Origin of the sequence: Cupriavidus sp. L7L (assembly GCF_004353535.1) — a bacterium.
Classification (GTDB): Bacteria; Pseudomonadota; Gammaproteobacteria; order Burkholderiales; family Burkholderiaceae; genus Cupriavidus; species Cupriavidus oxalaticus_A.
This window is the reverse complement of sequence record NZ_SMNY01000045.1, coordinates 1-57,671: the sequence shown is the minus strand read 5'-3', so window position 1 is coordinate 57,671 and position 57,671 is coordinate 1. Positions and strand designations below refer to the sequence as shown.

Here is a 57,671-nt window from a genome sequence, read left to right as displayed (position 1 = left end):
CGGAACTCGCCGCGGCGCAGCGCCGGGCCGAGCGGGCCGAAGCGGAAGCGGCGCTCGCGCGCCAGTTGCTGGCCACCCTGCGCGTCGCGCCGCGCGAACGCGACGGCGGTGGCGGTGGTGGAAGGCGGCGCAAGGGCGGCAGTTCGGCGGCGACCGCGCCGGAAGAGCAGGGCGACGGTCAGGGGGAAGCTCAGCAGGATGAGCTGGGCGAAGAACAGGGCGACGAGCCGGGGGCGGCGCTACCCAACAATCAGGACGAAGGCAACGACAGTAGTGACGGCAGCGATGACAGCAAAAACTGAGCGGGAGGCGGCGATCCGCTGGATCCAGGCGGAGATGGCCGACTACGGGCTGACCATGGAGGAGCTGGAAGCGGCGGGGTGCTTCGATCCGCCGCCCCCACCGCCACCTCCACCACCGCCGCCCCCACCCGCGCCACCGCCGGTGGTCTGCTACCGCAACGCCGAAGGACTGAAATGGGACGGGCAGGGCGACATGCCGGACTGGCTGCGGCGGGCGGTCAATGCGGGGCAGTCGGTGGAGTTTTTCCGGATTGGATAGCGCATCGCAGCGCCTTGGGGAAGGAGCGGTGCCCTACTTACGGAGGGTTTCCTCGCAGAAGTCCGCTTGTAAGACTTCAGAGCCTCGTCGACCACTCCCCTTCCCGGCGCTGCAATGAGAAACACCCCCTTTGCTGCCGGAGCGGACGGCGCTATCAGCAAGTCAACGAAGATCTGCTGCTGGTCTCAACACAAAATCATAGAAATTATTACTGGGTCAAGAATGCGAACAAAAAGTCAACGCTATATAGATGCGCTTGCGCAGCTGCCTCAGTTCATGCCGGCTTTGCTGGAGCCGCACAAAGAGAACAGGGTAATCAACGCGCTGACTGGCGCGATCGTCCAGGCCATTCCCGACCCAGACGATGAAGAACACGAAAACATTCAGGTTGCATTTCCAGGCGGTCAGCCCTTCGAGGCGGTCGCGCCGATGTACCTGCAGCTTCAAGTCGTCGAGGCTGCACGGTACTACACTGATTCGGCGGAGGATGGTTCGGGGGCGATTTCAAAGCGCGCAGCTGATATGCTCGATCATCTGACGGGTAAGCACGACCTATAGTCGGTCAAGCGAGATGCCGACGCGGGAGCTGGAACCCGCGGCACGCTTCGATCCCCCCCGTCCGCCACTACTGCCACTGCCAGTGGTCTGCTACCACAACGCCGAGGGACTGACCCGGGACGGGCAGGGCGAGGTGCCGTCCTTGCTAAAGCGGGCGGCCAATGCGGGGCAGGGCGTGCATGCAGAGGATAATTTCGGCAGTCCTTGTATGCATGCTCATGGCCAGTAGCCTTTCCTACGCAAAAAGGGCGCAAGCCATGCTTTTCGGACCGGATAAACGAAGCTCAGTTGCTCCAAGCGATGAATTTTCCTTTCAATCATGGACTTGCAGAGGATACGCCGGGTTTTGGGGAAACCCCAGCATCTCTCTGCATGGTCGTGTTCAGCCGGATCGCGGACTTCTCGTAGCGTCCTGACACAAAAAACTGGTCTGCATCGGCGCTCCCCTCCATGTCTGAAAACATCAAGCACACGGCAATTACTGCAGCAGGCTACATCTAGCAAGATCGGCAGGCTCTCAAGGTCTTGTGCGACTGGGCGGACTGGCGTACGAAAATCGAAGGCCCGGTCCACTCTCCTCGCCGGCGCGCCCGGGCTCCTGTTCGTCGATAGAGTGGAAGACGGGTCGCTGGTGCTGCAAGCCAAACCGGTGACGCGAGACGGCCGGGCAACTAGGCGGCCAGATCGCTTGGCAAAATGGCCCCTGAGTGGCCATCGCCACCCCTGCCCACCCATCACCACCCATAACAATCACCACAAAGGAGATATCCGTGAAGCAGTTGATTCCGTTGGCTCTGACGTTATGCTCGGGCGCCGTGTTGGCGCAAGCCCAACCAACGGCACCCGCCGAAGACATGAACGCCTTTGCCGCCGTGCAAACCGCCTACTCGTGCGAGGAGGCCGACAAGATCAAATTCAGTAAGGACGTCTACATCGCGCTCGACCCGACCGAACGGGTGTTCTTGGACGCAACGTGGCAAAGCTGCCAGACGCCCAAGGACAGCGAAGAGCAGCCAACCATCATCGTCAATCCCACGCCGACCAGCGAGCACGACCGGGTGTTCTACGGTTTGGTAAAGCGAAAGCAACTGCGTGAAGCACAGAAGACGTGTGCCACGGCAGGGGCATACGGCGGCGCCACCATCGCGGTGGTCGGCACCATCACCGGGACCCCGGGCGCGACCGAACTCGGCACCTATGCGTTCCAGTACGCCGACGTCTCGTGCGCGTCGCTGGCTAACGAGATCGAGAAGGGCAATGTGCTCGCGGCGCTTGGCCCGAGCGTGATCGTCTCTCACGCGGTCGCCAACAAGATGGTTAAGGATGTCGTGACCAACATCCCGTTGGTCTCGAAGGCGGACAAGGACAAAATCAAAAAGGTGATCGACAAGGCCACCGGCGTCCCATCGGTCACTGTCGGCAAAAAGAACGTCGAAGTGCAGGCTGGCGGTGTGAAGGTCAGCGTCAAGAAGCCCAAGATCGTGTTGAAGAAGCCCAAATGGCTCTGAGCCGCTAGCTGCCGGTAATCGCTCGTAGGGGTTGGCCTTGGTGCAGTATCCGACGGTTCGCGAACCCATTGCGCGGCGGGCTGGGCCAGATACCCTTTCACGCCCTGATGAAAGGTGTTCCGTTCCAGGCTAAGCAGAAATTGTCAGGTAAAGCCAAGTAGAAAATCTAAAAAAATCAATTACTTACCGTCCCAGAGTCCAGCCCTGGCTTTCTAACGTCGCAAGTTGCACCGAGACCAATTGTTTGATGTTTGGGAAACGCGGGCATGCGGTACTCTCGACGGAGATCATACAAGATCCCGACAATCGCAGAAAGGCCGGCCGGCCTAGCTGGGGCAAGATTTAACTCTTTTTAACGAGACACTGCATGACTTACAGAGAAGTAGATGATTCAAAGCTGATCCAGCAACATCATAAAAAATTAAGCGCAGCGCTAATTAGAGGGGGGAAGTTTCGCGAAAAGCGAATCATTGGATACCCAAGCGGCCACACTACTCGTCCTGTAAATTTTCTCAATAATGGGGAAGATTCAGTATGGTATTGCAGCTGGAAAAACAATGAGGAAATTGTTAATCTTTTTGGCAGAGGTAAGTATGGCGCAAATCATACTCTTCTTATTGATCTTCAATTTAATTATGCACTCAATAAGGCAAAAAAGAGCTTGGGTGGTGCGTTTTTGGAGGAAATCGAGACGGGAGAAATTTCCCTCGCGCACCGTGGTATCGTTACCGTTATAAATAGAATTCCGAAGGAAGTCGCTCTGGATGCGATGGCGTCGCATGTAGTGGAAGCGCAGTCTGGGAGAAAATCGACAGAATTTCTATTGGTTGCTGATCTTGAATCAAGAAGTCTTCTTCGAGATATAGGGGAATTTTCTATTGAGCTGCGCGATTCCGTACGCGGCGTCGAAGTGGAAGAGCATGAGGATGCTAGGTTTGACTCCCCTTCTATTTCAAAAGAGAAGCGGTCCAAGAGAGATGGCTTTGATAAGCTCAAGGACTATTTCAAGGAATTCACGGGGGAAAGAAAATCTTATAAGCCTAAGCGGATATATAGCAAATCAAACCACGGGAAAATCGTGGAGGCCCTGCGAAATGAGCTTCTCGATGAGGGCGAGGCGTTTAAGTCTCGTGAGATTGACTTGGTGGTGGAGCAAAAGAAACGTGCACTTCTATTCGAAGTAAAGACTGCTGCTGATACTCAGAGCGTCTATACGGCTATAGGCCAGCTTTCGGTCCATGCTTCTCCGGCAAGGAAGTTCACGGGAAAAGATGTAGTCCAAATTATCGTTCTGCCTGAACCTCCAATGAGGCACGTCGTCGACATCATCGTGACTGAACTTAGGTTGCGATTGGTTACCTTTTCCTTCGATGAGCAAGGTGCAGTCAGTTTTCAGGGGTTGAATCGTCTCTGACCAACGGGGGGAGCGATGCGGAGTGGCAGCACGCTTGGCCCGAAGGCATAAAGCAGAGGGGGAGTCTGAGATAGGAGCCTCGCTAGGTCTGCGGCCTGCTGTTCTTCCGCTACGGCGTCACGCCCACCGCCAACAAGCTCTACAGGCTGGTGCGCAAGGGCAGCATGGGCACGCCGGCCGAGGTGCTGCAGGCGTTCTGGCTGCAGCTGCGCGGGCGCACGCGCGTCACCATCGACCATCCGGACCTGCCGGAGGCGCTGAAGGACATCGCGGCCGGGGCGGTGCAGACCATCTGGCAGGCGGCCAACGAGGCCGCCACCGGCGAGCTGGCCACGCTGCGCGCCGAGGCCCGCCATGCGGCCAGCGTCGCCGAGGCCGAGCGCGACGCCGCGCGGACCGAGACCGCGGCGGCCCGGGAGGAGGTGGCCGCCCTCTCGGCGCAGTTGGCCGAGGCGCGCGACGCGCACGACGCCGTGCAGGCGGAGCTGGTCGCGGAGCGGCAGGCGCACGCGGCGACCGAGGCCCGGCTGGAAGCGGGGCGGGCGGAACTGGACGCCGCCGGGCGGCAACTGGCGGAACTGCGTACCCAATTCTCGACCGAACTCGAGCACGCCCGCGAGCAGGTGACGCTCGCCCACGAACGGGGCGAGGCCAGCGAGCGCCGCGCCTTACGCGAACTGGTGGCGGCGCGCAGCGAGGCCCGCGACGCGTCGAGCAGGCCGAGGTCCGCGCCCGGCTCGAGGCCCAGGCCGCGGCGCTCGCCGATCGGCTCGCGACCGCCGAGCAGGCGCAGCGCAAGTTCGTCAACGTTGCTGGCAGAATTGCGGATGGGGCCGCCCGAGCGAGAGGGTGGCGGGCGGCGGCGCAAGGCCGGCGGCCCGGCACCGACCGACAAGAAGGCACCCGGCGAAACACGACACCAGTGCCACCGCCAGTGGTCTGCTACCGCAACGCGGCGGGGCAAAGTTGGGACGGGCAGGGCGACATGCCGGACTGGCTGCGGCGGGCGGTCAATGCGGGGCAGAGTAAGGCGTTTTACCGGGCCGGATAAATAAAGCCCAGTTGCTGCAAGCAATGAATTTACTTTTCAATCATAGGCTTGCAGAGGATGTGACGGATTTTTGCGGAATCCCGGGCGGCCCCCTCTATTAAGGTCGCTCAGTAACTGAGCGACCAGCGGCGGCAAAACTCCAGACATACGAGGATTACAAGGACTCCTGCCGATGGACATTTTTTTCGAGCAGTACCAGATTGACCGTTGTTGCCTGTGCGGGTCTGCTGCGTCTCTTACGGGCGAACACAAAATAAAGGCTTCTGCTTTGCGTACGATCTTTGGGAAGGCCGCGATGGTCATTGGCCGTTTCGATGAGACTAGCAATCCTCGTCCCGCGCAAGGCCCAAAATCCCGAGCCTTTCACTTTTCGGCTCGGGTGTGCACGTCGTGTAATAGTACGCGCACCCAAGCGCCTGATCGCGAGTTTGATCGATTTCATGCCCTGGTCGCAGCGTTGGTCTTGGAGGGAACGGATCCGTCATTGGTATTCAGCATGCCAGAGTATGAAATGGGTTCAGAATCATATCTCAATGTATTTCGATACTTTGGAAAACTTCTATGTTGTCACGTGGCCGAATCGCATGGTCCTCGACCGTTAGCAGTAAGTAAATTTGCCTTGGGAGAAGTAGATAGCAATCCGATATCTCTACATATCGATCTAGATCCAACGTATGAGACCTATAGGGAAACCTTTGGAGAGCATGGGTTCGCCGGGCACGGAGGACTTATCGTTCCTATGAATTCAGAAACTCATCTCCCCACTGGTTTCCGAAGCTCAATAACCCTATCCGCAGTTCGTTACATATTTTGGGTTAGTTACGGAGAGCCTGTGGCAATCGCGCTCAAGAAATATCATCATGAGTTTTATAGAAAATGCGTGGCGGCATATCGCGAAGCGATTGAAAATCCATTATCACCCGCAGAGCGTCATCGCATGGGTATCTAACACGGCTGGCGTATCTCGGCGGCTATTTTCGGCGGGCCGGCCACCGGCGCCGCCAGGACGGCTGGTTTGAAGTGATCGTAGGGGAACGTGCCGGCCATTCCTTTGCCGACGTGGGCAAGCTGGAGTACCGGCCGGCCCGATCATATGATGAAATTTCAACTACGCAAAGGGCGTGCAAGCCAGGCAACCATCAACCAGATGGTCAATGTGAAGTAATTCAATGCCACGATAAAAACGGGACGGAAGCGCCGCCCAAAGATATACTTTGGCCATAACATTCTCGTCAATACTGGAGGCTTGGGGTGCAACATAAATGCATGCGGACCTTGGCGGACGAAAGCTAGTCGTCCCTCCATTCGCGAAATGGATTTTTAATCTGTGAAATATTATCCCGTCTCCTATTACCAGACTGTCAAAAATGCCGACTTGGGATCTTGAGGAAACGCGCAATCTCGTGCGCCATCAATTCGGAAATGGGGATCAGCTTGATCGGTCACGCGAGTGTCTTGGCTCAGTAATTGATCGTTGCGAGCATGCTCGATTTCACTACCACGAGGTGAGGGGAATTTTAACGAATAAACTCACCTGTTCACCCGGCGAAAGTAAATTGATCGCGTTGTTTGGTGGAAAATCACGCGAGGAGCAGCGTGAATTTGATTCCGCCGTCGGGAATGTGAGCGCCCACGTGGTGGCATGCGTACAAAGTCTGCATGCGATTGCTGATATCTTTGCTCATGCTATTTACTACTCTCTTGGAATCAACCTAAGCTCGCACCCGTTAAATGAGAGAAAGGTGGGTATGCGATCCGTTATGGAGCGGCTGCAATCTGTTCCTAGTTATCGATCGTTGGGTGAGACCTTTGGTTTACTTTCCACGCACGAGCACCAAGAGTACCTTAACGCGCTCGCAAACCATAGCAAGCACCGTAGCCTTGTGAAGCCCGGTCTTTGGCTAGACATGACTTCATCCGCGTCAGAGAACTTTTCACTGAAGTTTCAACGGTTCGAATACGAAGGTATCCGTTATGAAGAACGTGAAGTTGAACGATTTCTCGAAGTCGCGTTCAATCGAATATCGAAAATAATTGTCGATACCGGAAACGAACTTAATGAAGTGCTTCGACAAGCGAAGGGCAGTAATTAAGAGAATCTTCGAGATTCTTCGTAATCTGAAAGGGCGTTAATATCTTGGTCGGCCGCGACTTCGTCGTACGTGGATATTAACTAGCCGCCATATTCGACATCGCAGTTCGGGCAGAAGGCGGTTCCAGCGGGAACAAAGTTGTTGCAACCTTGAATTCCGCATCTTTCCACTAGCGATTGTTCAATATGGTCGTGATATACGATTTGCTGTTTCGTTGTTAACGGCTTCTGCTCCTCCCCAAGAAGCTGTCTGATAATTCCCGCTTCGGTTTCTTGCGCGTACTCCAACCGATTTTCTAGCGCAGACTTTCGTTCTGCATCCGTTAGGTTCCGAGCGGCTGTTCGCCATTCGTCTTGTTCAAGTTTACTCATAATTATTTATATAAAGCTGTTATCCTAGCGACTGCCTCTCGCAAACCTCAGTGGAGCAGTTTTAAGAACCCAGGACCATATTACCAGCCCGGCTCTGTCGCCCAGTTGACAGGAAAACCTACTGCCGCCATGAAGTTTCGGGGGTACTTCGCGAAAATTCCAAGTAAATCTGCCTTAAAGCTGTTTGGTAAATGAGTCCTATTGATGAGAAAGTTCATCATTTTTGCCGCAGCGTAGAGACTCTTCGTATCGGAACCCAAGTGCAAGCTTACGCCAGACGTTCCTTTTGTGCCGCCTTTTTGCCGCGTGCCCTTATAGTTTTGCGGGGCAATCCGAAGCTGCACGCCTAGAATTTGCCCGTGGTGTGCGACCAGGTTGCGCAAGTATGTGACACTGTGCAGCCAGGATTCAAATACGGTCGGTTGATTGACGCCAAATTTACCTGCAATCGTCTTCTTGTGTGAAGAATCAGCCAAGGCTTGGTAAGTACGTGACCAAAATCCCAAGGTAACGCATTCACTCATAACCCAACTGGGCGGCAAATACGGATCTGTGTATTTATCGAAGTAGTGTTTGACCGCTCTTCGTTCATTGAGGCGGCCAACTTCGTCCTCAATCTTACGAAGAATTTGGCCGAAACTCCAATCCCGAGTATGCTTGAAAAGGGAGCGGTCCAGGAACCAATGTGGCGAAACTTGTGTGCTCAAGTAGTTTGCCATCGCAGACCGAACTGCTAATTCGACCTTTCCAATGACGCACCAAAGCAACGCACGCATCTCGTCGTCAAAGCTTACCTGCTGTACCAAATACTGAAAATTTTCCCGCCCCCGTCTAAATTGCTTAGTGGTGGGATCCACAGAACTATACCAGTAGCCCTTAATGCGATGGGCGCCAATATAGTCAAAATAGCGCGGCGCGGTTGCGGAGTCCGCGGGGTCGATCACGAAGCCCTGAGCAACCAGCTTCGTGATCAACTGATTGGAAGTGAAAGCAGGCTTGCTAAACTTCATTCTGAAAAAAGAAAACCCCGCCTTTTGCACTCTCTCTCTCGAGGGACCTTGCCCGAAGGCAAGAAGTGTGGCGGGGTGTGTTGATTACATTGTAGGGGCTCTCTATGTGCATTGCAATAGCCTGTGTGGACTGAGGACCCCACCCGGTGCGCGAGGATCATATGCGCCACGGGCAACGCACACAAGGAATTCGCCAAAACGTCGCCATAAAGCCACATGTAAGCTGTGAGGCACTTGCTTCGCGGAATATGTTACTATTTAAGCACATATCGCCTTATTTTAAACGATGGTCCGTCGGTTTAGAGGGCGCGTCAAAACGGGAGCTGACGGCCGGACCGCTACTGAGAGGCCAATGGGGCACCTACAATGCGCGCATGACTTCCGATCCTGGGCCGGCGATCTTCGTTCTTCAACTTCGAATTTCTCTGCGCGGCCTGAGCCCGCCAGTTTGGCGACGCTTCCTTGTTGCCGAGCACTTGACGCTCGGGCATGCACCATGAGCGACGACTATTACTTCGCGCGCGTTCGATATCGTCGTCGGCATCGTAGCTGGGTACACAAACCCCGACCCGACGGTCGACCTCTGCGGCGGAACGAAATACGGCATCAGCAAGCGCGCATATCCCCATCTGCTGCCGTGGCCGCTGTCGAGGTTCGTCTTCGACTGCGCAGTCAATGAGGTCAGTCGACAGCCAAAGTGGCTGCTACAGCGCGCGCCTTGCAATCCATAATCGCTTCCAACTTTCCCCCAGCGGGGGCGGCTGGTTTGCGCGCTTGTTCCTGTCACCTTGACTGTATGAGGTCCGCCATGGAAGACACCAAGTCGATCCTTGCAAGCAAAACCTTCTGGGGCGCCGCCATCGTGCTCGAGTCATCCGGCTTGCTGCTGGCCGGCATCACCGACGCCAGCGGCTACGCGAACGACGCTGCATAAACTCTCGGCGCCGTGCTCTCCCTCGTCGGGAGCGTCACAGCCTCAATGAGCATCGGCACCCGAGTAGCTTAACGGCGGGCAGGGCCGTCTCTAAGATGGTTTAAGATAGGTTCTTTTGACCGTCGAAGGGCCATGTCAGAACTCGCCTCCCAACCTGTCTCGATCCAATCGGTCTACGCAATGTACCGCGAGGACAAGCTTTTCGTAAATCGGCGCTATCAGCGCAAGCTCGTTTGGACTCTGGAAGAGAAACAGCGTCTCATCGAGTCGATCGTAAAGCGCTATCCGATTCCCGCGATTCTGATCGCCGAAAGGAAGTCGGGCGACGGTTACGAGATTATCGACGGCCTTCAGCGCTTGCATGCAATCGTTTCGTTTATTGAGACTGGATTTTCAACGCTGGACTCACGCTTTTTTGACGTCAAGCATTTCCCCACGGCGAAGGCCAACGCAGATGTCGGCCTTTTTTCCATTGCTGAAACTGAAAACTGGATCAGCCAAAAGGAAGTAAGCGCGGTTCTAGACTACAACCTCGCCCTGTCTGTGATGCGGAATGCAACGGATGATGAGGTGAATGATGTGTTTGGCCGCATCAACACCTACGGACATCGCCTTAGCGACCAAGAACGCCGCCAAGCAGGGGTGGAGAATGAGTTCTCGAAGATGGTCCGCACGATAGCGTGCGGTGTGAGAGGTGACGCATCTGCGGACGTCCTCCCGCTCAAGTCGATGCCTAGTATCAGCATTGACCTCCCCATGGCAAAGCACAATTACGAGGTCAAGGCTGATGAGGTGGTATGGGTCGAGCAAGGTGTGCTTCGGTCAACCGATCTCCGAGATAGTATGGATGAGCAATGCATCGCTGACATTGCTGCTTGTATTGTCGGCGGTCAACTGATCGAGCGTTCGAAAGACGCACTTGATGCGATCTATGACTCCACAACTGCCGAGAGCGATAGGGTGAACAATGCCCTTGGAGTGTACGGAGCAGAGAAGTTTGCTGAGGAATTCAAATTCTGCCTAGACCAGATACTCGCAGTTTGTAATGCAGACGGCCCGGCTAAGCTCCGGAACGTCGTCTTCCCGAAAGGCACAACTAACGCGTTCCCAGCGGTCTTCGCCATTATCCTTATCGCCTTTCACGAATTGATTGTGAAAGATGGCATGAAAATGACCGATCAATCAGCGGTGAAAAAAGCCCTCACTGGGCTGTCCAATCGCATTGAGGTAGGTCGAGCTGCCACCTCTCCTGCGGAACGGCGAAAAAATATCGATACCGTGAAGGGATTGGCCGTCGGTGGCTTTGTCAAAGGGAGTGTGCACAAGCAGATTTACGGCAACCACGCCACGGTAGACATTGATTCGGCAATCCGGCGATCGGAAATCGAGCTTTCTGATTATGAGTTGAAACAAGGAATGTTGACGCTCGCAAACGACCGCAAAGTAGATAACGCGCTGATTGAAAAAGTTCTCAAGACTCTGTGTGCAATTGCGAATAACGGACCACAGCGCGATGGCAAGGTGCTGATCGGGGTAACAGACAAGGACGCGGACGCAGCTAGGGTCAGACAATTGGACGCCATCGAGCCGAGGAAGGTGGGCAAGCGCTATGTTGTCGGCGTAGTGCGAGAAGCTAAGGTGCTTGGAATCTCGGTGGAAGACTACTACACGAAGTGGAAGGATGCAGTCAAACATTCTCCGCTGTCCGTTGCACTTCGCGATTCGATCCTTTCACACATCGACTTCAACTCCTACTTTGGGCTGGGCGTAATCGTATTCACTGTCCCGCCGCAAAAGGAGCTTTCGTACTACGGAGACGACATCTACTGGCGTAACGGGGACTCGACTGAGCAAGCCGCCACCGCTAAGCAGATAGCCGGGCTGGCGCAGCGCTTCTAGTAAAAGTTGGGCTCATTCCTCCAATTCCCGACTAGCGAGCAAACCGTTTCGGTGGCACCGCACCTGGACGCTTGATCTTTATCCAGTCGCGCGAGCGCTCGCCTTCGTCATCTAGCACGCAGACCTTTCCGTCCACGATATAGCCGGCAGGGAGGTCTGATGGGGCCGCGACCAGGTCAGGAAACCAAGCCGCCGCGTCGGCCATGTTGCGCGACTTCAGTCGGGGTACGCCTGCCGTCTCCAGCATGGCGCGACGAACAGCAGGTGGCGCGGGATGGGCCGGCGATCCCCGTCCTTCAACTTCGAATTGGAGAGCGCGCCAAAAAAAGGGTCGTCGTACTTTCCGGAAAAAAACATGATAAAGGGTCGTCGTACTTTCCGGAAAAAAACATGACGGTTGCTGACCGCAGTCCCGCCTGTAGCAAGGCTTTCCGGCGCAATAAATCACGCGCCGCCAGGAGTGTTTGTAAGCTTTTGATAGATAAGCCCTTTTCTCTGCCTACCGCCAGAAAATGCACGGAAAGTACGATGACCCCGGTTAGCGATCACGTACAGCTGGCACAATGTCCTGTCCGCAACAATCAATAACAAGGAACAGAAATGGATAACCTGCGTGAGAAACTGTGTCAAAACGCCGGCCTCAACCTCGATGCATGGAAAGCAAGGGCCGAGCGCGGCGTCTCGGCAATCGCTGATTCCCTAATGATTCAAGCGGGGAATCACGAGGTTGGAGACGGCTATATCCAATTCACCTCGGAGGCGCAGGCGGAATACGTGCGGGCGCACTTAGGGGTCGCTTCAGAAAACGGAAAATATTGCACGCTAAGCCGTCTGGTGCCCCGCCGAGTGCTGGCTACCGGGCGGCGAAGGCCTGATTCATCTGGCGTGCCCGCTTGACCTCGTCGCTTTGCAGGTAGATCGAGGTCGTGGCCACCGAAGCATGACGAAGGTTGTCGCGCACGCTGGTCAATTCCGCGCCGCGGGCCAGCGCATGTGTGGCATGGGTATGCCGCATCCAGTGTGGACTGGCCCGGCGCAGCTTCTCGGCCGCTGTCGGGCTATCGGGTGCAATCACGTCGGCGGCTTGGCCAAAGAAGCGCCGCATCACGTGCCAGAGGCGGGTCCCGGTAATATTGCCCGCATTATCCTGGTCCAGGCTGGCGAGGAGCGGCGTCTTGGGATCCCAACGGGCCGGCGTCACCGGCAGCCGCCGTTGCACCAGGTATTGGTCGAGCGCCGAGCGTGCCAGTGGCGGCAGCGCCACTTTCCCGGGTCGACTGCCCTTGCCGATCAGGTGCAGCCAGTGGTCGTGGTGTTCATCCACGTGGATGTCGCCCAAGGTTGCGCCGACCAGTTCGCTGGCGCGCAAGCCGGTGGCATAAGCGAAATCGAGAATAAAGCGCAGGCGCTGGGCTGCGGAGGCATCCCAGCCGTAGGACCATTCCAGGCCGTCGGCAATGGTACGCACCAGCAGCCATTCGCCCTCGGTAAATCCTCTGGAGGTATCGAGGGCGGCGACGCGAGTGCGGCCACGTACCTTGATCCCGGCAAACGGATTGGCCAACACGTAGCGTTGCTCGATCAGCCAGCGGAACAACGCGCCCAGCACCGATAGCGCGTACGCCGTCGAGCGGGCCGAAAGCGCTCGTGCAAACGGCCGCCAATCGGGGGCGCTACGTGCTCGCGGTGGCCCGACCCACCGCTCGCGCGGCGTCGGCCGTCGCAAGAAGCCGCGATAGGCGATCGCGTCTTCGGTCGTGAGCGATGACAGCGCGCGACCGCGTTCGACGATCGCCCACAGGATCAGCCGCTCGGCTTCCTTCCGATAGGCGCGCTGCGTGGTGGGTGCCTCATGCAAGGCGAGCCACGCCTGCACCGCTTCGTAGTCGTTGGAGGCGTCGAGCGTGCAGGCCTGCTGCGGTGCCCGGAAACTGCCCCGCGCGCCGTCCACCTCGTGCGGCAGCCGTAGTCGCTCCCACGGCACCACCGCGCTCGGCGCCGCGGTGACGATCAGCGCGCGTGCCCGCTCCGTCAGTTGCGGGTGTGCGCGAAAGAAATCCTCGATGTGCCGCGCGCTCGCCTGCCCCAAATCCGGGATCGCACTCCACCAGCGGCGCCGGCGCGGCACCCGCACGGTCAGGTCCGCCAGCGTCTGGATGCCCTGGGCGCGCAGGGCACGCACGGTCCGGGGCACCAGCCAAAGCCCAATGTCGTCCGTAACCTGCGGCTGGGCGGCTGGAAGGGAACGCAGGACCTCAATCGCATGGCCCACAGCACTGGCGCACTGCAGCCGTTCACTCATGGGCTGCTGGAACAGGTCGGCCAGGTCGGCGCGCTGTCGGTGCTGGGCGAACGCGATCAGTTGACGGCGGACTCGGCCAAGGATGCCGCGTGCCGACTGGCCGGGTGCCTTGGCATGGGGCAGATAGCGTTCCACCGCCGCGCGGGACGACAGGCCCGCGTACCACGCGCGCAGCGCGGCAAGCGCGGCCTCATCGGGAAAACCGGGGGATTCGGCGGCGCTGGAGAGTGGGGGCGGGGTCTGGCGCGTTTTCATGTCTGCCAGTTTAAGCCGAAAACCCATCCATTACGATAAGAAGGATTATCTCAACAGGACGCTTTACACTGCTCGTTTTTCCGCGAAACCGCCCCTCGGACACGGTCCATCAAAGTCCGAGGATTCCGATTAACCGAAAACCATTGGCACATGCCACGTCGTACCGTACTTTCCACCACCGAGCGGGAGGGCTTGCTCGCTTTCCCGGACAGCAAGGACGCACTCATCCGGCATTACACGTTCAACGAGTCGGATCTCGCGTTGATCCAACAGCGCCGTGGCGCCGCCAACCGGCTGGGGTTCGCGGTCCAGCTTTGCTACATGCGCTATCCCGGCATCATGTTGGCTGCTGGCGAAGAACCTCCTCTGGCATTGTTGGAGATGGTGGCGCAGCAGCTACGCATCACACCCGAGCACTGGCCGGACTACGGGCGGCGTGATCAGACCCGACGAGAGCACCTAGCCGAGCTGCAGACAGTCCTTCAAATGCGCCCGTTCACGATGGCCGACTATCGCACTGCAGTTCAGTCGCTTTCGGAGCTGGCGCAGCAAACCGACAAGGGCGTCATTCTTGCCACGGCGTTGATCGATTTCCTGCGTGAGCAGTCGCTGCTCCTGCCGGGCATAAATGTGATCGAACGCGTTTGCGCGGAAGCGATCACGCGAGCCACCCGTCGCATTCACCAGATACTGACCGAGCCGCTGACGGAATACCACCGGCGACAGTTGGACCATCTCCTGCAGCGCCGACCGGATGGACGCCTGACCTGGCTCGCCTGGCTGCGGCTGCCTCCGGGCAAGGCCAGTTCCCGGCAGATGTTGCAACACATCAATCGCCTGAAGATGTTGCGAGCGGTCGGCTTGCCAGAGGGAATAGAACGGCTGGTGCATCAGAATCGGTTGCTCAAGCTCGCGCGCGAAGGCGGACAGATGACGCCCTATGACCTTGCCAAATTCGAACCGCAGCGGCGTCATGCGACGCTGACCGCGATCGTTGTCGAGGCCTGCGCGACGGTCACCGATGAGATTGTCGATCTGCACGACCGCATCCTCGGACGGCTGTTCAACCTGGCGAAGAAGAAGCACCGGGAGGAGTTTCACCTGTCAGGCAAGTCGATCAATGACAAGATCCGGCAGTATTCGAGAATTGGCCGGGCTCTTCTTGAGGCGAGGGTGAGTGGCGGCGACCCGTTCGAGGCGATTGAAACAGTGATGCCTTGGCATGTCTTCACCAAGAGTGTCACGGAAGCTGAGCAGCTCGCACAACCGGAGGCATTCGACTTCCTACATCTGGTCGGGGACCATTTTTCGACGCTGCGGCGTTACGTGCCCGAGTTCCTCGAGGTCCTGAAGCTGCGCGCCGCGCCGGCCGCCAAGGATGTGCTGGCCGCCATCGACATCATCCCGGACGATGAATGCCAATGACGCGCGCAAAGTCCCGGCCGATGCGCCGACCTCGTTTATCAAGAAGCGCTGGGAGCCGTTGGTACGAGGCAAGAACGGCATCGACCGGCGCTACTATGAGCTGTGCGCGCTGTCAGAACTCAGGAATCGTCTGCGCTCCGGCGACATCTGGGTCCAGGGCTCCCGGCAGTTCAAGGATTTCGACGAGTATCTGCTGCCCGCCGAGAAATTCGTCGCCCTCCGACAGGGCCGCTTGCTGCCGTTGCCCGTTGCCACCGATTGCGACCGCTACTTGGAAGAGCGACGCCGGCTGCTGGAAATGAAACTTGCGACGGTCGACCGGCTGGCCGCCGCGAAAAAGCTGCCGGACGCGATTATCACGGAGTCCGGCCTGAAGATCTCGCCGCTCGACGCGGCTGTCCCGATGGAGGCACAGACATTGATCGACCAGACGGCGCTCATGTTGCCACGCGTCAAGATCACTGAATTACTGATGGAGGTCGATGGATGGACTGGTTTCACCCACCATTTCGCTCACCTGAAGACGGGCGAGCCGGCCGCCGACAAAACGCTGTTACTCACGACCATCCTTGCCGATGCCATCAATCTTGGCTTGACCAAGATGGCGGAATCCTGCCCGGGCACGACCTACGCAAAGCTCTCGTGGCTGCAGGCATGGCATATTCGGGACGAAACATACTCGTTAGGCCTTGCCGATCTGGTCAATGCCCAGTCCGCCCATGCGTTCGCTGCCCATTGGGGGGACGGCACCACGTCATCGTCGGACGGGCAGCGTTTCAAGGCCGGCGGCCGAGCCGAAAGCACCGGGCACGTCAATCCGAAGTACGGCTCCGAACCTGGCCGGATGATCTACACGCACATCTCGGACCAGTATGCGCCATATCACTCCAAGCTGGTGAACGTCGGCGTCCGTGATTCGACATACGTGCTCGACGGGCTGCTGTACCACGAGTCAGACCTTCGGATCCAGGAGCACTACACGGATACCAACGGCTTTACGGACCACGTCTTCGCCCTCATGCATTTGCTCGGGTTCCGGTTCGCACCCCGGATTCGAGATCTCGCAGATACGAAGCTGTATATCTCTGATAGCCAAGACGACTATCCGGCGTTGGCTCCGATGATCGGTAGCGCATACAAGGAAAAGCTGATCCGGTCACACTGGGACGAAATCCTGCGCCTGGCCACCTCAATCCGGCAAGGCACAGTGACCGCCTCGTTGATGCTGCGCAAGCTCGGAAGTTACCCGCGACAGAACGGGCTGGCAGTCGCGCTTCGCGAGCTCGGCCGCATCGAGCGCACACTGTTCACCCTGGATTGGCTGCAAGATCTGGAACTGCGCCGTCGCACCCACGCAGGCCTCAACAAGGGCGAAGCCCGGAACGCTCTCGCGAGGTCCGTCTTCTTCTACCGTCTCGGCGAGATCCGCGACCGTAGTTTCGAGCAGCAGCGCTACCGCGCCAGCGGGCTGAACTTGGTCACCGCGGCAATCGTGCTATGGAACACCGTCTATCTCGAACGCGCCGTGCAGGCATTGCAAGACCGCGGCGTGCCCGTTGATCCGGCTCTGTATTCCTACCTGTCGCCACTGGGATGGGAGCACATCAACCTGACGGGCGACTACGTGTGGCGCAAAAGCCCCAATTTGAAGGCCGGAAAATTCCGGCCATTGCGAGCTCTGCCCGAGCGGTAGTCAAGGCAGCGAGGCCTGAGGGCTTAGCGTGCAAGATTTTGCGGACGGCTGGAGTCGGCAGCCAGTTGCTGCCGTTCGCGATGGCTCTCAAACGATCACTCGGACGACTGCTACGTTCGAACTCCGGTCATTGGCGTGTCGAGTCTGCATCGGATTCCCCAGCAGGTTGTCGACGACGATTTCATGGTCGTTATCTCGATGCCGACAGGGCCGTCTGCGCAAATGCTGCAGCGGCGCCTACGCGCGGAATCGGCGGGCTGTAGCGGTACCCGCCGCTAGCGTCCGCGTTCTGGAAGAAGCGCCCGAGCGGGTCGATCATGATGTACGACTCGGTCATGTCGGCGTTGTCCTCCACGCGCATTGGCAAGCCCTGACCAAAATGCCGTCGCACAAAAGCCTGAAACTGCGCGTCCGAGACGGTGAGATCCGTGGTGACGATCGGAAGCATCCGGAGCACCTTCCACTTCTCCGGGGCCAGTCTCCTGATCAGCGGCGTCATGTCTTCGTCCCAGTTCAGGGCGTTGACCACCGTGTTGATTTTCAGGCGAAACTCCGGATTGATCCGTCGCGCGGCCGCAAGGCTTCCTTCCAACGTGTCGGGCGTAAGCTGCCGACCACGCCGATCCAGACGACCGATTTGTCCATTGGTCCCCTTGTTTGCGGAGTCCAGACTGATGCCAAGCAAAGTCACCCCGGGTTCAGCCAATGTTTACAACACCCGCTGAATAGTTACCAGTTTTCTTGCTAAAACCGTGTCAATCAGCACCGAAAGCACCATCCCCCCGATCTGGCGTGCCTGGCCGGACTGGCCGCACAACTAGGCGGCCATGGCGCGCTGCAGTATGATGTTTGCCTTAGAACAAGCATCTTCGCACCCACATGGCCGCCCGTATCCAAGCCGAACCCAAGCCTGTTTTTCAAGCCGATCCCGATCCCGATACTGATACCGAATCCGGTGCCGACGCCGGGGCAGGGCGCGCGGCTCGCCGCCAGCGCCGCACCCAACTCGAGCGGCGCGAAGAGGCCGGCCGTCGCATCCTCGAATGCGCGATGGAACTGGTCAGCACGAAGGGGGTCGCCGGCACGACGCTGAACGAGGCGGGCGAACTGGCCGGCTACAGCCGCGGCCTGCCGGCGCATCATTTCGGCAGCAAGGAAGGGCTGCTGATCGCGCTGGTCGAGCACATCGAGACCGGTTTCAGGGAGGCACGCGCCTCAGCCGATTCATGGGAGGACGGCATTGACGCCGTGCTGGGCGTGGTGTCGCTGTACATCGAACGGACGGTGGCGCAGGACCGGGCCACGCGCGCGCTGAACATCCTGTTCACCGAGGGATTTGTCAACGGCGGGCCGCTTTCGGATGCGCTCGACCGCCTCAACCGCAATTCGCTGGCCTACCTTGAAACGCAGATCCGCATCGGCGTGGACAAGGGCCAGATCCGCGAGGACGTCGATCCGGCTGCCGAGGCGCTGGTGATCCTGGGCTCGCTGCGCGGCATCTCGGCGCAGTTCCTGCTGGGCACGCCGAATGCCAACCCGCAGCGGGTGCGCGAAAGCCTGCTGCGCACCGTCGAGCTGGCATTGCGCCCGGACGCCTGAGAGGCTGTCTCAGTCGCGCTGCAGGACGTGGGCGTAGCAGACTGCGCCCAGGCCGACCATGTGCGCGAGCCCGATACGCGCTCCGCCATGCTGGCGCTCGCCCGCTTCGCCACGCAGCTGCCGCACGATTTCTGCGACCTGCCCGATGCCGGTCGGCCCGATCGGGTGGCCCATCGCGATCAGTCCGCCTGACGGGCTGACCGCACACCGTCCGCCGATATCGAAGGCGCCTTCCTTCAGCATGCCCATGGCCTGGCCCGGCGCGCAGACGCCTATCGCTTCGAGGTATTCCAGTTCCTCAACGGTAAACGCGTCATGCAATTCCACCACGTCGAGCTGGCTGGCCGATACACCCGCATCCGCGAGCGCCCGGCTGACGGTCTCCTGTGTCAGCAGCGCGTCGTAACGCGCCGTGTCGTCATAGACGCGCTCGCTGCCGGCGGCCGACGCGGTCACGCGGATCGCGCGGCCCGCATCGATCCCGAGGCGCCGGATTGCCGCCTCCGACGCGACGATCACCGCCGCGCCGCCTTCGCCGACCGGCGTGCACTGCAGCGCCGTGAAGCAACCCGCCACTTGCTTGCCCGAGAGAATCTCGTCCAGCGTACGGACCTTCTGCCGCTGCGCGAACGGATTGCGCGCGCCGTTGCGATGGTTCTTCACGGCCACCAGCGCGATGTCCTCGACGGCGATGCGGTTGCGGTGCGCATAGGCATCGGCCAGCAGCGCGAAATGCGTATAGGGCGCGATCGCGTCGTCGGCGAGGTGCGGCACGCCGGTCAGCGACTCGGCGCGCTCGGGACGGCCGGCTTGCGCGCGCGGCTTGTCGACGCCGAGAGCCATGGACACGTCGGTCAGCCCGGTCGCGACTTCGAGGCAGGCCTGCCGGAACGCGGCCGAGCCCGAGGCCGACGCGTTTTCGATATGCGTGATGGGAATGCCGGTCGCACCGAGGTGGCGCAGCATGGGCCGGCCCGCCGCCATCGGCAGCAGTGCGCGCGCGACATAGGCGGATTGCACATCCTCCCAAGGGATCGCCGCATCGCCGAGCGCGGCGCGAGCCGCGGTCAGGCCGAGTTCGACGTAGGGCGTCTCGCTCAGCGGTTGGTAGCGGTGCAGGCCGATGCCGATCACATAGACCGGGCGCAGTGTGGAAAGCGATGTCGTCATGGTGGGATGGCGCGAGGGGATCAGTCGGCCCGCGTGAAGCGGAGGTCGCTGGCGTCGCCAGCCTGAACGAGGACGGCGACAACGCGGTCGCCTGGCGTCAGCGGTGCATCGCCGTCTTGCCGGGTGACGAGCGTGCGCACGACCGGCCCGTCGTCGAGCCGGATGGCCGCGATGGTGAACGGCGTAAGCCGGTCCGCCGCGGGATGCAGGTGCACCACGGCGCTCGATTCGACTGTGCCGCGCCCGCCGAGCGCAAGCGGTGTCAGCGCGTCGCCATGGCCGCCGCAGCGTTCGCAGCCATAGGTCTGCCACGGGAAGAAGGTGTGGCCGCAACGGCATGCGCCGCCCAGCAGTGCAGGGCGGCCGGGCTCGCCAGGCGTGCCTTCGGCGCGATAGAGCGCCGGCTTGAGAAGCGGGAGGGTCATGGAAAGTCTCTTGGTTTCTTGGGCTGTGGTCCTGTCCGGCAAGTCTAGTCATCGCATGCCATACCGGAATCCGGGAATGTACTTATTTGTGGGTTAACAAGCAAATTACTAAGCTATGTCGAAACGTGAACAGCGGGAGACAGGAATGCGGATAGGAATCGAGCGATGGGCGGCCGAAAAGCCGGACGAGGTCGCTCTAGTCGAAGGCGGCCAGAGCCTCACCTGGCGGGAATTCAACGAGCGCGCGGACCAGCTCGCACACGGACTGAGCCAGCGCGGCGTGGGCCCGGGCGATGTGGTGGCGCTGCGCATGCGGGTGCGGCTCGAATGGGCGATCACAGCCGGCGCGGTGGCGAAGCTCGGCTGCACGATGCTGGGCCTGAACTGGAGGCTGACCCCGGACGAATGCCGCCATGTGCTGGCCGACAGCCGCACGACGGTCTTCCTGTGCGATGACGCGGACCCGTCCGCGCTGGCGCCGGTCGTGGCGAGCCTGCCCATCCGGCTGGCCGTCTCGCTCGACCCGCCGTCGCCCGGTTTTGTCGCGTTTGCCGACATTCCGGCGGCGGACGGCGAGCCACTGATCGCAGCGGCCGAGCCGCCGCTGATCATCTACACCTCCGGCACTACAGGCCTGCCCAAGGGCGTGGTCATGAACCGTGGCGCCGACCCCGTGGCCATCCGCGAGTACCGCGAGTCGGTCGAGGCATACCGGCGCACCCGCGGCGGTCCGGAGGCCGGTGGTTCCGTCACGCTGATCAACATGCCGGCCCACCACGGCTCCGGCCCGTCGCAGTTCTGGGCCAGCGTGCGCGAAGGCGGCAAGACCGTGCTCCAGCGCCGCTTCGTGCCGGAAGAGGCGCTGGCGCTGATTGCGCTACACCGGGTCACCACGTGGACCGCCGTGCCGACCATGTACAAGCGCATCGCCGCGCTGCCTGCGGAGGAACTGGCGCGCCACGATGTCTCATCGGTCCGCAGCCTGAGCGTAGGCGCCGCGCCGGTGCCGGTCGTGCTCAAGGAATGGATTGCCCGCTATTTCGGTCCCGGCAAGCTGCAGGAGCGCTATGGCGCGAGCGAGGTCGGCATGATCTCGTGCCTGCCCACGCACATGCAGCAGCTCAAGCCCGGCTCGAGCGGCCTGCCGCACCGGCACGTCGACATCGAGGTGCGCGATGCCGAGGGCAACCGGATGCCGGTCGGCCAGCACGGCGAACTGTGGATCCGCACGCCGGTCACGATCCGCAACTACCTCAACCAGCCGCCGCTGGGCCCTGACGTGCTCGATGCCGACGGTTTCTTTCGCGTTGGCGATATCGGCTGCGTCGACGAAGACGGCTACCTGTACATCACCGACCGCGCCAAGGACATGATCATCTCGGGCGGCGTGAACATCTATCCCGCCGAGATCGAGGCCGCGCTGCTGCGGCACCCGGCCATCCTCGACGCCGCCGTGATCGGCATTCCCGACGACGAATTTGGCGAACAGGTGCTGGCCTTCTGCGAACTCAAGCCGGGCCACCTGGCTGATCCGGCGGACGTGCTCGGCCAATGCGCGCGCCACCTCGCTTCGTACAAGCGGCCGCGCCGCATCGAATTCATCCCGGCACTGCCCCGCAACACCATGGGCAAGCTGCTCAAGCGCGAACTGCGCGAACCCTACTGGAAAGGAAAGGGGCGAAACGTATGAACGACATTCTCGATCTCAGTGGCAAGGTCATGCTGGTCACCGGCGCCGGACAAGGCGTGGGCGAACAGATCGCCCGTCACTTCGCCGCGCACAACGCGGCGGCGGTCATCGTCAACGACTACTTCGCCGAGCGTGCCGAAGCCGTCGCCAGCGCGATCCGCGACAGCGGCGGCAACGCGTTCGCCGTGCAGGCCGATGTGTCGGACGCGGCCAGCGTGCAGCGCATGATGGCGCAGGTGCGCGAACTGGCAGGGCCTGTCGACGTGCTCGTCAACAACGCCGGCAACTTTGGCGCGACGCCGTCGCCAGATGTGCGCAAGCCGTTCTGGGAGCATGGCCAGGACACCTGGGGCGGCACCATCGCGGTCAACCTGCACGGCGTGATCCACTGCGCCAGCGCCTGCATTCCCGACATGATCGAGCGCAAGCGCGGCCGCATCATCACGATCATCTCGGACGCAGGGCGCGTGGGGGAAGCGGGCCTTGAGGTCTATTCCGGTGCCAAGGCCGGCGCGGCCGGCTTCATGCGCGCTATCGCCCGTACGCTCGGGCGCTACCAGGTCACCGCCAACACGGTGGCGATCTCGGCGACGGTCACGCCGGCCATCGAGAAGCGGCTGCAGGAGCAGCCCGAGATGGTCAAGAAGATGATGGAGCGCTATGTGATCCGCCGCCCGGGCCAGCCCACCGACGTTGCCAACATGGTGCTGTTCCTGGCGTCGGAGGCCAGCGCATGGATCACCGGCCAGACCTATCCCGTCAACGGCGGTTTCTCGTTCTCGATGTGAGGCGCGCATGCCTGAGCAGACCCTTCCCAACGTACTGACCGAGCGGCGCGGCCCGCTGCTGATCGTCACCCTCAACCGCCCGCACGTGAAGAACTGCTGCGACGCGGCCACCGCCGCGCAGATGAGCGCGGCGATGGATTTGCTGGACGACGACCCGAGCCTGTTCATCGGCATCCTGACCGGCAGCGGCGGCAACTTCTCGACCGGCGCCGACCTCAAGGCCGCCGCGCGCGGCGAGCGTGCGACCACCGACGACCGTGGCGGCTTCGGCTTGTTCCGTCGCCCGCCGCGCAAGCCACTGATCGCGGCCGTGGAGGGCTACGCGGTCGGCGGCGGCCTGGAGCTGTGCCTGTCGTGCGACCTGGTCGTGGCCGCGCGCGATGCGCGCATGGGCCTGCCCGAAGTGCGCCACAGCGTGGTGGCGGTCGGTGGCGGCTTGTTCCGGCTACCGCGCCGGATTCCCTATCACCTCTCGATGGAGCTTGCGCTGTCCGGCGAATTGCGTGACGCGCCGTTCTTCCATCAGCACGGCCTCGTCAACCGGCTGGCCGAGCCGGGCGCCGCGCTGCAGGAGGCCATTGCCATGGCCGAACAGTTGCTCGTCAACGCGCCGCTGGCGCTGTCGGCCAGCAAGGAGATCATGCAGCGCAGCGCCGACTGGACCGAGGAAGAGGCCTGGAGGCTGCAGGTCCCGATCGCCGCGCGCGCCATCGATTCCGAAGACCGCCGCGAAGGGCTCGCCGCCTTCGCGGAGAAGCGCAAGCCGCAATGGAGCGGCCGATGAGCGGTGCCGCGCATTGGCAGCGGCTGCGCCTGCCGCTGATCGCCGCGCCCATGCTGCGCGTCAGCGGCCCGGCGCTGGTGACGGCGGCATGCCGCGCCGGCGTGGTCGGGGCGTTCCCCACGGCCAACGCGCGCAGCGTCGACGAACTCGACCAGTGGCTCACGCTGATGCGCCGGTCGCTGCAGGATGCCGAGCGGCCGGGGCCGGTCTGTCCGAACCTGATCATCCGCCAGCCGCGCCTGCAGGACGACCTGGCCTGCCTGGTGCGCCACCGTGTGGAGATGGTGATCACCAGCGTCGGATCGCCGGCGTCGGTCGTGGGGCCGCTGCATGACGTCGGGTGCACGGTCTTTGCCGACGTGGCTTCCGTCGGCCATGCCGAGAAGGCGCTGCGCGCCGGTGCCGACGGCCTCGTGCTGTTGAGCGCCGGCGCCGGCGGCCAGACCGGCTGGGCCAACGGCATGGCCTTCGCACGCGCGATCCGGCAGTTCTTCGATGGGCCGCTGGTGATGGCCGGCGGCATCTCCGATGGACACGCGCTGTGGGCCGCGCGCGCGCTCGGCTGCGACCTCGGCTACATGGGCACGAAGTTCATTGCCACCGAGGAAAGCATGGCCGACGCGCGGCACAAGGCGATGGTCGTCAGCAGCCGCCTCGACGACGTCATGCGCACGCGCGCTTTCACCGGCCTTGACGCGAACATGCTGCGCCCGTCCGTCGAAGCGGCCGGCCTCGATCCGGACCAGCTCGACGAGACGGTGACGTTCGACGAGGCGCGCGTGCGCTTCGGCGCTGGCACCTCCCACGACAAGCCGAAGCGTTGGCGCGATATCTGGAGCGCCGGGCACAGCGTTTCGGGTGTCACGGGCATTCACGACGTGGCCGAACTGGTGGCGGCCACGGAGGCCGAGTACGAAGCGGCGCGGCGCAGGACCGCCGACCTGCGGTAGACCGCCGGCTGCGCTCGATCGAAACAGACTGGAAGAAACGGGAGGACAGTTCATGCAATCACGCAATGCGTTCTACATCGACGGCCAGTGGCGGACGCCTTCGGGCGGCGCGCGCATCGAGGTCGTCAGTCCACACTCGGAGCAGTGCATCGGCACGGTGCCCGAGGGTACGCCCGAGGACATCGACGCGGCCGTCGACGCCGCCCGCGGCTTCCCGACCGGGCTGGCCGAGCCGGACGTGCTGGTTCCTCGGTTTGTCGAGCTGTACAGGCAGGGGCGCTTTCCGGTCGACCGCCTGGTCGAGCGCTTTCCGTTGGCACGGATCGAGGACGCCATCCGCGCGGCCGAGCGTGGGGAAGCGTCAAGCCCATCCTGACCTTCCAGTAGTCAGGCTCAAGAACAACGATCAAGGAGACAAGACATGAACAATCGGCCCGGACGCCGCCGCATCCTCTGCGCGGCGCTCAGTACCCTGACTCTTGCGAGCGCGCTGCCGGCGATGGCGTTGGCGCAATCCGACTACCCCGCACGGCCCGTGACGCTGGTGGTTTCGTTTCCGCCCGGCAGCGGCGCCGACACGACGGCGCGCATCTACGCCAAGCGCCTGCAGGAGATCACGAAGCAGAGTTTCGTGGTGGAAAACCGGCCCGGCGGCGAAAGCTTCATCGCCGCCCAGGCAGTGGCTCGCGCTAAGCCGGACGGCTACACGCTATTCTTCTCCAGCAATGCGCTGACGCTGCACCCTGCGCTGTTCAAGCGCCTGCCCTACGATCCGGTCGGCGATTTCGCGCCGGTGGCGCTCGCGTCGCGGGGCACTAACGTGATCGTGGTTGCCGCCGGTTCGCCGTACCGGAGTTTTGGCGACCTTGTCTCGGCGGCGAAGAAGCAGCCGAATGCGGTGACATACGGCGCGGGCGGATCGGGGTACCGCGTTTATGTGGAGCTGCTCGCCGACAGCCTCGGCGTGAAGTTCCAGGACGTGCCGTACAAGGGCGCGGGACCGGCGCTGATGGACGCGGCCGCGGGCGTCGTGGACTTTTCCATCGGAGATCCCTCGGCAGTTGCGTCGCTGGTCAAGGGGGGAAAGCTGCGTGCGCTGGCAGTGGCCGCGGACAAGCGGCATCCGATGTTGCCAGACGTCCCGACCGGGCGTGAACTTGGTGCCCCGGCCTTCGAGATCTATAGCTGGACCGCGCTCTATGCGCCCGCGAAGACGCCGCAACCCGTCATCGAGAAGCTGGCCGGGTGGATGCGTGTGGCCAATAGCAATCCGGAGACCGTCGCGTCGATGGAGAAGCTTGGCATCGAGGTATTCTCCGGCGGCCCGGAAGATCTGCGCCGCTTTCAGGCTTCGGAGACCGAGCGCTGGAAGCTCACGGTCGCGCGCGCGGGCATCCAGCCTGCAGAGTGAGATTCCCATGCGAATTGCCGACTATTTCGATGGCGTGGCTAGCCTTCAACCAGACCTTCCAGCGCTGATCGAGGGTGACCGGACGCTGAACTTCGGGGCAGCGCAGCGCTTCGTACATGCCGCCGCCCATGCACTGGTGAACGAGCCGGCGCTGCGGCCCGGTGCGCATATCGCCCTCTATGCGCCCAATGACTACCGCGTGCCATTGCTGTTGCTGGCGATCAACCGCGCCGACATGGTCTGGCTGTCGGCGCACACACGCAATCCGGTCAGTGTGAACATCGACGTGCTCGATCGCATGGATTGCGAGTTCATCTTCTTCCACAGCAGCTATGAGCACCTGGTGCCGGAGCTCAGGGAAGGGCTCAAGGGCATGCGGCGCTTCATCTGCATCGACCGTGCCTCGGAACACGGCACGTCGCTCGATGCCTGGATGGAGGGCTACCATTCCCCGTTCCTGGCCAGTCCGGAGGACCCCGCCGCGGCATGCTTCCTGCAGCCGACCGGCGGCACCACGGGACCCTCGAAGGCCGCCGTCCACACCCATCGGGCCATGGAGATCTCGGTGCTCGGCGGCATCGCGGCCTACGGGATCGACACCGATACGCGCTATCTCGCCGTCGCGCCACTGACGCATGCCGGTGGCATCACCGCGCTGCATGCCCTGATCGGCGGTGGCGCCGTCATCGTCATGAACCTCACCGATCCGGTCCAGATATTCGACCAGATCGAGCGGCACGGCATCACCAACCTGTTCGTGCCACCGACGTTGCTGTACAGCCTGATCGCACACCCGCGCGCAACGACGACAGACTTTCGATCGCTAAAGGTGTTGCTGACCGGTGCGGCGCCAGTGGCGCCGGAGAAATACCGGGATGCCGTGCGGCTGTTCGGCCCGGTTGTCTGCGAGGGATATGCCCAGACCGAAACGCTGTTTCCGCTGGTGATGAAGACCCCGCGAGACTACCTGCGTCCGGACGGCAGCTTCGACGAACCGGTATTGCGTTCGGCCGGGCGTGCCACGCGCCATGCCCGTGTCGAGATCATGGACGAGGCCGGCAACCTGCTGCCCGCCGGCGAGCGTGGCGAGATCGTCGTCCAGACCAGCATGGCGATGCAAGGGTACTACCGCAATCCCCAGGAGACCGAAGCCGTCTCGCGATACGGCTGGCGCCACACGGGCGACGTTGGCGTCAAGGACGAGCGTGGCTATATCACCATCGTCGACCGGCTCAAGGACATGATCGTGACAGGGGGCTTTAACGTCTATCCGGCTCAGGTCGAGACGGTGATCGCGGGACACGACGCGGTGCTCGATTGTGTGGTGGTCGGTGTGCCCGACGAGAAGTGGGGCGAGGCGGTCAAGGCGGTGATTCAGCTCAAGCCGGGACGGAGCGTGTCCGTGGAGGAAATCACGGCGTTGTGCCGCGACAAGCTCGGCGGCGTGTACGCGCCCAAGAGCGTGGAATTTTGGGATGACCTGCCGCGCAGCGCGGTGGGCAAGCTGCTTCGGCGCGACGTGCGCGCGAAGTTCTGGAAGAACCAGTGGCGGACGATCTGAGAGGAAACCATGTGGCCGTTCATTACCGATGAGCAACAGGAGGCGGTCGACGCCTTCACAAAATTTTGCCGGAAGGAGATCGCGCCGGCGCACAAGGCGTATCGCGGCGCGGATCTGCCACGCGAGGTGGTGCAGGACATGCTGCGCAGGATGATTCCGTTCGGCCTAGGCAGTGGACGCTGGCCCGTGGCCGATGGCGGCATGGATCTCGATCCTGTCACCGCGGGCCTGATCTACGAGGTGGGTGTGCAGCACACCTGCGAGATCGCGCAGAAGGCATTCATCAATGAAAGCGTGGGGCTGATCGTCGCGCGCTTCGGCTCCGAGGCGATCCGGCGCAAGTATCTTGGCAGGCTCGGCGCGGGCGAGTGCATGGCGGCGTCTGCCAATACGGAGCCGTCCGGTGGCTCCGACGTGAGCGCGGCAAGGACGCGTGCCGTGCGCAAGGGCAGGGGCTATGTTATCAGCGGCCGCAAGGTCTGGATCACAAACGGGCAGTATGCGGACTTCGTCACGGTGCTGGCGCGCTCTGCCGAGACTGGGCGGCTCGATCTCTACGTGGTGGACCGCCACGAGCACGGCTTCGAGTCCACGCCGCTCGAGACGATGGGTTCGGTCAGTACCGCCGAGCTCAATTTCAACGACGTCGAGATTCCGGAAGAAAACCGGCTTGGTACCGATGGCCGCGGCCTTGGCGCCATGCTGGCCCAGTTCCAGGAGGCACGCGCCTATGTCGCACTGAGTGCACTCGGCCACGCGCTGGCGGCGCAGGACGCTGCGCTGGCCTATGCGAAGGAGCGCACGCAGTTCGGCGGGCCGATTGGCGCGAAGCAGCTCATCCAGGCCAAGCTGGCGGATAACCAGGTCGAACTCGACGCGGCGCGGCTGCTGACCTATCGCGCGCTGGAACTGGCTCGCCGGGGGCGGCCCTGCGCGACCGAAGCGTCGATGGCCAAGCTCTACGCGACCGAGACGGCGCAGCGCGTGGTCGACCGTGCGGTGCAAGTACACGGCGGCTACGGCCTGAGCGCGGAATTCGGGCTCGACAAGCTTTACCGGAAGGCGCGCGAAGGCACGATAGTGGAAGGGACGTCCGAGATCCAGCGGTTGGTGATTGGCCGGGCGTTGACGGGTCTCTCCGCATTTTGAGGGGAGGCGCCGTGTCCGTTCTGCAAGGCGTGCGCGTGGTGGAGATCGCCGGTATTGGTCCTGGCCCGTTCTGCGGCATGCTGCTGGCCGACCTCGGGGCCGATGTCATCGTGGTTGAGCGGCCCGGGCCGTTGGCCGGCCGCGCCAGGCCCGGCGAGATCGTGCACCGTGGCAAGCGGTCGATCGTCCTGGATCTCAAGCGGCCAGAATCGGTCGAGGTGGTGCTGGGGCTGCTGGAACGTGCCGACGCGCTGATCGAGGGCATGCGGCCCGGCGTGATGGAGCGGCTCGGGCTCGGTCCCGATATCTGCCTGGCGCGCCGGCCGTCGCTGGTCTACGGCCGCATGACGGGATGGGGGCAGTCCGGCCCGCTGGCACAGGCGGCAGGACACGACAGCAACTATACGGCGCTGTCCGGCGCGCTCTGGTACGCAAGTCCGCCGGGCGAGGCGCCGGTTGCGCCGCCGACGCTGGTGGGCGACGTGGGCGGCGCGCTATACCTCGCCGTAGGGCTGCTAGCCGGCATCCTTCGTGCGAGGCTGTCAGGGCAGGGGGATGTGGTCGACGCCGCCATTGTCGATACGTCGGCGCACATGATGAACCTGCTGCTCGGCGTAGTGGCGCGCAGCGGCGACCCGTATGCACGTGGTGCCGGTACGCTCGATGGCGCGCATTGGGCGCACAGCTACTGCTGCGCCGATGGCGGCTGGATCAACGTCGCGGCGCTGGAGCGGCAGTTCTACGCCGAACTGATGGCGCGCATGGGACTTGCCGGGGATCCCCGCTTTGCGGCGCAGACAGAGCGCGACCGCTGGTCCGATCAGCGCCGCGCACTGGCAGAAGTATTCGCCACGAAGCCCCGGGACGAATGGTGCCGGCTGCTGGAAGGGACCGATGCATGCTTCGCGCCGGTCAACGATCCGGGCGAGGCAGCGCGTCACCCGCACCTGGCTGCTCGCGGCACCTACACCGAATCGCATGGCGTGCTGCAGGCGAAAGCGGCGCCGCGTTTTAAGCGCAACGGCCAGCCCGAGGTGGCGCAGGTGCCGGTGCCAGGCCAGCATACCATCGAGCTCCTTGCCGAAGCAGGCCTTGGCACAGCAGGGCAATGATGTCCGAAGGCCAGCTTCTTGCGTGTTCTCAATTGCGCTATGCCTCATAGTGCACTTATTGTGGCGGAACGTTGCGCCTCGGTCTCATTGCCGATAACCTCGGCGGTCCGTCTTACGCTTGGGAGAAATGGTATGGACGCTTCCCGCCCGTGAGCAATGGGGGACACTTAGTCGAATCCTCACGTGCCAACGGCATCAAAGTGTGCCCAAAGTGGAAGATCATGCAGGTCTTCACAGGCAAACCGGAGGTCCGGCCATGAACTATCTATACGGCTGTGGGTGTAGATATCGCCAAGAACCAGGTGCACTACGTCGATCAGGAAACGGGCGAGATTGTGAACAAGCCGATCAAGCGGGCCAAGTTCCTTGAGCATTTCGCGAATCGTGCTTCGTGCCTGATCGGGATGGAAGCCTGTGGCGGTGCGCACCACTGGGGGTCATACCGGGATAAAGCCGGAAATGACACATAAGCCTAAAAGTCATAAAGAGTGAGGCTTTTATGTCATCCGGCAGCAGGCTGGAGATAGGTGCGCAACTCGGCCACGATGCCTTGCTGCGCCTCGCATTTGGCCTGTGCTTGCACCAGGGCCAGCTCAAGCTCGCGCACCTGCGTAGATAGGCTGCCAGTTTGTGCCACCGCCAGCTGCTCCTGCAGCGCCTGGGCGTGGGCATCCTTGTCGGCGAGCTGCACCGCCAGCGCGCCGTTACGCTGCTCGATCGACTGCAGCGCTTCGAGCTGTTGCCCCTGGCGCCGGCTGAATTCTTGTGCCTGCTGCAGGGCCTGGCGCGTATGGGACAGTTCGGCCACCAGGCGCGCGCCCTCCTGGTTCAGACGGGTGACTTCCTCCTGCTTGACGACGATGGTTTGCTGCGCCTGGCGTAATTCGGCCTGCAGTTGCTGGAGTTGCTGCTCGTGCCGGCGCTGGTCCTGGTCGCGCTGGTCCTTGACCGCCTGGCGGTAGTGATCGAGGGCTTCGCGCGCGTGCTGGTGTTTTTCCTCGAGGGAGCGCCGGTGGGCTTCGTTCTCGGCCAGCCGCTCCTTGAGGTCCCGATGTCGCATGTTGGGCGAACACGGCAGCTTCCGCCGCTGCTCTCTACGCCAGGGGGACGACCGCCTCAATCGTCCCCGAGGCCTCTCCAGTGATCGTCATCGATTCGTGTCAAGCCGAGGTATTGGCAGGCCCAGACCTGGTGTTCATACAGCGTCGGATATCGCTGATAGATGGTGCGCAGCGAGGCGATCGTAGGCGTTGGTAACCCCAGCTTTTCGCCCACGTAGCGCAAGAGCTGACGGGGGAGTGTGTTCAGTTGGTCAAGGGTACGTCCACTTGCCCGCAGAAATGCCAGTTGGACGGCGGCTCCGGCACGGCCAGCACGCCGAAATTTCTGGTTGATTGCGGCAATGTCGCTGTCAGTCAGCGCGAAATAGTACTCGACATCGAATTCCGACAATGGAGAAGGCAAGCTGTCGTTTCCCACATAGCGAAATCCAAAGCCCGGCATCTTCCGCCCCCATCCAGGTGACACGATCCGAAATCGCGGGCGGACATAGTACTCTCGAAGTCACTTGAGGGAAGCAGGCAGTTGTCTGCTTTGCCCCGGAGCACCTTGTAAAGAAAGGCTTTGCGGGGAAACCGTAAGATTCACAAAAAGGACGACTACCCCAAAAAAGCCCTTGCCGCCGCAACGGTACGCGGACCGGAAAGTCCTGAGCGATGCCGGCTCTGTAGTCAGAGCAGCGGCTTAGCGTGCAATATTTTCCGTTTTCTGAAGCGACCCCGTCTACTGTTGGGGCGACCATGCACCTTGAACAAGGACAGAGCCAACATGAACAGTGCTGCCCAAGGCGTCCGGTCGGCGGACGTCATCGCATCAGGCAAGGCACTTGGGGGCGGTGATGCCAGCGGTTTCGACCGAGATCAGCCCATGACCACCGCTTCCGGCGCTACCCGGCAAATGGATACTGCAACGTCCCACATTCCGACCATCGACGCTGTTTTCGTGCGCCAACTCGCCTTTCCCCTGACAGAGCCCTATCGTCTTTCATCTGGAGACCTGGTGTTGTTCGATCCCATCGTGATCGAAGTCCGCGACAGCGAGGGCCGCTGCGGCTGGGGCGAGGCCCTCATCATTCCTGGCTACACCCATGAATCTGTTGCAGTCGGCTTGCAGGTCGCGGCCACGCTTGCAGAGCGGATTGTTGGCTTGCGCGTCAGCGAGGCCGCCGCCCACGCGATGCCGTTGCTCTCGCCGAATCCCGGCGTGGTGAGTGCGCTCCTTGCCGCGCTCGACATGCTTCACGGCGAGCCGCTGCTGCAGCCGACGTGCGATGTCACGGTGCCGTTACTGGCACCTTGCCAGGCGCACGAGCCAGCCGGGATACGCGATGAGATCGAGCGCCTGATCGAGGCCGGCTTTCGCACATTGAAGGTCAAGGTGGGCTACGCCTGGCAGGACGACCTGCGCCGGCTGGATGTGATCCAGCCCGCTGTGGCTGGCCGCGCCACGCTGCGGCTCGATGCCAATCGCGGCTTCAGCCGGGCTGATGGCATGAACTTCGCAAGCCGAATGGCGCCGCAGGGTATCGAACTGCTCGAACAGCCCTGCGGCGCTGACGCCTGGGATGACAACGCCGCAGTGGCCGCTGTTTCAACTGTGCCAGTGATGCTGGACGAATCGATCTACGGCCCGGAGGACATTGAGCGGGCGGCGACCATCGACAATGTGGGCTACGTCAAGCTAAAGCTCAAGAAGGTTGGCAGCGCGGTCATGTTGCGCGACGCTCTGCGTCGCATTCGGGAGCTCGGCATGACGCCCGTGCTCGGCGACGGGGTCTCCATTGAGGTCGGATGCTGGATGGAGGCATGCGTCGCCGCCGTTGCTATCGAAAACGCCGGCGAAATGAACGGCTTCCTGAAGGTGCGCGAGCGCCTGTTCGCCAATCCGCTGCCGTTCCGACAGGGCGCTATCCGGTTGCCTGCAGGCTACTGGCCCGAGGTGGACCGCGACGTGCTGACTTTCCACACCCGCGAGTGCAAATCGTTTTTTGCAGCAGGCCAGTAAGGCAAGAATCAAGCGAAGCGCCACACAGCCGGCGCTTGTGAACGTCTGACCCATGCAGTAGCGGAGACACGCATGAAATTTCCCCACTACCGGCACTCTGCAGCCTGCCTCGTCGCGCTTGCCCTGCTGTCCCAGCCGGCGCCAGTATTGGCACAGGGCGATGCGCCTTATCCGAGCAAGCCGATACAGATGATCGTCGCCTATCCGCCTGGCGGCGGCACAGACCTCCTCGCGCGAGTTGTGGGCGCGGAACTGAGCCGGGAACTTGGCACACCGGTCGTGATCGTGAATCGAGCTGGTGCGTCGGGTGCGATTGGCACGGAGGCGGCGGCTCGCGCCGCCCCCGATGGTTACACCCTGCTGCTTGCTACCGCAAACGTGACAATTGCGCCTGCCGTGGACGCACGGACACGCTTTAGCCCGACGCGAGACTTCGTTCCCGTGACGCTGCTATCTGATTCGCCGTTTGTGCTCGTGACTTCGTCGGCATTCGCACCCAAGACACTTGGAGAATTGATCGCTTGGTCCAAGGCACACCCAGGGACCATCAATTATGCGTCCACCGGGGTGGGATCACCGCAACAGATCGCCGCAGAATTGCTGAAGAAACAAGCCGGCCTTGACTGGACGCATGTGCCCTACCAAGGGGGCGGCCCGGCCATATCGGACTTGATGAGTGGGCAGGTGCAGATCATGTTCAGCAACGTGCTCCCGGTGCTTCCATTCATAAAGAGCGGCAAGGTCCGCGCGCTGGCGGTGACAACGACACAGCCGTTGCCCGTGCTGGCGCAGGTGCCAACGGTGAATCAGCAGGTGCAGGAGGGTTTCGTCATGAGCTTCTGGTCCGGCGTGATGGCTCCAGCGGGTACGCCGCCAGCCATCGTCTCAAAGTTGAACGACGCGCTGATGAAGATCATGCAGCAATCGTCCGTGCGCGGCCGGCTGGAGCAGGAGGGGAGCATCGTCACGCCGCTACCCACCACCCGCTTCGCCAGTTTCCTGACGGAGGATGTCAATCGCTGGCGGCAGGTGGCCAAGATCACAGGTGTCCACGCAGAGCACTGACTTTGCGCCATCCCGTCGACATTTTGCTCTACTGAGAATACAAGCCATGAAGGGTCTTGGTTTCGATCTACTGACGCGAAGCCGAGACCTGAGTATCGATCATACCGCCCGAGGCGACCACGCTTCATGGCTCCGGAGCGGCCATCGTCCGCTGGGCCGGTGGCGGACCACTAATCGGCCGAAGCAGCTCTCCAAACATTCGCGCTGACCGGCTGCTTCTGGCCAGACTACTGCCATTTGGAATCCGCCAGCTTGAACGGCAGCGGCTCGCCGCAGCGAGCAGAGCAGGGCAATCGCGAGATCGGCGTACTGAGACGCGGCAATAAGGTTCGATAACGTTGTGCTTATCGCATCAGCAAGTTGGCCGACTGGGTTGCAATGCGCCGTGACGCGACACACTGCAACATCTCACTTGCTGACGACGAACACCGCCAAATTGGATCTACTTAGAAACCAGCTCGGTGCCGGCAGAGGCCGGCACCGTTACCTTCGGATGGCGTTATAGCCTTTCCGGGCGAGACCGGGTGAGAGCCGGAGACGCTTTGTGCGAGTTGCGGTCGACGTTCTGATGTTTCACAATCGGGAGACGCCGCGCGCAGGGACGTGCCGGCGCCTAAGACGCGGCGGCAATCATCCGCAACACCGCCGCAGCAAGCTCTCCCTCTGCATTGCCCAGATAATCGACTGCATCGAAGTGATGACCTCGTGCCTGCACTACCACTTCGGTTTCGACGCCTTGCTCTCGCAGCAGCGCTGCGTATTGCGCCTGCAAGCGGTGGTATTCGTCCGATTCGTCGCCCCCGACGGTCAGGATCATCGGCAGCTTGGTGGTCGGCAGGTGATGCACCGGGCTGTACGCCGCCACGTCCGCTGGCGTCAGGCGGACGACCTGGTTGAGATAGCACAGCCGGATCGGTTCCAGGTCGTATAGGCCGCTGATGGCGCATCCTCCCTTGACAAGGCCAGCCGGTACACCGAATTGCTCCCAGTTCGTGCCCGCCATGGCGGCGGTCAGATGCCCGCCGGCGGAATGGCCGGATACAAAGATGCGGTTGCCATCAAAACCCAATACTTCAGCTTGCCGGTATAGCCACGCCAGCGCCTCCTGGTTATCGCGCACGATCGCCGCCATAGGCACGTCGGGCGCGAGCCGGTAGTTCACCACCGCGACGTTGATGTCATGCCGCAGATAGGGCGCGGCCACGTAGCTGAAGTCGGATTTGTCAAGGGATTGCCAGTATCCGCCGTGGATAAAGACCAGCAAGGGGCGCCCGCGACTGATGGCGGGAAAGAAATCGAGCGCCTGCTTTGGATCGTCGCCATATGCCAAGTTTTCCCTGACTGGATGAGTGGCTCGGAAATCCCGGCTCTCTCTGGCCCACCGGTCGAAGATCGCCTGGTAACCGGGGATGCCGCCCCGAACGTTGTACTGTTTGTCCAGGCACTCCTGGTTGAAGTTTCGATACACTGACATTACATTTGGCTCCGAACTCGCGGACCGGTACGCACACCGGCTCCTTGGTGAAATAGCGACGCGTGCTCACGTCGGATCCCACGATACTGGCCGGTGTCTTGCAATGTGCGCCGGCAGATGACACTTGCTGTCTCGGAGACGCCATGTTTGGAAAAAGTGAGAACCGCGACGACTACCAGCACATTGAACGGCCGATAGGGGGCATGGCGCGCACGCTGCCTGACCGCTTCTATATCGACTACCACTCGCACCCGCGCGCGCAACTCATCTACGCCTACAGCGGCGCGATCCTGGTCGACACGGAGATGGGTTCCTGGGTGGTGCCGCCCCAGCGTGCCGTTTGGGTACCGTGTGACATGCGCCACGCCATGCAGGCGTGCGGTAATGTCGAGATGCGCACGGTCTACGTCCGGCAGGACGCCGTGCCGGACGAGTTGACGACGTGTTGCGTGGTGGCGGTGCCGCCCCTGCTGCGCGAACTCATTTCCGAGATGGTGCGCATGCCGGTCGATTACGATGAGGCCGGGCGCGACGGCCTGGTGGCTAGGCTGCTGCTTCAGGAGATGCGCCCACTATCGGTCGTGCCACTGCACCTACCCATGCCACAGGATGCACGTCTGGCCAGGATCTGCACCCGCATCGTCGCCGATCCTTCCGACGAAACCTCTGTCGAAGCGTGGAGCCAGTCAGTCGGCGCCAGCGAACGCACCATCATCCGGCTGTTCCCAGAACAGACCGGCATGACCTTCAGCCGTTGGAGGCAGCAGGCCCGCCTGATGGCGGCGGTACGCCTGCTAGCTGAAGGTCGCCCGGTGATCGACATTGCGCTGCAACTCGGCTACGAAAGCCCCAGCGCATTCACCGCGATGTTCCGGCGCGCATTGGGTATGACACCGACCGAATACTTTCGCGAGACACCCCTCCGATAGCGACGTATGGCGTCTGTGCGATAGCGCCTGTCATCCCGGCAGCGGACAGCGGGTAGGGCGGGGGGGCACAGTGAAGGCGGCCAATCTGCCGTGCATCACATGTACGGCGGCGCCTTTGCCATTGCTCACCAAGGACCCATATGTCTATTATCGATCGCATCAGCGAGGCTGGAATCGTGCTGCCCTCGCCAGTCCTGCCCAACGCTCTGTTCGTTCCCTACACTCTGCATCGCGGCGTTCTGACCGTATCAGGACAGTTGCCCATGCGTGATGGCAAGCCCGTGTATGCCGGCAGTGTGCCCGCCGAAGTGCCTCTTAATAGCGCGCGCGAAGCCGCGCGCCTGTGCCTGGCCAACGTGCTGGGCTGGGTGGCAGCGGCTAACGACGGCGATCTCGACCGTGTCCGGTCGGTGCTGCGCCTTGGCGGCTTCGTTGCGACTTCGGCAGGCTTCCACGACGCGCCGGCAGTAATCAATGCCGCGTCGGAGCTCATCAACTTCATCTTTGCGGACAAGGGCCGGCATGCGCGCATTGCCATCGGCGTGGCCAGTCTTCCCTTTGGCGCGCCCGTCGAGATCGAAGCAAGCTTCGCCATCGACACCGACGCATGACCATGGCAAGCCGCAGCGGATACGCCGACGTGCTGGTTGGCCTGCAGTACGGTGATGAAGGCAAGGCACGGGTGGTTGACCACATTGCCGATGACTATGACATCGTGGCGCGTTTCAATGGCGGCGCGAACGCCGGCCATACCATCGCTAGCCCAGGCGGGGCGGTACGCCTCCGGCAAGTCCCCTCCGCGGTGCTGCATCCTGCAGTATCGCTGTATATCGGTTCAGGCTGCGCGATCGGACTCGCGCAGTTGGCAGAGGAAATCGCGATGCTCGCGGGATTGGGCATCCAGTTGCAAGGCCGCCTTGCGATCAGCGACCGTTGTTTGGTGGTCCAGCCACTGCATGTTTCGAGTGACCGTGCGGACGGTGCATCGATCGGCACCACCGGCAACGGCATCGGCCCATGCTACGCGGGCCATGCACTAAGGGCCCGAGGTAGCGACCGCACTTCGTTCCAGTTGCGTGACCTGGTGCAGGATAGCGAGGCCGTTTTCCGGCAGATGGCGCTGGCTGCCGGGCGCGATGGGCGCACAGTGGATGCCGCCGCATTCGACGCCATGCGCGCGGCGTGGCCGCTGGTCCGCGACTCCGTCATATCAGATCCCCGCTATCTTGCACAACGTGTGGCACAAGGCGAGCGTGTGCTGTTTGAAGGCGCGCAGTCCGTCATGCTTGACGTAACGCAAGGCGAACAGCCGTGGGTAACCGCAAGCCATACCGTGCCGGCGTATGCCTATGTCGGGGGTGACCTGCCGTGCCGCTACCACCGCAAGACCATCGGAGTGGCCAAGGCAATCGTTTCCCGCGTCGGTGCAGGCCGCTTCCCTTCCGAACTGGGCGCGCAGCAGTCCGCCGCGTATTGCGCCGACGCCGCACACAGCGGCCGCGGTCGCGAGCAGGAAGTCGCAACACATGACCCCGAATCGCTGCTTGCCAGTGACGATCCGTTCCACGTCGGCATGGCCATCCGGATGCTGACCGGAGAGTACGGCACCGGCACTGGCCGGCCGCGGCGGGTAGGACTGCTCGACATCGCGCAATTGCGACGCACCGTGCAGCAGCACGGCGTGGACGAGTTGTTCCTCAACAAGTGCGATGCGCTGACGCTGTTCGCGCGGACGCGGGATCCCGCCATCGTGGTCGTTGACGATGACGCGCCGGAAGGCGCCACGCGGCGCTTCCCTGCATTTTCCGCCGACGCACTGCCGGACCATCCGGCCGATCCGCTTCCGCCACAGATGGAGGCGCTGCTGCGTTGGTTGGCCGACACGCTGGGTTGCCGCCTGCGAGGCGTCGGCCTGGGCCCGGGGCGCGAGCAGATGCGATTTCTAGCGTGAGCCCAAATCCTCCCTTTCTTCCGGAGACAGACATGACAGACATGACGCCAGCCTACCTGGACCCCGAAATGCGCCGCAACGACCTGGCGTGGATCGACTGGCCTGCAATCGAGGCCTTCCTGCGTGACGAACTGATTTGCCGCGTCGGCGTCCATGACGAGCCCTATCCCTACGTCACGGCACAGAGCTTTACATTTACAGGCGACGCCTTCCTGATTCACAGTTCGCGCTTCGGCAAGCTCGCCGCGGCAATCCGCGCCGATCCGCACGTCACGATTGAGGTCGACCGCCCAGTGGCTTTACTCAAGGCACCTAAGGGCCAGAACACCAGCCTCGAGTACTACAGCGTCATCGCGCGCTGCGTGGCAACGGTGCGCGAGCACACCGACGAGATCCGCGCGCACCAGTACGTGGCGCTGGACAAGTTCAGACCGGAGAAGGATTACACCCCAATCGAGGATGGCGCCGCCAGCCAGATCGTGGCTTACCGTTGCGAGATTCGCTCACTCTCAGCGAAGAAGCGCATCCTCGCCGACGGCCAATACTCGCCGCCCGGCCAGCCGCGAGCCCCTTATCTGCGCTATCCCTTCCCAGCCGGCGCAGCGCTGTCATCACTGCCGGAAGACGCTTTCGACCCGCGTCGCTTCGCCAATCGCTGACCCTCTCCGCGCGGCTCTCCGAACGGGCCGCCTCGCCGAACGGCACGCCTCGCATGGCGTGCCGTCGTCCTTCCTGCTTCTCTCTCCACATTTCTCGCTTCTCGCTTGCCGTAGCTGGTAGCGCCGCTGCCGACCGGGTACGTGCCTGACTGTACGGGTGCAATCACGCTCGTTGGCGCCGCGGCGACAGTGCTTGGCATCCGCACGCGCGCTGCGCCAGGGCCGCCGCGCGACAGTAACGCTAGACATGCCGCATGGCGATGTTGCGCGCGCCGGCTCGCTGGGATGCCGGCCGATACAAGACAGGAGACAAGATGAAACTGACCCCGGTAGAGCTGATGCGGGTACGCGTCGGCGACAGGCTCGAGCGGTTGCCCGTTTGCAGCTACCACCGCTTCCTATTCATGGTGATTGCGCTGGCCTTCTTTTTTGACAATCTAGACCTGGCCATGATGACGTACCTGCTTGGCTCGATCCGTACCGAGTTCGGCCTGACCAGCGCGCAGGCGGGCATGCTGGGCAGTGCGAGCTTTGTCGGCATGGCCATCGGCGCGCTCAGTTCCGGCATGCTTGCCGACCGTTTCGGCCGCAAGCCGGTGTTCCAGGTCAGCATGATTGTCTGGGGCGTCGGCAGCTTCCTGTGCTCAACCGCTAATGACCCGGTCACGCTGGGTATTTATCGCCTGCTGCTCGGCGTAGGTATGGGCATGGAGCTGCCGCTGGCGCAGACGCTGCTGTCCGAGTTCATTCCCGCGCGACAGCGTGGGAAGTACCTAGCGCTGATGGATGGCAACTGGCCGATCGCCTTTATCTGCGCGGGATTGATGTCGTACTACGTGTTGTCGGCATACAGCTGGCGCACCATGTTCCTGCTCGGCGCGGTGCCGGCGCTGTTCCTGTTCGTGGTGCGGCGATATGTCCCCGAATCTCCGCGGTGGCTCGAATCGAAAGGCCGCCACGAAGAGGCTTCGGCCCTTGTCGCACGGATCGAAGCCACCGTGATGCGCCGCATGAAACTGTCTTCGTTGCCTGAAGCGGAATCCAAAGTCGTCAGCCCGGATGCGGAAGTCTTCGGCGTCAAGGTGCTGTGGTCGCCGGAATACCGCAACCGAACGCTCACGGTGTGGGGGTTGTGGTTCTTTGCCTTGCTCGGCTTCTACGGCCTCAATACGTGGATCGGCGCACTGCTGCAGCAGACCGGCATGGGCGTGACCAAGTCGGTGCTCTATACCGTCTATATCTCAATCGGCGGCATCCCGGGCTTTTTGTGCGCGGCCTGGGCGGTGGAGCACTGGGGCCGCAAGCCGGCATGCGTAATCACGCTGGTGGGCGGTGCCGTGATGGCCTTCGTCTACGGCCGCGTCGCTGGCATGAGCCCGGAACCGATGGCACTCTTCCTCGCCGGCGGGCTGATGCAGTTCTTCATGTTCGGCATGTGGGCGGTGCTCTATACCTACACGCCGGAGCTATATCCGACTCGTGCCCGGGCCACGGGCTGCGGCATGGCGTCCACGGTCGGCCGCTTCGGATCGCTGATCGGACCGACGCTGGTCGGCGTGGTGCTGCCGCTAGCTGGGCAGGCCGGCGTGTTCGCGTTGGGCGCCGCCTGCTTCCTGGCCGCGGCATTCATTGTCTATTGCTTCGGCATTGAAACGCGCGGCGAATCACTGGAGACGATCTCGGCCCACTAACCGGCGAAGCGAGTCTAGCGGAAGGGGCGTGCTGACACCGCCCCATTTGTGGCAACGGTCTGCGGGGTCAAGCTTAGCCGACCCGCCGGACAGTTCGTCAGGCCAATGAAGTTCCTGGCTCAGGTGCCTCTTGACAACCCTTCTGAGCCAATCGCCATGACGTCGAAAAAGTGCAGTTTATGGCCGGACTTAAGTCAAACCTCAGGTCGAGACGCCCCTTTCGCGCCGAGTTCGGTAAAGGTTTCGGAAACCCAGTCAGCGATGTAATCCTTGGCATTAGCCTGGTTGTCCGCGCTACAGTGCTCGACGCCGCCCTCGCGCTGAGTGAAGATTTTCAACTCTCGCTTCGGGCTGTTTATGGCTCCTTCATACAAGCGACGCGCATCGTCGACTGGGATCTGGCGGTCGTTTGAGCCATGAACGATCAGCAACGGCACGGTGATCTTCTCTATCACCGTTGCCAAGGTGATGTCCGGGGCAAGTGCCATGAACTCGGCGAGCGAACTTTTGCCCCAGACCCATTGCACATGCTCCCAGTAGTGAGGCACGGGCCGGTCACCCTCGCGGGCCAGCCGCCGACGTTGCAACTCGCCCCAGTCGTAGATGGCGCCCCAGGCAACGCACAGCTTGAAACGCTTCTCCATCGCCGCCGCACGCGGCGCATAGTAGCCGCCGAGCGACCAGGCCGCGATGCCAAGCAAGCCGGGGGCGACATCCTCGCGCGTCTCGAGATAGTCCGCGACCGCACCGGCCCAGGTCTCCGCCTCGACGGTGGCGGAAAGCCCCTGCAGGCGCAGCGCCTCGCCGACACCCGGCTGATCGACGGCAATGCTTGATATGCCTCGCCTCGCCAGCGCTTGCTGGATGCCCGAGCCATAGATCATCTCTTTGGTGCTATCGAGTCCGTTGAACAACGCGACGCAAGGCGACGGCCCGCCGCCCGATTGCCGTGCCTGGACAAACAAGCCCGCGAGTGACTTGTCCTGATAGGAGATTTCAACCCGCTCGCAGTTCTCATCATGCAGGTCGATGAACTTTGCAAAGCTGTCGAGCAGCCTCCGGTAAACGGCCTGACGTGGCGCATAGTCGCGGTGCTGCATACGCTCGGCCGTCAAGTAGTAAATCGCGGCCCGGCCATGCTTGGCACCCGCACTAAGACGACGGTTGGCGGCCAGGTCCTCGTCGGCGAGCTCAACCAGTCGGTCCGCTTGTTCGCACCAGGCCTGGAAAAAGGCTTCCGTGCCCTCATCGTCGCCCCGTCCGGACACTTCTACCAGCTGCCGGCAGATGGCATCGACCTCACCGAGGCTCGCGCCCATCGCGAGCGCGAGGTTGGTGGACAGATTCCACACGTAGTTGTTGGGAAAGTACTCGAGCACGATAGCTCCTTTGGAACATTTGAGAGGCGGGATATCGAGTGACTGCGCTTGCGAGTGATCACGCCAGGCCTGATGATTACGCGCCCAGGTGGGACCGTGGCTTCAGTCCACGGTGATGCCCTTTGCGCGGATCAGTCCGCCCCATTTCTTAGCCTCGAGCCGCACCATCGACGACATGGCGGCGGGGGTGGCAGAGAGAGGTTCGCTGCCGAGTTCCTGGATCTTCGTCATGACCTCAGGCAAACGGGTGATCCGGGTCAGCTCGGCATTGAGGCGCTGGACAATTTCGCCTGGCACGCCTGCTGGTGCCCAGAGGCCATGCCAACCGAAGCTGACGACCTCGGAGTACGTCTCTGCGACGGTCGGCAAGGCCGGGAACTGGGCGTGGCGCTTCGGCCCGGTGTAAGCGATGGGGCGAACTTTGCCCGCCTTGATCATCGGAATGGCGGAGGCGGCCGGTTCGGCCATAAGCTGGACCTGTCCGGAGATGACGTCCGTCATCGGCCCGGCCTTGTACGGCACATGGAGCATTTGTATCTTCGCGGCCTGCGATAGCAGTTCCATGATGAGGTGAGGGAATCCCCCGACCCCATAGGACGCATAGGCGAGTTGCCCGGGATGCTCCTTCGCGTAGGCGACCAGTTCGTGGATCGACTTCACCGGCAGATCGTTGTTCACGACGACGAAGGAGCCCTGCGTCAGGAGCGGCGCAACGGGCTTGAGATCCTTATCCACATCGAATGGTAGCTTTCGATAGATGAACGGGTTCACCACAAACGCGCTCGACACGGTGTACAGCAGCGTGTAGCCATCCGGCGGCGCCTTCGCTACAGCATCGGAAGCGAGGTTCGCGCCTGCTCCGGGCCTGTTGTCGACGACGACAGGCACCCCAAAGGCCTTGGCAAGCCTCTCAGCGTAGATGCGCGCGTAGGTGTCTGGCGGGGAACCAGGAGGCCCCATGTTGACTAGCTTGATGGGCTTGACAGGCCATGCCTGTTGTCCGTTGGCAGCGTGCCACGGCAGCAGGCCGGCAGCCGCAAATGCGCCAGCGGCGCAGGCGATGAAATCTCGGCGCGTCGTGCTCATGTTCACTCCGATCAGCGGGTTGCCGGAATGACTGGCAAGAGCAGGATGGACGCATACTTCCCGCCAGTGTGAACGGTGGTCTGACCGCGGAACCGTTCAGGACTGCGATCCTCGGGATGATCGTGCAGCAACACTGATGACCCGCGCATCGACTTGCCGTAAATCTGCGGATAGGGTCCGGGAAGATCGTGCTCGAAGTCCGAGCCTCCGAGCGTAAGCACTAAGCGGTAGCCCTTCGGGAAGACAAAACACATCGGCCAGATTTCGACCTGCACCTCATAGATCTCGTTCGGCTCGAGAAGCTCGATCTCCTGGTGCGTATGTACCGGCTGATAGGGCGTAGATGCTTGTGGATCCAGCTTTCGGTGTGACGCTCTTAGCCATCCCTGCGCGAGGGGCGCGTTGGGTTCGACCGCCCCAACGATCAGGTGCTCATTGCCGTTCGGCGCGAAAGCCCGCAGTGTCAGGAATAGATCGGCATCTCGGGCGGTGGTCGATATCCAGAGCGTGGCAGCCAGCGGGCCCGTTACCTCGGTGTCGCGCTCGAAGGGTGCAGTGCTGAAGCTGACCTTGCCTGCCATGCCATCAAACGAGAGGCGCGAAGCAGTTTCGGATGGCTCTGTGCGCAGGGACTGCGCGCCAGCGTCCAGGTACATGGGCGTCCATGCGGTGCGCGCCAATGGCCACTCATGCTCGTCCCGCTCCTGAAGACCATCCACGTGGCGCACTTGCATCTTGATCGGCGGCTGCTGATCCCAGCCGTTATCCTCACCCTTGAGGAAATGGTCGAAGAACCGCTTCTGCAGCGCTACCCCGTAGTCGGTATAGAATTCCGTCCAATGTTCGAGCCCGTGGAATTCGAGCCACTTCTGCTTCGAGCCGGCACCCAGATAGCCTTGGACATTGCCGCGCAGATGCAGGCCATGGCCACCCCAGTTTGCGCAGGAAAGCACCGGCACATCGATTGCACCCAAGTCCGGACGGCGGCCGTCGAAGTAGCTATCGGTGATGAGCTCCGCGCTCAACTGCATCGCGTTGATGTCCACGCGATTGGCGAGCAGTTCCTCGTCGCTGAGCTCGGCCGGCCCGGAGATAGGTAACCCGGTGTTGGGATTCACATGCCCACGCCGTCCCAGACCGTGCTGCACGTTTTCGACCTGCTTCGGATACCAGGCCACCATGAAGGTATTGAGGATGCCGCCATGCCGGCAGGCGTCGCGATAGTAGTCGGAGAACCCCTCAAACGGGCAAATCGCGGCAAGATGGGGAGGACGTTTCGCCGCCACCAGCCATTGGGTCGCGCCGTAGTAAGAAACGCCGGCCAAGCCGATCTTCCCATTGCTCCACGGTTGTTCGGCTGCCCATTCGATGCAATCGTGGAAGTCCTGCGCCTCTCGCGGGGAGAAGCAATCGATGACCCCCGGCGATCGACCAGCGCCGCGCGAGTCCACGCGCATGCAGATGTAACCCAACGGTACCCATCTCTCCGGATCCGCGGTTTCCCAGTTCGCGTATTTTCCGCTGCTACCCTTCAAGATTTCCGGATGCTTGGCTGTGAGCGACTTCCACTGGGCGGGGTAACCCTCCTCAAAGGGCAGTCCCTTGGCGTACGGTCCATACGACATCAACACAGGGTAGCGTCCCTCCGCCTCCGGCCGAAAGATGTCGGCTCGAACCACCGAATCATCGTCCATCGTGATTTCAACGTCCCAATCGATCTGCATGTCTGTCTCCTGATCGGTCTAATTTATAACAGTCAAAACTTGTGGCGCAGGCCCAGCGCGAAGCTGGTGCCGCTTCCCTTTCCGGCAATCTTGTCGAACATCGTCACACCGTATATGTCCGTACGCTTTGACAGGACGTAGTCATAACCGCCGGCAAGTCCGTGACGCCGATAGTCGGGCATGACATCGCTGCGTACGCGTGAAGACACTGCGGACGCCAGGATTTTCCCGCTGCCGGCCGGAATCTGCGCACCAACCTGCAGTGTGTCGGTCGTCGTCGATGCTCCGCTGGTGCTCGTGTGGGCATACTCGGTCAACAGCTTGACTACATTGAAGTCATAGGAAACTCCCCCAACCATTGCGGTTTGCGCCGAGCTTCCGGCGGGAAGTCCTGGGCCCAGCCGTGTCCGCTGGATGGCGAAGCTGGCCGATAGCGGACCGCGGTCATAGAGCAGCATTCCAACGACATTGTTCTGCGAGTTCGTGCCCGCCTGCTCACCCGGTCCGTACAAGCCGCGGAACGTGAATCCAGCGATTTCCGGCGAGTAGTAGCCGATTGCGTTGTTCCAGGCGGTGTCGCCCGCAATATATCGGCCCTGCTGGGGCGTCCACAGCACGTTCTGAAGTGGCGAAAACTTGGTGGAGCCGGAGAACGCATCGAACAGTGCTGTCGCCAGGAATGTCGGATTGGCGAGCCGGCCGAGGCGCACCTCGCCAAAGCCGTTCTCCAGACCAACGTAGGCGTTGCGGGAGAATAGGCCATCCGTCGGGGACCGTCCATTCGCGCCCGTATCCACCTGGAAGAATCCCTCCAGGCGGAAGTTGGCCTTGAGCCCGCTTCCCAGGTCTTCACTTCCCGTCATGCCCCAAAAGGATGTTTGCAGGCCTCCGCTGTCCACGCCCCTTGTAGAGGGTTGCCCGCTTAGATGGGTAATGCCAATGTATGCGTCCGCGAGTCCATACAACTGTGTGCCTGTTGCAAAGGCAGAGCACGGTAGCGCGGAAAGGGCTAGCGCGTACCACGGCACTACCGTCCGCGAGCTTCTCGAACTCTGAGCTTTGCTGCCGGCCCTGTGATAAAGGACTCGGCTCGCTTGTCGTTCCTTGTGCAAGATTGGTCTCCTCTGTTTCGTTTGCGTCGGACACATCAAAAGATCAGTGCGGCAAATCGCGCATGCACTGGCCCACGGATGGGGCAGTCTTCCATCCGGGCGGCAGGGCAATTTGCGGTAGTTAGCGGTGTGTCACCGCACGTAAGCTGGAACGGTGGAGGGTGGTGCTCGCCGATTCCTGCGTCGATACCATCAGGCCGGCGCAGGCGACGGCAGCACGGTTGCATAGTTGAGGCCGAAGCCGATTCGCGCGTAGGTTTCTCGCTCGCACCACCCTCGGAACACCACGGTGTCGCCGTCCTCGAGGAACCCTCGTGTCTCGCCGTCGCCGATATCCACCGGATTCGTCCCGGATGAGGTCAGTTCAATCAACGCACCGGCCTCACCGGGAGTTGGGCCCGATATCGTGCCGCTGCCTAGTAGGTCGCCAGGCTCCAGGTTGCAGCCTCCGACCGTGTGGTGGGCGATCATCTGGCTCAACGTCCAGTACTGGTGCCGGAAGCTGGTACGGGTCAGCCTGTTCGGTTGGCGGCCCTGAGCCAGCTGACGCGCGCTGAGAATCGAGACCTCCAGCTGGATATCGAAGGCGCCGGCGGCGGCATTCTGCGCCGAGCGAAGGTAGTCGAGCGGCTGGGGCCGCCCCGGGTTTCGCGACCAGCCCGTGCGGTAAGGCAGCAGGGCATCCAGCGTGACAATCCAGGGCGACAGTGTGGTTGCGAAGTTCTTGGCGAGAAAGGGCCCAAGCGGTTGCATCTCCCACGTCTGGATATCGCGCGCGGACCAGTCATTAAGCAGGCACAGTCCAAAAATATGCTGCTGCGCGCTTGCCAGTGGGATGGGCGTGCCTCGTGCATTGCCGACACCAATCACCGCACCGACTTCGAGCTCGTAGTCGAGTCGCTGGCAAGGTCCGTGAACGGGCGCGCTGCGCGGATCTGGACGGTACTGTCCCATCGGCCGATAGACCTGCTGTCCGCTCACGTCGATCGAAGACACGCGACCGTGGTAGGCGATAGGGAGCCAGTCGAAATTCGGGTAGACCTCAATACCAAACTGGCGGCAGCAATTCACGGCGTGGTCCAGAGAGGTATAAAAATCCGTGTAGTCGCCAATGCGCACAGGAACGGCATGCTCGGCATCCGCCTGCGGGATCAGTGCTTCACGAACCTGACGTTCCCGCAAGCTGCCGGCCAGCAAAAGCGAAAAGAGTTCATGGCGAAGTGCTCGCCAGAGCTCTGGGCCAAGTTCGAGCAGGCCATTAAGCGTTGGCCCGGCAGCGGCCCACATGGCTTCAGCGGCACCGTCCCGCAGTCCCGGCAACGCTTGCAAAGCGCCAAGGTCGACAATCTGGTCGCCGATGGCTACACCGCCACGCCAGGCTTCGGCGCTGCCTGCCCGACGGAAGACTCCAAGCGGCAGGTTCTGCAGCGGAAAATCACAGCCCGGAGCATTGGCCGAATCCAGCCAGCTACGACGGGAGGCATCATGGGTGTGATTTAGTTCCATGGCGATCTCAGGCGGCATTGAGGGCGTCGTCGAAGATGGCAACGGCTCTTGTCCAGCCGGCCGAGGCGCCGCGAATCTTGTGAGGAAAGCACGAGATATAGAAGCCATGCGGTGGCAGTGCCTCAAGGTTGTGCAGCTTCTCCAGGTGGCAATAGCCGATGTTTCGGCCCGCCTTATGGCCTTCCCAAATCAGGGAGGCATCGTGCGTCTGCGCAAATTTCTTGGCGGTATGCACGAACGGTGCATCCCAGCTCCACGCGTCGGTGCCGGTGAGTCGTACGCCACGCTCAAGCAGGAACATAGTGGCGTCGAGACCCATGCCGCAGCCTGACGAAACATAATCGGGCTGGCCGTAGCGCTTACCAGCACGCGTATTGACCACAACGATCTCCAGTGGCTTGAGGACATGCCCGATCCTGTCGAGCTCAGACTCGACGTCTTCGGCGGTGACCACATAGCCATCGTCCAGGTCGGTGAAATCGAGCTTCACGCCTGGCTGGAAGCACCACTCCAACGGCACCTCGTCAATGGCGATGGCGCGTTCCCTCTGCCCCAATGCCTCGTTCATGGTGCTGTGGAAATGATAGGGAGCGTCCAGATGTGTGCCATTGTGTGTACTGAGCTGAACGTGTTCGATGGCCCATCCCTCGCTGTCCGGGAGGTCTGAAGACGTCAGTCCCGGGAAGAACGCCGTTACCTGCTCGGCAGTGGAGCGGTGGGATAAGTATTCAATCTGAGGTCCGTATCCTGGCGGGTCGGAGACGACATCGTTCTCCAGGTAAATCGAAAGATCGACGAAGCGGCGGGTCATGGAAGCGAATCCTTTATGGAGATGCGTAAGAAGGAGAAGGGCTGACTCAACTGGCATCCAGCGACGGTATGGCATTCCGCGATGCAGACGTGTCTGCGGCGGCCTCCTGCTCGTTGGCGGCGCGCGGCAACAGAGCCACGACGCCAGCGGAAAGCAGGAACAAGGCGCCACACAATGCGATGCCTGGCGCAAAGCCGAACGCAGTTGCCGCCGAGCCCAGTGCCAGTGGAGAGAAGGCGGAGATACCGCGGCCCACGTTGAAGCAGAACCCGGCTCCGGTTGCACGGATGCGTGTCGGGAAAAGTTCTGCGAAATAGGAGCCCACCAGCCCGGCAAAGGCCATGAAAAAGGCGAATACCGGTCCAAGCATGAGCAACGTGGCATGGTCCGTGACGAAGGTATAGACCGGGAGGGTCAGTCCGGAGCCGATCAGCGAAGCAATTACTGCCCGTTGCTTGCCGATGCGGTCCGCCAGCACGCCGAAGACGTTGTACCCCAGGAACATGCCGATGTTCAGTACGGCCACAAAGCTTGCCATGGTGGCGACATCGAGACCTCTTTCCCTGACTAGGAAGGTCGGCAGCCACGTCGAAGCGCCCCAATACGCGGACAGCGCCAGCGCGGAGGTTGCAGTACCGAGCAGAGTGGTTCGCAGCGTGCCGGCCGCAAACAAGTCGGCGAGCCTTGCACTACCCGCGCCAACCGTGGCTGACGAGCTGCTAGCCCGCTGTGCGCACCAAACCTGCGATTCCGGCACGCGCAGCCAGACGTAGACAATAGCGATCACCACAGCGGCGCCGCAGACCAGGAACAACATGCGCCAGCCATACAGCGGCAGCAGCCATGCGGCAGTCAGCGCGGCGACGGCAGCGCCCACGGAAAAGGAACTGAGAACGAAGGCGGTGGCCCGTCCGCGCTGGTGCGCGGGCCACGTTTCGCTGACATGTGCAGCAGCCGCGCTCCAGACCCCGCCCAGACCAAGACCGGCAAGAAAACGCAGCAGGAGGATATGACGCCAGTCAGTGGCAGCGGCAATTGCCATTGTCAGCGTGCCGAATGTCACCAGCGACAGCAGCAATGCGGTGCGCCGGCCCAACGTATCGGCCAGCCGCCCCATTACTACGCTGCTCAGCCCGATGCCAAGCAGCGTGGCGGTAACAAGCAAGCCGGCCTGAGACTGGGTGATATGCAACGATGCCGTGATGGCCGGCATGGCGATGGCAAGGATGATGATGTCCACCGCGTCAAACATATAGCTGAGGAAACAACCGATCAGCACGCGCCACTTGAGCGAGGCAGGGTTACTGGACATTGAAGCGTCTCCTTATTGTGCCGGTCCGGTCAGGGAGTCCGAAGCCTCAGACATAACTGACTGAACGTACGTACAGTGCGATTTAGACGGACTGTACGCTCGTACAGTCCGGAGATGCACTAGGGTAAACGCGGGTGCCGGAATCACCATGTGAGGTTCGCTACAATGGCGGGTCAAGAACGCGGAGGCAGCATGGAAGGCGGGGAAGCGCGGAAATCGGCGGTCGGGGCCCGAAGCAGGGTGCAGAGGCATGAGCCGGACTCGCCGGCTCCGGAGGCGAGCAAGCGTGAACGCGTGCTCGACGCAGCAGAGAGATTGTTTGCCGAGGGCGGCTTTGATGGCGTGTCGATGCGCGATATCGCGGCAGCGGCGGAGGTTGGCTTGCCGCTGATCGTCTATCACTTTGAGACCAAGCAGAATCTTTACCGCGCGCTGTTTGACCGGCGCAAGACGCTGTTCGACGCGCGTTTGGAAGCACTGCGTACCCCTCTTGCCGACGGCGAGGATCCGGTCGAGCACCTTGTTCGGGCGTTTGTCGAGCCGGTGATACGAATTCAGGACAGGGAAGAGGGCGTCGCCTATGCCAAGCTGGTCGCACGCGAGGCTTCCGACCCGAAGGCGGCCGTGCGCAGCGTTGTTGCCGATTACTTCGACCCCTTTGCCATGGAATTCGTGAAAGCGATCCGCAAGGCTTTGCCAGGCAACGATGCAAGCTATGCATCGTGGGCTTATTTGTTTGCGGTCGGGGCGCTGGTCATGAGTGTGTTCGACAGCCGTATCGAGCGAATCTCTGGCGGCAAGGTCAAGACGGGCGACTTGCGGCGTAAGTCAGAGTATCTGGTGACGTTTATTTCGGCAGGAATTCGTGCCGGTACAGTGGCGAAGTCTTCGTTACGATGAGCTTTGTCGTGCAGGGTAAAGCAAAAGCCCTCGTCTGCATGCCATGATCCACTTTAAGGGATGCCCTGAAGCGAAACTATGGCGGAATGCGTGACGTCACCAGGGCATAGCCGGCGACTCTGCCACCCCCAGTCGTTGCGGGTGTTGGCTGGTTGCAATCCGTTCCGCGTATCAGATCGGGTAGATCTGCCGATGGCGGGATGTCGCGGGCTGCAATGAAGATGCGATCGCGGCGCCGAAGCGATGACCGCCACAACCGCTGACAAAAGGAAGGACATGGTCATCGCTGGCAGACGGGGGGCAACGTAGCGCGCTCGGGAGACTGGGTCGCGGGCTGGAGGCGGAACAGTCCACCGACGCACGGCAGCAGGCGGAGGTGGCCGCCAGCGTTGGTTCGTATGCGGGTCAGGGGACGTCTCAGGTTGCTCGGTCATGGCCATGGCCGCGATCGGAATGAAAACCCACATTAAGGATATTCTGGGAAGTTTTGTTGCCCCGCTGCCGCGCCGCTTCAATTCTTGAATTCGTGCGGCGCTTCGTATATTTTCGAGGGGCATTCCGGTGGTTGCCGCCGTGCCGGCCGGTGCCTGTCTCGATGATCGGATTCATACAAGCCACACTCGAGGGCGCATTCCCGCAACAAGGGCTGTCAACCCCGTCCGCGCAGTGCGCGCGTGACCCTGCGCAGTTGCTTATCGCTCCCCGCTCCTGCCCATCCGATTGGAGCTGCCATGGATGCAGTCCGGACATTGCTTGAAACCCAGCCGCTGCTCACGCTGTTCCTCACGGTTGCACTGGGCTATGTCGTAGGCGAGATCAATATCAAGGGCGTGTCGCTCGGTTCGGGCGCGGTGCTGTTCGTGGGGCTGGCGATTGGCGGGTTCGCGCCGAAGTCGGCGCCGCCTGCCATCCTTGGCACCTTAGGTCTACTGCTCTTTCTCTATGGCATTGGGATCCAGTACGGGGAGCAGTTTTTTAAGGGTCTGACCAGCCCCGATGGCATCAAGGCCAACGCCGCTGCGGTCCTTGGCGTGGTCGGCTCCGGACTGGTCGCGGTTGCGTTGGTGCCACTGGTCGGCGTGAAGCTAGACGAGTCGCTAGGCATGTTCGCCGGCGCGGGCACCAGCACGGCAAGCCTGCAGGCCGCGATGGCGGCGATGAAGAGCGATGGCGCCGCGGTGGGCTACAGCGTGGCATACCCGGTCGGCGTGGCAGGGCCGATCCTGTTTCTGTATGCCCTCACCGCGCTGCTCAAGCCGAGTATCGTGCGACCACCACCAAAGCTGATCGAGACCGCCGAGATTGCGCTGACAAACCCAGCGTTTATCGGCGTGCGGCTGTCGGAGGTGGTAGCGCGCCTACCGGACGGGGTGGCGATTGCCGGACGGGGTGGCGATTGCCGCCGTGCGTCGCGCTCACCACAACCACCCGTCCGCCGACGACTTGGTCCTGCAGGCCAACGACGTGCTGCTCGCGACCGCCACCGATCCGGCCGTGCTGCGTGAAGCCACCTCGCTTTGCGGGGAACTGCAGCCGGGCCGCATGACAAGCCATCGCGAAGACCTGGACTATATGCGTGTGTTCGCTTCAAGCCGGCTCGTGGTCGGGCACACGCTGCGCGATATCCGTTTTCCCGAAGGCGTGGTCTGCTCGATCGCCCATGTGCGGCGCGGCGATGCGGACCTGATGCCCCGCGATGACCTCACGCTCGAGTTCGGTGACCGCGTCGGCCTGCTGGTCAATCGCGCCCACATGAAGCCGATTCGCGCGCTGTTCGGCGACTCCATCAAGGGCACCGCCGAGCTGAGCTTTATCTCGATCGGCATCGGCGCGGCCCTCGGGCTGCTGGTTGGTCTGATACCAGTGCCCATTCCCGGCGTCGGCACGCTGGTGCTGGGGCTAGCGGCGCTGCTGCTGGTCGCCCTCGTGCTCGGCCGGGTGCGCCGTCTCGGACCGTTCGTGTGGACCATGCCGCTGTCGGCCAACCTGGTCCTGCGCAACTTCGGGCTAACCATCTTCCTGGCACAAGTGGGCATTGCATCCGGGCCGAAGTTCTTCGCCACCATCGGCGTAACCGGGTTGTCCTTCCTGATCTATGGCGTGATGATTCTGCTTGCCCTGCTGCTGATTACTGCGATTTTCTGCCTCTGGGTTTTCAGGCTGCCGTTCGACCTTGCGGTGGGCGTGATCTGCGGCGCGACCGGCAATCCCGCCATCCTTGCCTTTGCCAACCGCGTCGCGCCCACCGACCGGCCCGACCTCGGCTACTCGATGATCTTCCCGTCAATGACCATCGTGAAAATCCTGTTCGTACAGGTCGCCGCCACACTGGCTGGCGGATAGTGCAGGGCAACCTGGGCGAAGCGCGCCATGCGATTCGCCGCGGAGACACATCATGGAAATCGCCGTCTTCAGCGCAAAGTCCTACGATCGTCAACATCTCGATGCCGCGAATGCGGCTGAAGGCCATCAGCTCAAGTACTTCGAAGTTCCCTTGGACACCGAGACGGTCGGCCTCGCCGCGGGCCACGGCGCAGTGTGCATCTTCGTCAATGACCGGGCCGATGCGACCGTGCTTGAAGCGCTCGGACGCGGCGGCACCAGGCTAGTCGCACTGCGCTGCACGGGGTTCAACAACGTCGACCTGAAAGCCGCGCAGGCTCTCGGGATCAAGGTAGTGCGCGTTGTCGACTACTCGCCCAACTCGGTCGCCGAGCACGCGGTGGCTCTGCTGATGGCGGTCAACCGAAAGATCCACCGGGCCTACAACCGCACGCGGGACTTCAATTTCTCGCTCGAAGGCCTGATGGGCTTCGACCTGTGCGGCAAGACCGTGGCCGTGATCGGCACCGGCAAGATCGGCCGTGTGTTTGCGAAAATCATGGTCGGGTTCGGTTGCAACGTGATCGGCTACGACAAGTACCCATCCCCGGAATTCGAGGCCCTTGGTGGACGCTACGCGGACGAGGGAGAAATCGGTGCAAGCGCGGACTGCATCTCGCTGCACTGCCCGCTCACGCCCGAGACTCATCACATCATCAACGCCGAAACGCTGTCTCGCGCCAAGCCAGGCGCCTTGCTGATCAACACCAGTCGCGGCGGGCTGATCGACACGGAAGCAGTCATCGCGGCGCTCAGGAGCGGGCAACTCGGCGGGCTGGCGATCGACGTGTACGAGCAGGAGGCGGGGCTGTTCTTCCGCGACCTATCCGGCACCATCATCGACGACTCCGTGCTGCAGCAGCTGATCACGTTCCCTAACGTGATCGTGACCGGGCACCAAGCCTTCCTCACGCGCGAAGCCGTGATGACCATTTGCGAAACAACCTTGCGCAGCGTGACGGAGTTCGAAAGCGGCAAGTCGCTCACGAACGAAGTCAGCGCCAGCTGAACGCGGCTGTCGGCCTCATGTCGCGCCCCGCTAATGGCATAAACCGCTCCCGGAAAAGCCCGCCGCCCAATCCACGATCGCGCGCACTCGAGACGCCAGATGCTGGGGGAACGAATACAGCGCCACCAGCAAATCTTGCCACCGCCACAGCGCCAACAACCGCAATTAACCGGCCAGCATCGATTGTGCAGCGTGCCGTGCGCGGCTAGCGAATCGGGTCTGGCCCACAGCACCGGACGTAACATCCGCTCGGTGTCGAACTTACGCACGGGCGAGTGGTTTGGAGACCGCGCCAAACCGGGGGCTGACTAAGCGGCAAGGCGGTGGTCTCCGTCACGCCCACCGCCAACAAGCTCTACAGCCTGGTGCGCAAGGGCAGCATGGGCACGCCCGCCGAGGTGCTGCGGGCGTTCTGGCAGGAACTGCGCGGGCGCACGCGCGTCACCATCGACCATCCCGACCTGCCGGAGGCGTTGAAGGACATCGCGGCCGGGGCGGTCCAGACCATCTGGCAGGCGGCCAACGAGGCCGCCAGCGCCGCCGAGGCCGAGCGCGACGCGGCACTGGCCGAGACCGCGCTCGTCGCGCAGTTGGACGCCGCGCGGCAAACCATCGAGGAGGGTCAGGCGACGCTGGCCGCGGAGCGGCAGGCGCACGCGGCGACCCAGGCACGGCTGGATGCGGGGCGGGCGGAACTGGAGGCCGCGGGCCGGCAACTGGCGGAACTGCGTACCCAATTCTCGACGGAGCTGGAGCGGGCACGCGAGGCCGTGACGCTCGCGCAGGAACGGGCGGAAGCCAGCGAGCGGCGCAGCCTGCGCGAACAGCCTTTCGTTGACCACCTGTTTACTGTGAGGTCAAAGCTCAGAGCAGTTCATCCAAAAATGTTCACTTTCGGTGGTTCGGTGCTCTGGCGGTTGCTTGTGGCCCTCGGCATTCCTGCATCGTCACTAGTGACCACAGTGCTGGTCCGGAAGCACGCATGCCATGACGAAATTGTGAGGAACCGGAATGGGTCGCCGCGTTTCCGAAAAAAATGGCTCGTCAGCGGAATCTGTGGGTGAATCGAGGCGCGGTCAGGCGTTCGGCGACCGATTCAGATAGTGGTAGAGCTTTCGGCAGGTTGCATCAAACGAATTCTGCTCGGACTCGGAGATACGTGGCCAGATGAGGGGGCCGCCGTCCTCCTCGATAAGGTTGTGCAAGAGGGTCACCACGGGCATGGCAAGGGCGTCGGGATCCTCGTAGCGTCGCCGGATCATGTCGCCGCCGAGCATCCAGAGGTGATCGCGGTGGCGAAGAAGTGTCTTGCGTGCGTATCCCAGGGTCAGCAGATGCTCGAGGAAAGGCGTGAATATGGCCACGATTGCCTGTCCGGGCGGGATATCCTTGTCTTCAACGCGCCACGACGCAGGCCATTCCTGTAGGTCGGGCACATATCGCGCCAGTGTGTCTAGATCCTGCGCGACAATAGCCGGTTTGCCCTTGCCGCTCGCAGCCCTGCTAGCCATGTTGTTGACCCGTCTGCTCAATGCCTGCCACCATTTTCCCGGTTTTGTTTACGAAGGTGCGCGGCTGTGCGAGGTCACCCAGTCCATCGAAATCGACGTACGTCCGCGCAAGGGTTCAAAGGCAATCTGCTCATGCTGTAGTCGGCCCGCACGGGGCTACGACACGCTCGCACAGCGCAGGTTCGAGTTTATCCCGGTGTGGGGCTTTGCAGTGTTTCTGCTCTATGCCATGCGCCGCGTTGACTGCCGCGATTGCGGCGTGAAGGTTGAAGAGGTGCCGTGGGCCAGCGGCAAGCACACGTTGACGAAGGCTTACATGCTGTTCCTGGCGCAATGGGCTCGCAAGCTGTCCTGGAAAGAAACGGCACAAAGCTTCCGGACCAGCTGGGAGAAGGTCTTCAATGCAGTGGAATGGGTGGTGCAGTGGGGACTGGCCCATCGTGAGCTGGGCACGATCCGCGCCTTTGGGGTCGACGAGATCCAGTATGGCCGTGGACACCAGTACCTCACGCTCGTCTACCAGATCGAGGCCGGCTGCACGCGGCTCCTCTGGGTCGGGCAGGAGCGCACGAAGGAAAGCTTCGCTAGATTCTTCGCCATGATCGGCGAACGGCTATGCGAAAGCGTCGAGTTTGTCTGCTCCGACATGTGGCAGCCCCCCAACGCTTGCGTGGATCGGCCCATGTTCTTTCAGCCCGGTAATGTCCGCCGGGTTTCAATTCGCACTTTAGGCGGTCTTGAGGGTGTTCGAGGAACGCCGACGGAAGAATGAAGCAGCTTTCCGGGCTCGCGGATCGGGGGCGTCCAATGTCGCGCGGAATGCTGATAGTTTCCATTTGTGCACATACAGGCGCCTTGCACTAGGTTTCTGATTGTCTGGATGGTAAAAACCGACCGCAGTGAGCAGCCATGCCTTCCGCCACTTCCGAAGTCGTACGCCTCTTCCCGCTGCCGATCGCCAATTCGACCCGCACTGCCACTCGCTTTGTCGGTCGTCGCGACGGTCTCGAAGTGGCGGATTTTCTGCGCCGTGCCGTAGCGAGCGCGGATTCCGGGGAGCCATAGAAGTGCTCGGCCGCCTCCTGACTTTGGGATCTGGCTAAGCATGTCCTCGACAGGGCTCCCCGGACGACAGCTCGGGCCCGGCCAGATAGTCAACGCGCGCCGGTGCCCTGGGTGGGGACGGACGAAGAACTTGACAATACTATCCGTCGCATGCGCGAAGTTGCGTCCCAGCTAGCGCGATGCATGGCCGTTCGTGACCGAGTTGATCAGTACGCCATCAACATAGACGGAAACGGGCTCGCCATCGGGCTACATCAGCAAGCTGCCGCTAGTGTGCCCGCCCGGCAGTTTCATCATGCCGCCATGCACGGCGGCCATGTCGTGATGGTCAAGTTCGTCGGCCATGGGAAGGTCGGTAATTTGAGTGTGTTCATGGCGTGCTCCTGATCGATGTGAAATTTCGTGTCGAGTGGGAGTTGCAACATGTGCTTTGATCAAAGCATAGGCCGTGCCAAAGCTTGCAGCGATCCGTGCGACGCACGGCCGGGCCCAACAGAACAAGGAGAAACGACCGTCTCAAGGCCGTCTGCGCGACCGATCACAGCCGGCGTAGCCCACGTAGTTGGTGGATTTTCCGACAGGGCGCGGCCGACCCTCGCGGCGCCACCGACAGCCCGAGCCGGACATCCAGCGTGTCCTGTCACAACAATTGTTCGCCTTAAGCGGGCGCCTGCCTGGCCTTGCGACACGATTTGAACGAGCGGAACTGACCTGCTGCAATAGATAGCGGGCTGTATTCGACCCTGAACCGTCCTTCGGACTTGAGAGAGCGTAACGAACGACCGCTTCCGAAATACAACCGCCATTCGCCCGGCATAAATGGCGGACGAACGTTGAGCAAGGGGGACATCGGCATGCATTTGCAAGAGGTGCGGTCGCTGGGCCAGGATGGCATGTGGGAGCCTCTGCGAAGGCTGATGCTAAACGAGGTTTGCGGATCGACGATCGATTCACGAAGGTGGAGTCGCAGTGCCGCGCTGAATCAGTGAGATGGGCATCTCCGTACGGCCCGGTTCCGTGCCGTCCTGCAGCCATCGCAATAAAGCTTCCGCAGTCTTCTTGCCCAACAAGCTACTTTCCAACGCTACGGTTGTGAGGCCCGGCGTGACTTCAGCCGAAATCGGAAGGTTATCGCAGCCAACGATCGAAAGCTGATCAGGCACTTTGAGGTTTAGCGCTGTTGCCTCGAACAGACAACCGAGCGCTAACACGTCATTGCCACAAAAGACCGCCGTAGGCCTGGTCGATGCCTCGCGAAGTATGTTTCGCAGTCCGGTACGGCCTCCAGCAAACGAGTAGGGCTGCTCGCAGGCCGCGCCGGGGATGATT

Annotated in this window: 45 protein-coding genes and 7 pseudogenes (1 of these 52 running past the window's edge); 34 read left to right on the top strand and 18 right to left on the bottom strand. The window is 61.9% G+C overall.

Annotated elements, in window-relative coordinates; translation table 11 throughout:
- From E1J61_RS30755 to E1J61_RS30715, 8 genes and pseudogenes are all read left to right on the top strand, one after another.
- A pseudogene (locus E1J61_RS30755) lies at positions 1-302 on the top strand (hypothetical protein) (its annotated part extends 347 nt beyond the left edge of the window); the annotation flags it as partial.
- Positions 286-561 carry an H-NS family nucleoid-associated regulatory protein gene (locus E1J61_RS30750; protein ID WP_133097650.1) on the top strand — a complete coding sequence of 92 codons (276 nt, stop codon included), beginning with the start codon at positions 286-288 and terminating at the stop codon, positions 559-561. The pseudogene E1J61_RS30755 and the gene E1J61_RS30750, both read left to right, overlap by 17 nt.
- Positions 562-675: 114 nt before the next feature.
- Entirely contained in the window at positions 676-1,119 is a 444-nt protein-coding gene (locus E1J61_RS30745) for a hypothetical protein (RefSeq protein WP_133097649.1), read from the top strand.
- Positions 1,120-1,889: 770 nt separating this feature from the next.
- The gene (locus tag E1J61_RS38465; protein ID WP_243737053.1) at positions 1,890-2,627 is read left to right on the top strand and encodes a hypothetical protein; all 738 of its coding nucleotides are present in this window, start codon (positions 1,890-1,892) and stop codon (positions 2,625-2,627) included.
- 367 nt (positions 2,628-2,994) lie between these two features.
- Complete coding sequence (locus E1J61_RS30730; RefSeq protein ID WP_133097648.1) at positions 2,995-4,041, top strand: hypothetical protein; 1,047 nt, start codon at positions 2,995-2,997, stop codon at positions 4,039-4,041.
- A gap of 86 nt (positions 4,042-4,127) precedes the next feature.
- Positions 4,128-4,952 (top strand): annotated as a pseudogene (locus E1J61_RS30725) (DNA-binding protein); the annotation flags it as partial.
- A gap of 8 nt (positions 4,953-4,960) precedes the next feature.
- Positions 4,961-5,092: pseudogene (locus tag E1J61_RS38970) on the top strand (H-NS family nucleoid-associated regulatory protein); the annotation flags it as partial.
- Positions 5,093-6,459: 1,367 nt separating this feature from the next.
- Positions 6,460-7,185, top strand: coding sequence for a hypothetical protein (locus E1J61_RS30715; protein WP_133097647.1), 726 nt, complete (start codon positions 6,460-6,462; stop codon positions 7,183-7,185).
- A 451-nt stretch (positions 7,186-7,636) separates the two neighbouring features.
- Here the strand turns inward: E1J61_RS30715 and E1J61_RS30710 are convergent, their stop codons facing one another.
- Positions 7,637-8,596, bottom strand: a complete 960-nt coding sequence (locus tag E1J61_RS30710; protein WP_133097646.1) for an Abi family protein — start codon at positions 8,594-8,596, stop codon at positions 7,637-7,639.
- Between the two features lie 778 nt (positions 8,597-9,374).
- On the opposite strand from E1J61_RS30710, the gene E1J61_RS38705 reads away from it, so the two are divergent.
- A complete protein-coding gene (locus E1J61_RS38705) occupies positions 9,375-9,500 on the top strand; it encodes a hypothetical protein (protein ID WP_256376147.1) in 126 nt (41 codons plus the stop codon).
- Positions 9,501-9,632: 132 nt separating this feature from the next.
- Positions 9,633-11,399, top strand: coding sequence for a DUF262 domain-containing protein (locus E1J61_RS30705; RefSeq protein ID WP_133097645.1), 1,767 nt, complete (start codon positions 9,633-9,635; stop codon positions 11,397-11,399).
- An 853-nt stretch (positions 11,400-12,252) separates the two neighbouring features.
- Here the strand turns inward: E1J61_RS30705 and E1J61_RS30700 are convergent.
- Positions 12,253-13,956, bottom strand: a complete 1,704-nt coding sequence (locus E1J61_RS30700) for a phage integrase family protein (RefSeq protein WP_133097644.1) — start codon at positions 13,954-13,956, stop codon at positions 12,253-12,255.
- A gap of 150 nt (positions 13,957-14,106) precedes the next feature.
- On the opposite strand from E1J61_RS30700, the pseudogene E1J61_RS30695 reads away from it, so the two are divergent.
- Positions 14,107-17,074 (top strand): annotated as a pseudogene (locus tag E1J61_RS30695) (Tn3 family transposase).
- A gap of 190 nt (positions 17,075-17,264) precedes the next feature.
- Here the strand turns inward: E1J61_RS30695 and E1J61_RS30690 are convergent.
- Positions 17,265-17,765, bottom strand: coding sequence for a viperin family antiviral radical SAM protein (locus tag E1J61_RS30690; RefSeq protein WP_133097643.1), 501 nt, complete (start codon positions 17,763-17,765; stop codon positions 17,265-17,267).
- Positions 17,766-17,953: 188 nt separating this feature from the next.
- Between E1J61_RS30690 and E1J61_RS30685 the strand changes: the two genes are divergently transcribed.
- Complete coding sequence (locus E1J61_RS30685; RefSeq protein WP_133097642.1) at positions 17,954-18,673, top strand: TetR/AcrR family transcriptional regulator; 720 nt, start codon at positions 17,954-17,956, stop codon at positions 18,671-18,673.
- A gap of 9 nt (positions 18,674-18,682) precedes the next feature.
- On the opposite strand, the gene E1J61_RS30680 is transcribed toward E1J61_RS30685, so the two are convergent.
- Both E1J61_RS30680 and E1J61_RS30675 read right to left on the bottom strand, forming a co-directional pair.
- Positions 18,683-19,843: a thiolase family protein gene (locus E1J61_RS30680; protein ID WP_133097641.1), complete on the bottom strand. Its 1,161-nt coding sequence runs from the start codon at positions 19,841-19,843 to the stop codon at positions 18,683-18,685.
- Between the two features lie 20 nt (positions 19,844-19,863).
- Complete coding sequence (locus tag E1J61_RS30675; protein WP_133097640.1) at positions 19,864-20,268, bottom strand: Zn-ribbon domain-containing OB-fold protein; 405 nt, start codon at positions 20,266-20,268, stop codon at positions 19,864-19,866.
- A 145-nt stretch (positions 20,269-20,413) separates the two neighbouring features.
- Here E1J61_RS30675 and E1J61_RS30670 point away from each other — a divergent pair, with 145 nt between their 5' ends.
- The 10 genes and pseudogenes from E1J61_RS30670 to E1J61_RS30625 form a co-directional block, all read left to right on the top strand.
- Positions 20,414-21,958 (top strand): class I adenylate-forming enzyme family protein, encoded by a 1,545-nt coding sequence (locus E1J61_RS30670; protein WP_133097639.1) that lies wholly within the window; start codon positions 20,414-20,416, stop codon positions 21,956-21,958.
- Entirely contained in the window at positions 21,955-22,746 is a 792-nt protein-coding gene (locus E1J61_RS30665; RefSeq protein ID WP_133097638.1) for an SDR family NAD(P)-dependent oxidoreductase, read from the top strand. The genes E1J61_RS30670 and E1J61_RS30665 overlap by 4 nt, the downstream gene beginning before the upstream one ends.
- Before the next feature lie 7 nt (positions 22,747-22,753).
- The gene (locus E1J61_RS30660; protein ID WP_133097637.1) at positions 22,754-23,530 is read left to right on the top strand and encodes a crotonase/enoyl-CoA hydratase family protein; all 777 of its coding nucleotides are present in this window, start codon (positions 22,754-22,756) and stop codon (positions 23,528-23,530) included.
- A complete protein-coding gene (locus E1J61_RS30655; RefSeq protein WP_207951283.1) occupies positions 23,527-24,480 on the top strand; it encodes a nitronate monooxygenase family protein in 954 nt (317 codons plus the stop codon). The genes E1J61_RS30660 and E1J61_RS30655 overlap by 4 nt, the downstream gene beginning before the upstream one ends.
- 52 nt (positions 24,481-24,532) lie before the next feature.
- The gene (locus E1J61_RS30650; protein WP_133097635.1) at positions 24,533-24,856 is read left to right on the top strand and encodes an aldehyde dehydrogenase family protein; all 324 of its coding nucleotides are present in this window, start codon (positions 24,533-24,535) and stop codon (positions 24,854-24,856) included.
- Positions 24,857-24,901: 45 nt separating this feature from the next.
- Positions 24,902-25,891, top strand: a complete 990-nt coding sequence (locus tag E1J61_RS30645) for a tripartite tricarboxylate transporter substrate binding protein (RefSeq protein ID WP_243737052.1) — start codon at positions 24,902-24,904, stop codon at positions 25,889-25,891.
- A gap of 7 nt (positions 25,892-25,898) precedes the next feature.
- The gene (locus tag E1J61_RS30640) at positions 25,899-27,452 is read left to right on the top strand and encodes a class I adenylate-forming enzyme family protein (protein WP_133097634.1); all 1,554 of its coding nucleotides are present in this window, start codon (positions 25,899-25,901) and stop codon (positions 27,450-27,452) included.
- Positions 27,453-27,461: 9 nt separating this feature from the next.
- Entirely contained in the window at positions 27,462-28,601 is a 1,140-nt protein-coding gene (locus E1J61_RS30635; RefSeq protein WP_133097633.1) for an acyl-CoA dehydrogenase family protein, read from the top strand.
- Between the two features lie 11 nt (positions 28,602-28,612).
- The gene (locus tag E1J61_RS30630; protein WP_133097632.1) at positions 28,613-29,713 is read left to right on the top strand and encodes a CaiB/BaiF CoA-transferase family protein; all 1,101 of its coding nucleotides are present in this window, start codon (positions 28,613-28,615) and stop codon (positions 29,711-29,713) included.
- 256 nt (positions 29,714-29,969) lie between these two features.
- Positions 29,970-30,177 (top strand): annotated as a pseudogene (locus E1J61_RS30625) (IS110 family transposase); the annotation flags it as partial.
- 38 nt (positions 30,178-30,215) lie between these two features.
- Here the strand turns inward: E1J61_RS30625 and E1J61_RS30620 are convergent.
- Positions 30,216-30,773 carry a hypothetical protein gene (locus tag E1J61_RS30620; RefSeq protein WP_133097631.1) on the bottom strand — a complete coding sequence of 186 codons (558 nt, stop codon included), beginning with the start codon at positions 30,771-30,773 and terminating at the stop codon, positions 30,216-30,218.
- Positions 30,774-30,829: 56 nt separating this feature from the next.
- Positions 30,830-31,192, bottom strand: a complete 363-nt coding sequence (locus E1J61_RS30615) for a DUF4158 domain-containing protein (protein WP_243737051.1) — start codon at positions 31,190-31,192, stop codon at positions 30,830-30,832.
- Between the two features lie 348 nt (positions 31,193-31,540).
- Here E1J61_RS30615 and E1J61_RS30610 point away from each other — a divergent pair, with 348 nt between their 5' ends.
- Positions 31,541-32,776: a mandelate racemase/muconate lactonizing enzyme family protein gene (locus E1J61_RS30610; protein ID WP_133097630.1), complete on the top strand. Its 1,236-nt coding sequence runs from the start codon at positions 31,541-31,543 to the stop codon at positions 32,774-32,776.
- Positions 32,777-32,848: 72 nt separating this feature from the next.
- Complete coding sequence (locus E1J61_RS30605) at positions 32,849-33,841, top strand: tripartite tricarboxylate transporter substrate binding protein (protein ID WP_133097629.1); 993 nt, start codon at positions 32,849-32,851, stop codon at positions 33,839-33,841.
- Positions 33,842-34,454: 613 nt separating this feature from the next.
- On the opposite strand, the gene E1J61_RS30600 is transcribed toward E1J61_RS30605, so the two are convergent.
- Positions 34,455-35,315, bottom strand: coding sequence for an alpha/beta hydrolase (locus tag E1J61_RS30600; RefSeq protein ID WP_133097628.1), 861 nt, complete (start codon positions 35,313-35,315; stop codon positions 34,455-34,457).
- A gap of 143 nt (positions 35,316-35,458) precedes the next feature.
- Between E1J61_RS30600 and E1J61_RS30595 the strand changes: the two genes are divergently transcribed.
- The 5 genes from E1J61_RS30595 to E1J61_RS30575 all read left to right on the top strand — a co-directional run bounded on the left by E1J61_RS30595 (position 35,459) and on the right by E1J61_RS30575 (position 40,545).
- Positions 35,459-36,244 (top strand): helix-turn-helix domain-containing protein, encoded by a 786-nt coding sequence (locus E1J61_RS30595; protein WP_133097627.1) that lies wholly within the window; start codon positions 35,459-35,461, stop codon positions 36,242-36,244.
- A 140-nt stretch (positions 36,245-36,384) separates the two neighbouring features.
- Positions 36,385-36,855, top strand: coding sequence for a RidA family protein (locus E1J61_RS30590; protein ID WP_165971580.1), 471 nt, complete (start codon positions 36,385-36,387; stop codon positions 36,853-36,855).
- Positions 36,852-38,195 (top strand): adenylosuccinate synthetase, encoded by a 1,344-nt coding sequence (locus E1J61_RS30585; RefSeq protein ID WP_133097626.1) that lies wholly within the window; start codon positions 36,852-36,854, stop codon positions 38,193-38,195. Before E1J61_RS30590 ends, E1J61_RS30585 begins: the two co-directional genes overlap by 4 nt.
- 32 nt (positions 38,196-38,227) lie before the next feature.
- A complete protein-coding gene (locus E1J61_RS30580) occupies positions 38,228-38,854 on the top strand; it encodes a pyridoxamine 5'-phosphate oxidase family protein (RefSeq protein ID WP_207951282.1) in 627 nt (208 codons plus the stop codon).
- Positions 38,855-39,168: 314 nt separating this feature from the next.
- Positions 39,169-40,545, top strand: a complete 1,377-nt coding sequence (locus E1J61_RS30575) for an MFS transporter (protein ID WP_133097625.1) — start codon at positions 39,169-39,171, stop codon at positions 40,543-40,545.
- Positions 40,546-40,739: 194 nt separating this feature from the next.
- Here E1J61_RS30575 and E1J61_RS30570 read toward each other — a convergent pair whose 3' ends face one another.
- The 7 genes from E1J61_RS30570 to E1J61_RS30540 form a co-directional block, all read right to left on the bottom strand.
- Positions 40,740-41,924 (bottom strand): S9 family peptidase, encoded by a 1,185-nt coding sequence (locus tag E1J61_RS30570; protein ID WP_133097624.1) that lies wholly within the window; start codon positions 41,922-41,924, stop codon positions 40,740-40,742.
- 102 nt (positions 41,925-42,026) lie between these two features.
- A complete protein-coding gene (locus E1J61_RS30565; protein ID WP_243737050.1) occupies positions 42,027-43,010 on the bottom strand; it encodes a tripartite tricarboxylate transporter substrate binding protein in 984 nt (327 codons plus the stop codon).
- A gap of 11 nt (positions 43,011-43,021) precedes the next feature.
- Entirely contained in the window at positions 43,022-44,734 is a 1,713-nt protein-coding gene (locus tag E1J61_RS30560; RefSeq protein ID WP_133097623.1) for a CocE/NonD family hydrolase, read from the bottom strand.
- A 32-nt stretch (positions 44,735-44,766) separates the two neighbouring features.
- Positions 44,767-45,882, bottom strand: coding sequence for a porin (locus tag E1J61_RS30555; RefSeq protein WP_243737049.1), 1,116 nt, complete (start codon positions 45,880-45,882; stop codon positions 44,767-44,769).
- A gap of 156 nt (positions 45,883-46,038) precedes the next feature.
- Positions 46,039-47,352 (bottom strand): fumarylacetoacetase, encoded by a 1,314-nt coding sequence (fahA, locus tag E1J61_RS30550; RefSeq protein WP_133097621.1) that lies wholly within the window; start codon positions 47,350-47,352, stop codon positions 46,039-46,041.
- Positions 47,353-47,359: 7 nt separating this feature from the next.
- Positions 47,360-48,163, bottom strand: a complete 804-nt coding sequence (locus tag E1J61_RS30545; RefSeq protein WP_133097620.1) for a cyclase family protein — start codon at positions 48,161-48,163, stop codon at positions 47,360-47,362.
- Between the two features lie 46 nt (positions 48,164-48,209).
- Positions 48,210-49,475, bottom strand: coding sequence for an MFS transporter (locus E1J61_RS30540; RefSeq protein WP_133097619.1), 1,266 nt, complete (start codon positions 49,473-49,475; stop codon positions 48,210-48,212).
- A 192-nt stretch (positions 49,476-49,667) separates the two neighbouring features.
- On the opposite strand from E1J61_RS30540, the gene E1J61_RS30535 reads away from it, so the two are divergent.
- The gene (locus E1J61_RS30535; RefSeq protein ID WP_133097618.1) at positions 49,668-50,375 is read left to right on the top strand and encodes a TetR/AcrR family transcriptional regulator; all 708 of its coding nucleotides are present in this window, start codon (positions 49,668-49,670) and stop codon (positions 50,373-50,375) included.
- Between the two features lie 417 nt (positions 50,376-50,792).
- Here E1J61_RS30535 and E1J61_RS30530 read toward each other — a convergent pair whose 3' ends face one another.
- A complete protein-coding gene (locus tag E1J61_RS30530) occupies positions 50,793-50,984 on the bottom strand; it encodes a hypothetical protein (protein WP_133097617.1) in 192 nt (63 codons plus the stop codon).
- Positions 50,985-51,106: 122 nt separating this feature from the next.
- Here E1J61_RS30530 and E1J61_RS30525 point away from each other — a divergent pair.
- The 3 genes and pseudogenes from E1J61_RS30525 to E1J61_RS30515 all read left to right on the top strand — a co-directional run.
- Positions 51,107-52,718, top strand: a pseudogene (locus E1J61_RS30525) (aspartate:alanine exchanger family transporter).
- A gap of 52 nt (positions 52,719-52,770) precedes the next feature.
- Positions 52,771-53,766 carry a 2-hydroxyacid dehydrogenase gene (locus E1J61_RS30520; protein ID WP_116387565.1) on the top strand — a complete coding sequence of 332 codons (996 nt, stop codon included), beginning with the start codon at positions 52,771-52,773 and terminating at the stop codon, positions 53,764-53,766.
- Positions 53,767-54,098: 332 nt separating this feature from the next.
- A pseudogene (locus tag E1J61_RS30515) lies at positions 54,099-54,629 on the top strand (DNA-binding protein); the annotation flags it as partial.
- Positions 54,630-54,842: 213 nt separating this feature from the next.
- Here the strand turns inward: E1J61_RS30515 and E1J61_RS30510 are convergent.
- Complete coding sequence (locus E1J61_RS30510; RefSeq protein WP_133097616.1) at positions 54,843-55,277, bottom strand: hypothetical protein; 435 nt, start codon at positions 55,275-55,277, stop codon at positions 54,843-54,845.
- Here E1J61_RS30510 and E1J61_RS30505 point away from each other — a divergent pair.
- Positions 55,276-56,049, top strand: coding sequence for a transposase (locus tag E1J61_RS30505; protein ID WP_243737048.1), 774 nt, complete (start codon positions 55,276-55,278; stop codon positions 56,047-56,049). The genes E1J61_RS30510 and E1J61_RS30505 overlap by 2 nt on opposite strands.
- A 1,243-nt stretch (positions 56,050-57,292) precedes the next feature.
- Here the strand turns inward: E1J61_RS30505 and E1J61_RS30500 are convergent.
- On the bottom strand, positions 57,293-57,671 hold a 379-nt coding region (locus tag E1J61_RS30500), incomplete at its 5' end, for a substrate-binding domain-containing protein (RefSeq protein WP_165971579.1).

Excerpts from the sequence above, each read along its gene's own strand:
- E1J61_RS30750 (WP_133097650.1), top strand. The coding sequence starts at position 286 with ATGACAGCAAAAACTGAGCGGGAGGCGGCGATCCGCTGGATCCAGGCG.
- E1J61_RS30745 (WP_133097649.1), top strand. The coding sequence starts at position 676 with ATGAGAAACACCCCCTTTGCTGCCGGAGCGGACGGCGCTATCAGCAAG.
- E1J61_RS30730 (WP_133097648.1), top strand. The coding sequence starts at position 2,995 with ATGACTTACAGAGAAGTAGATGATTCAAAGCTGATCCAGCAACATCAT.
- E1J61_RS30715 (WP_133097647.1), top strand. The coding sequence starts at position 6,460 with ATGCCGACTTGGGATCTTGAGGAAACGCGCAATCTCGTGCGCCATCAA.
- E1J61_RS38705 (WP_256376147.1), top strand. The coding sequence starts at position 9,375 with ATGGAAGACACCAAGTCGATCCTTGCAAGCAAAACCTTCTGGGGCGCC.
- E1J61_RS30705 (WP_133097645.1), top strand. The coding sequence starts at position 9,633 with ATGTCAGAACTCGCCTCCCAACCTGTCTCGATCCAATCGGTCTACGCA.
- E1J61_RS30700 (WP_133097644.1), bottom strand. The coding sequence starts at position 13,956 with ATGAAAACGCGCCAGACCCCGCCCCCACTCTCCAGCGCCGCCGAATCC.
- E1J61_RS30685 (WP_133097642.1), top strand. The coding sequence starts at position 17,954 with ATGGCCGCCCGTATCCAAGCCGAACCCAAGCCTGTTTTTCAAGCCGAT.
- E1J61_RS30680 (WP_133097641.1), bottom strand. The coding sequence starts at position 19,843 with ATGACGACATCGCTTTCCACACTGCGCCCGGTCTATGTGATCGGCATC.
- E1J61_RS30675 (WP_133097640.1), bottom strand. The coding sequence starts at position 20,268 with ATGACCCTCCCGCTTCTCAAGCCGGCGCTCTATCGCGCCGAAGGCACG.
- E1J61_RS30670 (WP_133097639.1), top strand. The coding sequence starts at position 20,414 with ATGCGGATAGGAATCGAGCGATGGGCGGCCGAAAAGCCGGACGAGGTC.
- E1J61_RS30665 (WP_133097638.1), top strand. The coding sequence starts at position 21,955 with ATGAACGACATTCTCGATCTCAGTGGCAAGGTCATGCTGGTCACCGGC.
- E1J61_RS30660 (WP_133097637.1), top strand. The coding sequence starts at position 22,754 with ATGCCTGAGCAGACCCTTCCCAACGTACTGACCGAGCGGCGCGGCCCG.
- E1J61_RS30655 (WP_207951283.1), top strand. The coding sequence starts at position 23,527 with ATGAGCGGTGCCGCGCATTGGCAGCGGCTGCGCCTGCCGCTGATCGCC.
- E1J61_RS30650 (WP_133097635.1), top strand. The coding sequence starts at position 24,533 with ATGCAATCACGCAATGCGTTCTACATCGACGGCCAGTGGCGGACGCCT.
- E1J61_RS30645 (WP_243737052.1), top strand. The coding sequence starts at position 24,902 with ATGAACAATCGGCCCGGACGCCGCCGCATCCTCTGCGCGGCGCTCAGT.
- E1J61_RS30640 (WP_133097634.1), top strand. The coding sequence starts at position 25,899 with ATGCGAATTGCCGACTATTTCGATGGCGTGGCTAGCCTTCAACCAGAC.
- E1J61_RS30635 (WP_133097633.1), top strand. The coding sequence starts at position 27,462 with ATGTGGCCGTTCATTACCGATGAGCAACAGGAGGCGGTCGACGCCTTC.
- E1J61_RS30620 (WP_133097631.1), bottom strand. The coding sequence starts at position 30,773 with ATGCGACATCGGGACCTCAAGGAGCGGCTGGCCGAGAACGAAGCCCAC.
- E1J61_RS30610 (WP_133097630.1), top strand. The coding sequence starts at position 31,541 with ATGAACAGTGCTGCCCAAGGCGTCCGGTCGGCGGACGTCATCGCATCA.
- E1J61_RS30605 (WP_133097629.1), top strand. The coding sequence starts at position 32,849 with ATGAAATTTCCCCACTACCGGCACTCTGCAGCCTGCCTCGTCGCGCTT.
- E1J61_RS30600 (WP_133097628.1), bottom strand. The coding sequence starts at position 35,315 with ATGTCAGTGTATCGAAACTTCAACCAGGAGTGCCTGGACAAACAGTAC.
- E1J61_RS30595 (WP_133097627.1), top strand. The coding sequence starts at position 35,459 with ATGTTTGGAAAAAGTGAGAACCGCGACGACTACCAGCACATTGAACGG.
- E1J61_RS30590 (WP_165971580.1), top strand. The coding sequence starts at position 36,385 with ATGTCTATTATCGATCGCATCAGCGAGGCTGGAATCGTGCTGCCCTCG.
- E1J61_RS30585 (WP_133097626.1), top strand. The coding sequence starts at position 36,852 with ATGACCATGGCAAGCCGCAGCGGATACGCCGACGTGCTGGTTGGCCTG.
- E1J61_RS30580 (WP_207951282.1), top strand. The coding sequence starts at position 38,228 with ATGACAGACATGACGCCAGCCTACCTGGACCCCGAAATGCGCCGCAAC.
- E1J61_RS30575 (WP_133097625.1), top strand. The coding sequence starts at position 39,169 with ATGAAACTGACCCCGGTAGAGCTGATGCGGGTACGCGTCGGCGACAGG.
- E1J61_RS30565 (WP_243737050.1), bottom strand. The coding sequence starts at position 43,010 with ATGAGCACGACGCGCCGAGATTTCATCGCCTGCGCCGCTGGCGCATTT.
- E1J61_RS30560 (WP_133097623.1), bottom strand. The coding sequence starts at position 44,734 with ATGCAGATCGATTGGGACGTTGAAATCACGATGGACGATGATTCGGTG.
- E1J61_RS30555 (WP_243737049.1), bottom strand. The coding sequence starts at position 45,882 with ATGTGTCCGACGCAAACGAAACAGAGGAGACCAATCTTGCACAAGGAA.
- fahA (WP_133097621.1), bottom strand. The coding sequence starts at position 47,352 with ATGGAACTAAATCACACCCATGATGCCTCCCGTCGTAGCTGGCTGGAT.
- E1J61_RS30545 (WP_133097620.1), bottom strand. The coding sequence starts at position 48,163 with ATGACCCGCCGCTTCGTCGATCTTTCGATTTACCTGGAGAACGATGTC.
- E1J61_RS30540 (WP_133097619.1), bottom strand. The coding sequence starts at position 49,475 with ATGTCCAGTAACCCTGCCTCGCTCAAGTGGCGCGTGCTGATCGGTTGT.
- E1J61_RS30535 (WP_133097618.1), top strand. The coding sequence starts at position 49,668 with ATGGAAGGCGGGGAAGCGCGGAAATCGGCGGTCGGGGCCCGAAGCAGG.
- E1J61_RS30530 (WP_133097617.1), bottom strand. The coding sequence starts at position 50,984 with ATGAATCCGATCATCGAGACAGGCACCGGCCGGCACGGCGGCAACCAC.
- E1J61_RS30520 (WP_116387565.1), top strand. The coding sequence starts at position 52,771 with ATGGAAATCGCCGTCTTCAGCGCAAAGTCCTACGATCGTCAACATCTC.
- E1J61_RS30505 (WP_243737048.1), top strand. The coding sequence starts at position 55,276 with ATGTTGTTGACCCGTCTGCTCAATGCCTGCCACCATTTTCCCGGTTTT.
- E1J61_RS30510 (WP_133097616.1), bottom strand. The coding sequence starts at position 55,277 with ATGGCTAGCAGGGCTGCGAGCGGCAAGGGCAAACCGGCTATTGTCGCG.